This window comes from Veillonella criceti, from assembly GCF_900460315.1.
GTDB classification, from domain to species: Bacteria; Bacillota; Negativicutes; order Veillonellales; family Veillonellaceae; genus Veillonella_A; species Veillonella_A criceti.
In genome coordinates, this window is sequence record NZ_UHIO01000001.1 from 729,042 (window position 1) to 786,712 (window position 57,671).

Below are 57,671 nucleotides of genomic sequence, written 5' to 3' on the forward strand. Positions count from 1 at the left end.
TTTTTGTGAATAACACCCATACCACCTTCACGGGCCATAGCAATCGCCATACGTGACTCGGTAACCGTATCCATACCGGAACTAATCATTGGAATATTGAGCTTAATATCACGAGTTAGGTTCGTAGTCAACTCTACTTGATTAGGCAACACATCTGATGCCGCTGGCACTAACAATACATCATCAAATGTTAACCCACGTAACCCAAACTTATCTTCTCTCATGGTAACTTCCTTTCTCCTTAATTTGCTTAATTGGTTCAGTCTACTTAGCAATCTGAAAACAAATTGACGTCTTAATCGTCACTACGCCAAAACTAGTAATGGGCTTATTTCTCAGAGCGCATTACGCCGGCTTCCATAAAATTATCTTTTTTCATATCTGTAAAAATAACTTTTACCGCTTCTTTAGGTACTTTAATAATGTCTACTGTTGCTTTAGTGATTACTTCGCCTAATTCTTTTTTCTGTTCAAAGGTACGACCTTCAACTAGCTCCACATGAATAATTGGCATTCTCTTCAACCTCCATCATCGAAATACGTGTATGTCTATAATAGATATAATACTTTATCTATTTAGACTTCTCTATCATATTATTTTACTACATAAGGCCTATTCTGTATATGCTAAAATAGAGTATTTTCTCAAATTATAAAAACTAAATGGTAATCATTTTTTACGCCCAAACTAGGCAGTTTCTTTAACTATAAATAATGCGTTGAAAACTCTCACCAAAACGACGCTTCAACTCTGGTTTCATTTGAGAAATCCCCTTATCAAAACCAACTTGGCCCAACCAACGCTTAGCGTCTTGGCGAGCAGCTACTAATAAGTCTATATCTTTTAAAATATTAGCAAGCCGTAAATCTGGTAAGCCGGATTGCGCTAAACCAAACAATTGCCCTGACCCACGGAGTAATAAATCTTGTTCTGCCACTATAAATCCATCCTGCGTTTCTGTCATAACCTGCAATCGTTGCCGGCTATCCTCACTGCGACTATCACTCACTAAAATACAATAAGACTGTGTATTGCCACGACCGACTCGACCACGCAACTGATGCAGTTGAGATAATCCAAACCGTTCCGCCCCTTCCACGCACATAATAGTCGCATTAGGCACATTGACACCAACTTCAATAACGGTTGTTGAAACCAATAACTTAGTTCGTCCTTTATAAAAATCTTCCATAACCGCTTCTTTATCGCTAGCACTCATACGTCCATGCACAAGCCCTACACCAAATTTGCGATTATATTTCTCAGCTAACTCTTCATATAATTGTTCCGCTGCTACTAAATCCAATTTTTCTGATTCTTCAACTAATGGACACACCACATACACCTGATGTCCAGCGGCCATTTCTTTTTCAAAAAATACATACAACCGTTCTTTATAGGTAGAATTTACAGCATACGTCAATACCGGTTTACGTCCTGGTGGCATTTCTTTAATTAAACTCACTTCCAAATCACCATAAATAGATAAAGTCATGGTTCGCGGAATCGGTGTTGCTGTCATAACTAACATATGCGAATTTGTGCCTTTACGCTGTAGTGTAGCACGCTGTTCAACACCAAAACGATGCTGTTCATCAACGATAACCAATGCTAACTTTTTAAATTGTACCGCTTCTTGTATAAGCGCATGCGTACCAATCACAATATCAATCGCGCCAGTGGCTAAGCCTTCATAAATTGCTTGCCGTTCAGCGGTCTTCGTAGAGCCCGTTAATAAAGCCATCTTCAAAGCCGGTATGGTACTAGTTTCTTCTTTTCCTATTGCCTCTGCAGCTACAGCTTGTAACCAGGGCTTCATAAGTTCCTGTAAGCTTTCATAATGCTGTTGCGCCAAAATTTCAGTAGGCGCCATAAGAGCCCCTTGGTAGCCATTTTCCACAACTTTAATTAACGCTAACGCTCCTACCACTGTTTTCCCTGACCCTACGTCCCCTTGCAAAAGCCGTCGCATCGGTCGCTCCGACTCCATATCAGTGGCAATTTCTTGAAAAGCTTTACTTTGATCACCAGTCAACTGAAAGGGTAACTGCTCTAAAAAATCGTGAACTAAATTACCAGAAGGCTGCATTTTAACACCTTCTTCGTCTTGCTCACGCGCTCTTAATAATAATAACCCCGCTTGCATAATAAATAATTCTTCATAAGCTAACTGTTTTCGCGCCATTTCATAACGCTCTACCGTCAAAGGACTATGCATTTCTTTAAACGCTTCATACCGTGACATAAAATTCTGTTCTTGACTCACGTGAGCCGGTAATAATTCTGGTAATGAATCATGCGACGCAAACCAATTAGTAATCGCCTGTCGGACCACAAATTGACTGACGCCTTCCACTAAAGGGTATACAGGCACAATGCCAGCTTCTGCCATCTGACCTTCACGAAGCATTTCTATATGAGGTGAATTCATCTGTAAGGAACCATAAGCAAATTCCACTTTTCCATATACATGAAGGCGTTGCCCTACTTTATAAAAATTCTTCTTATACCCTTGATTAAATAAAACTACCTTTAACCGTCCCGTAGTATCGCCAATGGTAATTTCTAAAATAGAAAGACCTCGCCTAGGTTTCTTCTCTTGTATATGTAAAACAGTACCTTCCGTAGCCCCAACAGCCCCTTGTTTCAAGGCCCCTATACAATAAGTGGCACTACGATCTTCATAGGTTCTTGGAAAATACGTCAACAGTGAGGATATATCGGTAATCCCTAATTTATTTAGTTGTTTAACGCGGCTAGGTCCTACACCCTTTATAGTTAATAACGATTCTTCCATGAACGTTTCAATACCTCCTAACTACAGCCTGTAAAAACACACCAATAGGTCTCAGCTAGCGCTTTGTAAAAGTGATTTCTAATCTTCAAATCTATGATATAATAATACTGTTAAGAAAGATAGTACGGCAATTTATAAGATTCGTCAACGAATTTAATTATGTACTTGCTTTATTCTGTCCCCTTGTGATAGAATACATATGTTATGTTGTAAATTATGCTTGGAGGTGGAAATTATGGCAAACCTTTGCGAAGTATGTGGCAAAACCACCGCTAGCGGTATGAACGTGAGTCACTCTCACATCCGCACGAAAAGGACCTGGAAGCCAAACATCCAGAGAGTACGAGCAATTGTAGACGGCGAAACCAAAAAGGTAAATGTATGCACTCGCTGCCTTCGTTCCGATAAAATTACACGCGCGTAAAAAATAAGAAGGTACATGTACTCTAAAGAAACTGCTATGACAAATGTCATGGCAGTTTTTTTATTACCCTATTTTAATTGGCTGGGTCCCAAATTCTCGGAATATATATTTCTTTAAATAGTTTTATAGCATACTGATCCGTTAAACCAGCTACATAATCTACAATATCTGTAAGTGAAATAATTCTATCCTCACCTCCCTGACGAACCACTTCATGGCGTAACAATTCAGGGTTTTCTAAATAATGTAAAAATAAATATTTCACTACATGGGCTGCCCGATTACGGTCAGGAATCAAAGTCGGTGCTTTATACACTTCCGTAAACATAAAGCGTCTAAACTCGTTCATTACATCGGTCACTTCAGCCGACATAAAAATCTCCGTTTTATCCATAGACTCACGCACCATATCCATGACCATAGTAGTTATCATCTGTGATGGCGTAGTCCCCAATACTTCGCGCACAGAACGGGGCAAATCCCCAATAGATAACATGCCCGCTCGTTGTGCATCATCAAAATCATGGCACAAATACGCAATACGATCCGCTAATCGAATAATCTGACCTTCCATAGTGACCGGTTTATGAGCCCCTGTATGCCCAAGAATGCCATCCCGCACTTCTTTCGTTAAATTAAGTCCTTGTCCATCCTTTTCAAGTACTTCCAACGTACGCAAACTTTGCTCATTGTGGTTAAAATGCCCCACCAAATCACGCAAGGCATATTCTCCTACATGACCAAAAGGGGTATGCCCCACATCATGGCCCATAGCAATCGCTTCTACTAAATCTTCATTAAGTCGTAATGCACGCGCCACCGTACGACCAATTTGACCTACTTCTAGCGTATGAGTCATGCGTGTTCGATAGTGATCTCCTGGCGCAATATATACCTGTGTTTTATGCTTTAAACGACGAAAACATTTGCTGTGTATAATGCGATCTCGATCGCGTTGAAACGCTGTCCGTAAAGGATCAGGTGCTTCCTCACGATCTCGTCGAGCCGTACGACTCTTAGTCGCCTGTGGCGATAATATCAAATCTTCTCTAGCTTCAATTTCTTCTCGTATCGTCATATAAGCCTCCTAGCGGCCTTGTTCTTGTTGTTTATTCCGTTCAATAATCTGCATTACAAAAGAAGCCGTTTCTTCAATTGACTTATTGGATACATCAAGTACTGGGCAATGAACGCGACGCATAACCGCTTTTGCATACGCCAATTCTTCTTCAATACGTGCCACCGTTGCATAATTAGCTTCGCCATCTAGCCCCATTGTACGTAAACGTTCGCTACGAATATTATTTAATTTATAAGGATCAATAATAAGACCTACGACCTTTTTAGGCGGAATCTTAAATAACTCTTCTGGTAATGGCACTTCAGGAACTAAAGGCAAATTAGCCGCCTTTATTTTTTTATAGGCTAAAAACATAGATAATGGCGTTTTACTCGTTCGTGAAACACCAATAATAACAATATCTGCTTTTTCAAAGCCTGACGGATTTTTACCATCATCATATTTAACAGCAAATTCAATGGCTTCTACTTTTTTAAAGTACTCCTGGTCTAACTTGTGAATCATACCTGCCGTTAAACGAGGCCGTGTATCGGCTACGCTCCCTACCGCATCTAGTACAGGTCCCATAATATCTACAGCCTTAACATTTTGTTTTTGTGCTTCATTATGTAAATAACGTCGTAAGGTAGGCGATACAATGGTATGACAAATAATATGCTTCCCACGAGCCGCTTCCTTCACGACATCATCAATCTGTGTTTCTTGACTAATATAGGGAATGCGAATAATATCTATATTCTCTTTATCAAACTGACTCGCTGTTGCCCTTGCTACCGATTCTGCTGTTTCACCTAACGAATCTGAAATTGCAAAAATAATTTTATTTTCTTCCATGCCACACCTCAATTATGACAATTTACCCAATATACATTTATTATACAATGCTTGCTCACTACTATGCACGTAAAAATTAAGTAATCTATTTCACACCACAATCTAAAAATAATTTAGTCACTGTAGTTTTGGATATACGACCTAATACTTTATAGCGACGACGAGTCCCCTCTGTCTGTAACTCTACTACAGGCAGACAATCCACCTCATAATCAATCATCCGCTGTGCCGCTTCGACTACACTATCTTCTACATGACACGAAATCATTTTACTCACTGGTGTCATAATCATAGAAATAGGCATTGTTTTCGGATCATTCTGGCCAATAGCCGCCCGCAATAAATCTTTTCGTGAAACCAGCCCTAATAAAAAACCATCATCACAAACTAACACAGTCCCTACGTCTTCAGTAAACATAGTAACAATAGTATCGTATAAATTAGTGTCTGCCGTTACTGCCACAGCCTGCGCCATCACTTGGCCAACTGTAAATTGGCGAATTTCATTCGCTACAGGGCTGACACCTTGTTGGCCAATATAATAATATCCTACTTTAGGACGTGCATCCAAAAGTCCCATCATAGTAAGCACCGTTAAATCAGAGCGCAAAGCCGACCGCGTTAACGATAATTTAGCAGCAATCGCTTTACCTGTAATAGGGCCTTCATCCTTTACAATATTAACAATTGTATCTTGCCGTTCTGTTAATTGCAAAGTGTACCCTCCTTTCCAAATTGATGTTGAATGCAATGATAGGTCAAATTATGTTCTCTATAAAAAACAGGAGGCTAAGTAGCCTCCTGTTTCTTTAACATAGTATTACCACTCTAATTCATTGCCAAGAGTGCGACCGCGACCAGTCACAGCGTCAAGCATAATACGTTGTTCTAACTGAGCCACCATTTTCTTCGTAGCTTTTACAGCATCTGGATTAACAGAGATAGAATCAATACCACTGCGTACTAAGAATTCACAGAAATCTGGATATACGCTCGGTGCTTGACCACAAATGGATACCGTTTTACCATCGCGATGTGCTACTTCAATTAAATGATGAATAGCACGACGAATAGCTAAATTACGTTCATCATAAATATGTTGTACCGTTTCATTATCACGGTCACAACCAAGAATTAACATCGTCAAGTCATTGGATCCGATGGAATAACCATCAACATATTGATTAAATTGATCTGCCAAAATAATATTAGCAGGAATTTCAGCCATAAGCCAAATCTTGAAGTCAGCACTACGAGCCAAGCCATTTTCAGCCATAATGCGCGTCACTTCTGCCGCTTCTTTTACTGTACGACAGAACGGAATCATAACTTGTAAATTTTTGAAACCATATTCTTCACGCACTTTACGAATAGCTGCTAATTCTAATTGGAAAGCCGGTGCGTATTTAGGGTCATAGTAACGAGATGCCCCACGCCAGCCAAGTAACGCACTAGATTCATGTGGTTCGTGTTTGTCACCACCATTTAAATCACGATATTCGCTAGATTTAAAATCACTTAAACGAAGTACAACTTGACGAGGTGCCAACGCCTGACATACTTTACGCATGCCTTCTGCTAATGTATCAATAGCAAATTGGCTACGACCCGTTTCAATTAAATGCAATGGATGTTCATGAATGAACGTGGTCCAAATAAATTCTTCACGCATTAAGCCAATACCATCACATGGTAATACACCATATTTTTCAGCCAAATCAGGATCGCCAAGGTTCATATACACTTTAGTGCCGGTAACTGGAATATATTCACTGACTACTTGACTAGTTGCTTCTTCTTTAGGTTTTACTGCATCTTCTAAAATGCCGTCATATACAATACCATTAGTCGCATCAACTGTAATCATCTGCCCATCAGCAATACGGTTTGTAGCTTCTTCACTACGACTCTTAGTCCCTACAATACAAGGAATCCCTAATTCACGACTAACGATAGAAGCATGGCAAGTCATACCACCTGCATCAGTAACGATAGCTTTTGCTTTTTTCATAGCTGGCACCCAGTCTGGTGCAGTCATTGTCGTAACAAGAATTTCCCCTTCTTTGAAACTATCAATATCAGCTGGATCTAAAATGACATGTGCTTTGCCAGCTGCTTTACCAGGACTCGCTGGTAACCCTTTGACTACAATATCACGAGATGTAGTTGTCTGTACCGCTTCAGTAGCCGGTTTTTCTTCTTTATTTTTACGAGACCAAACCGTTTCAGGGCGTGCTTGAAGAATCCAAATCTTATTATCTCGTTCGTCAACGCCCCATTCCATATCCATATAGCAACCATAATGCTTTTCAATGGCTTTAGCATAAGTGGCTAATTCAAGGACTTGTTCATCCGTAATAACTTGTGTTTTGGCTTTTTCTTCTGGAATTACAATTTCTGCACAATCGCCATCAGGATTACGAACAAGGGCAATATTTTTATCGTTAATCATACGATTTTCGATTTTCATCTCTTTTTTATTAACGGTGAAGTTATCTGGTGTAACCGTCCCTTGTACTACATATTCACCAAGACCCCAAGAGCCTTCAATTAAAATGCTTTCATCATTACCAGTCACAAGGTCAACCGTAAACATAACGCCAGCTGCTTTAGAGAATACCATCATCTGAATAGCCGCACTCAAAGCTACAGTCATGTGATCAAAGCCTTGTTTTACACGATAATATGTGGCACGATCTGTAAAAGTAGAGGCATAACATTCTTTAACTTTTTGGATGATGACATCGGCTCCACGAACATTTAAATATGTATCTTGCTGACCGGCAAAACTTGCATCAGGTAAATCTTCAGCAGTAGCACTAGAACGAACAGCTACAAATGGATTTTCTTCTTTAACTTTTTCACCTAATTCAGCATACGCTTTTTCAATGGCTTCTGCTAATTCCTGTGGCATTTCTGCATCGCAAATCAATTTACGAATATTAGCACAGATTTCACGAAGTAAGGCTGAATTTTCTACATCGTCCAATTTATCAAGTTCTGCTTTAATTTTGTCTTCTAACCCAGTGCGTTCCATAAAGAACCGATAACCATGAGCAGTTGTAGCAAAACCGTATGGTACAGGTACATTTGTGGAGGAAGTCATTTCCCCTAACGAAGAAGATTTACCGCCTACTAAGGCTACATCTTCACGCTTTAATTCATCAAACCAAAGTACATATGCATTTTCACGATTCATTATATGAAACCTCCTGAAGAAAAGAAATACATCAATATAGGTAAATAGTACAACACATTTAATAGAATGTCAATCAATTTTTGCATCTCATAGACGATTAATACTCTAATTATATGAAAAAGAAGAGTTGATAGCTATCAACTCTTCTTTTGTTTTCTATATAGTGCAGCATATTTAAACTATTAAATAGTGCAACACATTTAATTACAATAAAACTACAATATAATTATAATTCTATCCTACTTGTTAGTTAAACTTAATTTTAATAAATTTACGTTTACCAACTTGAAGTACCATATCTTCAGCGAGTTCAATATTTTCATCACTACATTTTTCGCCATTAATCTTAAAGGCACCCGCTTTAATCGAACGGCGAGCTTCACTATTACTAGCTGTTAACCCTGCATCCGTTAATAATTGTGGTACATATACCGATTCTGCTGGCTTAGCAATAGCATATTCAGGAATATCAGAAGGCAAATCATGTTTCTGGAACACACGAATGAACTGTTCTTGTGCTTCATCAGCTGCCGCTTCCCCATGGTACAAACGAACAATAGTATGAGCCAACTTCATCTTTGTATCTCGTGGATGAGCTGTGCCAGCTTCTAAGGCTTTCCCTAATTCTTCTTGTTCTTCAATAGACATATCCGTAACAAGCATGAAATAACGCATCATAAGCTCATCAGGAATTGACATAGCCTTGCCATACATTTCAGTAGGGGCTTCACTAATCCCAATATAGTTCCCCAAAGATTTACTCATCTTCTGAACACCATCAAGACCTTCCAAAATTGGCATTGTAATAATCGTCTGTGGCGCTTGGCCATATTCTTCTTGCAAATGACGTCCCATTAATAAGTTAAAGGTCTGATCAGTACCACCAAATTCAATATCCGCTTCTAACGCTACAGAATCATAACCTTGCATCAAAGGATACATAAATTCATGAACCCCAATCGGGCGCCCTTCTGTATAACGTTTCTGAAAATCATCACGTTCTAGCATACGAGCCACTGTATATTTAGCCGATAGTTTCAACACATCTTCAAACGATAATTTACTAAGCCATTCGCTGTTATATACAACTTTTGTTTTTGACTCATCAAGCACTTTAAAAATCTGTTCTTTATACGTTTTAGCATTATGAGCTACTGCTGCTTCATCAAGAGGAGGACGCGTTACACTTTTACCAGTAGGATCGCCAATACGAGCTGTGAAATCGCCAATCAAGATAATAATCTGATGTCCTAAATCCTGAAACGTTTTTAATTTACGCAACACCACCGTATGTCCTAAATGAATATCTGGTGCCGTTGGATCAAGGCCCAATTTAATCTTTAGCGGTTTATTTTCAGCAATTGATTTTGCCAACTTTTTCTTAAAATCTTCTTCTGGAAGTAAATTCTCCACGCCATGTTTAATAAGACGTAATTGTTCTTCCAATGTTTTCATCAATCTTCCTCCTCTATAACTGCCAGGTTTAATTATAGCCAAAGTAGCTACTCGCCCTTACTTTCTTTTGATGATTTTTTAGCAGGCGATTTAGCCGGTTCTTCTTTAGCCTCATCATCTCCTGAACTATCCTCACTGATAGCCTCATCCTTACCATCTTTATCGTCTTTTTTAACTTTGTCTTTATCTTTGTCTTTTGGTTCTTCCTTCTTAGGTGGTGGCGCATAGCCTTGATTAGCTATAGCAGCTGCTCCCGGCGGCACATTAAAGTCACTAGCCGGAATATCCATAGCCGTTAATGCTTCAGACATAAAATCACGCCAAATAACAGCCGGTACAGTACCACCTGTAATTTCATTCAACGTTTCCACGCCATAATCATCGCCCATCCAAACTGCGGCCACTAAATCAGGTGTGTAGCCAACAAACCAAGCATCTTTAGATTCATCTGTTGTCCCTGTCTTACCTGCTGCTGGTCGTCCAATAGAGGCACCGCCACCAGTACCACCCGACATTACAGACTCTAGCATATTAGTAATAACATATGCATCTTTAGCATCAACGACACGTTTTTCTTCCGTGCTATTTTCTTCCACTACCTGCCCATTGCGATCAACAATCTTAGTAATAGCCACTGGTTTTACTTTTATACCACCATTAGCCAAAGTGCCATAGGCAACAGCCATATCAATTGGTTTAACCCCTTGTGTTAAACCACCTAACGCAACGGCTAAGTTGTAGTCATTATTGTCACCATCTTTAACTAAGGTAGAAATACCCAATTCTGATGCCAAATTGATAACCTTATTCATCCCTACTTTATCAGCTAATTGTACTGCAATTGTATTAACAGAATGTTGTAATGCATACCGCAATGTCATAGTGCCAGAATAAGTGCCTTCATAGTTTTTAGGACTCCAACCATTAAAATCAATCTTTTTATCTTCCATGGTAGATCCTGGTGTCATACCATCTTGAATCGCCGCTAAATAAACAAACGGTTTAAAGGCTGACCCTGGCTGACGCTCTGCTAATACGGCACGATTAAAGGAATCATCACCTCGACCACCTACCATAGCCACAATGTAACCATTATGAGGGTTAATAGCCACTAACGCACCCTGAGGTTGTTGTAAACCATTAGAATCCGTATAGAAGTCAGGTAAATTATGCATTGCTTTAATAGCAGCTTCCTGTGCCTTCATATCAATAGTAGTATAAACTTTCAACCCATCTTTATAAATAGCATCATCACCATATTTTTCAGCAATTTCTGAAATAACATAATCAATGAAATAAGATGCACTATTATCACTATGAGCCACATCAGCTTTTTCTCTAAGACCTAAGTCTGCTTCCTTAGACTGATCAGCTGTTGCTTGATCTATATACTCATATTTTGCCATCTGATTCAAAACCGTAGCCTGTCGTGCTTTACCCGCTTTTAAATTCGTCAATGGCGAATAGTAGTTAGGACTTTGTGGCAAACCTGCCAACATAGCACATTGTGCTAAATCTAAATCTTGAACATTTTTACCAAAATATACATGGGCCGCTGCTTGTACACCATACGCACCTTGACCAAAGTAAATTTGATTTAAATACATTTCTAAAATTTCTTGTTTAGTATAGTACTGTTCTATGCGCAAAGCTAACATAGCTTCCATAATTTTACGTTTAAGGGTACGATCTTGTGTTAAAAAGGCATTACGCGCTAACTGTTGCGTAATCGTACTGCCCCCTTCAGCCACACCATCATGTGCAATATTTACCCAAATAGCCCGCAAAATACCAATAGGGTCAATCCCATGGTGGCTATAGAACCGCACATCTTCGGTTGCAATAAATGCGTTTTGTAAGTTCTTTGGTACCTGCGACAACTTAACTGGCAATCGATTTTCCGTAGCATGTACAGTTGTAATCAAATTACCATGTACGTCATAAATCTGTGAAGACGCCGCTGGCTTTACATTAGAAACTTCTGGTAAATCTGACATAGTGGCCCCAATAAAGCCACAACCAGCTCCTGCAATAATTAAAAACAATAAAATGCCCACAATCCATAGGAAGCGACGGATTGGTGACTTCTTCTTCGGTGTTTTAACCGAGGTTGTTCTACTTTTAACTTGTCGCCCTCTTTGGGACGAGCGTTGTAAACTCATACGACACCTCTCATTACGAATAATAAGTCATATAGCTTATTATATCATACCTATGCCACATATGGTATCATCTTACGACATAGAAATAAACCGCCTAAAGTTCATCTCTTTCCTTTGATTATCTTTATTTTAAATATACCAAAGTAGCGCCCGCACCGCCTTCATCATAACCAGCAATTTCATAGCGACTAATATGCGGTAATGTCTTTAAATACTGATGAATCCCTGCTCGTAAAGCACCGGTTCCTTTACCATGAACAATACGAACTGGCGAAATACCAGCCATCAAGGCCTGATCTATAAAATGACCTACATTTTGATTGGCTTCATCTACAGTTTGACCGATAACATTAAGTTCAGTAGTAGCATGCTTTTGTCGCTCTACGGCCGATCCACCCGCCCGTTTCCGTGACTTAGGTTGTACTGCTTCTTGTTTACGTCGTAAATTATTCATTTCTTCGCGGCTAGCTAACGCTAAATCAGCCACTTTTACATTAGCAGAGAGCCCATTTACAGAGACTTGAATTCGCTTTCCTTGAATAGCTTCAACAGTGCCTACTGCATTTAGGGAGGTCACAAACACTGTTTGTCCTGTCCGTAATTCGTTCACATTCACTGGTGTTCGTGTTTCTTGCTCTAATTCAGGCACCTGTACGCCTGAAATATTTTTACGCGCTTGTGTAATCGCCTCTTGTCGCTTTGTTTTATTCGTTTCAGAGAACTGTGATTTTAATTCTTTAATAATCTGCTCCCCTTCTACACGAATAGCCTGCTTTAACTGCTGCGCTTCAGCTTGCGCTTTACTTAGAATCTGCTTACGCCGCTCGTTAAGTTGTTTCTTTTCACGGTCTGCTTGCGTACGCATACGCCGAGCTTCATCTAATTCTTTCTTAAGGGCGCGCTCCTTCGCTTGATTCTTTCGAAGTTGTTCATTAAGATCACTCAATACTTCTTCCATATCACGATGATCAGAGCCTTCTCGGTGTTGTTTTGCATAGTCAATAACCTCACGTGGTACCCCTAATCGAGCGGCAATGCTTAGGGCATGACTACTACCAGCCACACCAATATGAAGACGATAGGTTGGTCGTAAAGTCCGTTCATCAAATTCTACATGACCATTTTCAATGCCTTCGGTATTATAGGCATATCGTTTCAATTCATTATAATGGGTGCTCACCATCATAAGAGGACCCCGTTTGCGGAAATATTCGAGTAGAGCAACTGCTAAGGCACTCCCTTCTTCTGGATCCGTGCCTGACCCTAATTCATCAAGAAGCACTAAATCTTTAGCACCTGCTACTTTTAAAATCCGCACTACTTGTGTCATGTGCGCAGAAAAAGTACTAAGACTCGCCTCAATACTCTGTTCATCACCAATATCTGCGTAAATATTATTGAAAATCGGTAATACCGAACCTGTATCAGCTGGGATATGAAGACCTGCTTGATGCATCAAACTTAACAAACCTAATGTCTTCATAGCCACTGTTTTACCACCAGTATTAGAACCTGTAATGAGTAAAATACGATAGGTAGTACCTAATGTAATCGTTGTTGGCACCACTACATTAGCAGGAATTAAAGGATGGCGTGCATTCATGAGTTTCACTTCACGAGCACCACTAATAATAGCAGGTGTTGCTTTCATTGCAATCGCAAGAGCTGCTTTACCATACACAAATTCCACATGAGATACTCGCTCGCACGCATCCATTAAGGTATTGCTATCCTTGCGTACAGCTAACGATAAATCCTTATAAATACGGCGCACTTCTTCTTCTTCCGCTAGCATAGCTTCTTGTAGATCATTATTTAAGTTAACTAGACGCATTGGTTCAATGTAAAGCGTAGCGCCCGTTGCCGATCTATCATGAATTAAGCCTTCAAAGGCATACCGATATTCTTGTTTTACAGGGATTACATATCGATTATTACGTTGCGTAACCAAGGCTTCCTGAAAATATTTCTGATTATCCGGATCATGAATAATCGCCTGAATATCAGATTTAATCCGGTCTTTAGTCCGTACAATTGTAGAACGCAAATGCTGTAACTTAGGGGATGCTGAATCCATAAGATTCCCCTTTTTATCAAATACACGCTCAAATTTACGTTCCAACCCGTCATGCCGAGGCATATCTTGAATCCACAAAGAAAGCAATGGATACGATGTGTATTTACTGTGAAAGAAACTATACATCCGTTTATACGCACTTAAGGTCGTATAAATATCCCACAACTCATCATGCGTTAAAATAATTTCTTTACGACTCTTAGAACAAGCCTCACGAATATCTCGCGTGCCGCCAATAGGTTGTTCAATTTCCATCTGCATAGAATTAACAGCCTCTACCGTTTCATCTAATGCCGTTTTTATAGCAATCGGGTCAGTTAGGGGGGTAAGCTCACTGGCTAATTCTTTAGCAATGCGTGATGAACACACCTCGGCTAACCGTTCCCGAATTACATCAAAATCTAACAGTTTTTCACTGTTCATAAATATATCTATCCCTCCTATATTGGATATCACTTAATACAATCTCTAAGCCATACTAAAAAATTCCTTTAAAGTAATGACCTCGTGTCACTGGTATATCTTCATTTTTTGGTGGAACTGGTGATGTCCCTTGTAAAATACCTACATAAGCCTGTATAGTTTCTTGTAGCCAAGTTTTTGACTGTTGACGACCATCAATACGCAATATAGCAATATTTCGTTTTACTAAATCAGGTATATAGGCACGCATATCAAGCATGCGACTATTCATAATGTGCATGCGACAATACGGATCTGTCCGCAATGGAAATTGTTCGCCTAAACGATCTTTTAACGCATATGAATCCTTTAAACAAGGTGCTGGACAGCCTTCTTTTTTACCAATTCCAGCAAAACTACTGATTACACAATATTCTGAAATCATTAATTCTGTCAAGCCATGGACTACACATTCAACAGGAACTGTTGTCTGTTTTATAATACGGCTAATCTGTTTCAGCGTCGCCTCTTGTGAAAGCACTACACTTCGCAAACCAAGCTGAGCCATTTGCTGGACTGCTTCTGTATTAAAAAGTTGTAAACTGCTATCCCCTTCAATAGGCCCCGTATAGCCCAACTCTTGTAACCATTCTAAAACGCCTAAGAAATGAATGCTAATCGCATCTGGCTTAGCCTCTATCATGGCCTGTAAAGTTGGCATATAACTAGCTACTTCACTATCACGCACAACACGTGGCGTTACTAATACACACGGTACCTGATGTGCCTTACAAAGAGCCACCACCCGTGCATATACGCCTAAATCATACGGAGTCCGTTGTAATCGATCACCACCAAACACAATCTTCTGTGCGCCAGCCTGTAAGGCGGTTTCAATTTGCCATTCTTCATCAAGTTGCACTGCTACTAGCGGCTTCACACTCTTAGTGCTCGGTAAATTAGTAGCTACCTCTGCTTGTGTCATAACAGTGTAACTTGGTCGATTGTGAAACTCTTGCTGAATAGCCGATTCTACACGCTGTAAAGTGGTAGTCATTTCTGTTTCATGCTGTGCTAACAACAATTCTTCTAATTGAGCAATCCCATCACGGCGCATCTGATTTAACACACTACTCGGCCACATAAAAGGTTCCTCTGGTATATACACAGAGGCCAAACTAAATACAGTTGTACCTAAACGCCCCAATTGTTCTGTTACTTTTTCACGACTCGTTGGCACTTTTTTTGCTCGTTGCACTACATAATCAGCACTAACTGTTACTGTTTTACCATCCTCTAAGAGAAGTGTCAACTGTGGTGCCTCGCCTTCCACACCATCTAAGTAAGCATGAACTTCATATTTCCGTCCAAAATCTTGTAAATTTTGCCACACCGTCTTTTTAGGCCCTTCACCACTTGGACCAATGCGTTTACCACGATTACCTGGCGCTACAGCCGTAATCATCTCACGACTCGATCGATTTTCCAAATACGCTGTTGAAAAACCGCGATTAAAGCCTTCTTTTAAACGAGCTTGCTCTTTCTTCGTTGATTGCCCCGCTCGATCAATAATCGTTCGATAAGAGCCAATGACTTCTCGCACATAAGACGCCTTTTTCATACGCCCTTCTACTTTAAAAGAAGCCACACCTGCGGCCATGAGCTCACTCATGTGTTCACTATAATTCAAATCCTTAGGACTCATAATATACGCTTCATCAGCGCCATTAACAGCTTGTCCCTTACCATCCAATAACTCGTAAGGCAAACGACATGGTTGAGCGCAAGCGCCCCGATTGCCACTACGCCCACCAATGAAACTACTCATCAAACATTGACCAGAATAACACACACACAGCGCGCCATGAACAAAAACTTCTATTTCAGCCTTTGCTTCCTTACAAATATGCTCAATCTCCGCCAAACTCATTTCACGAGCCAATACAACACGAGTAAAACCCATGCGCTCTAAGAAACGGACTGTTCCCAAATTAGTAGCCGTCAATTGCGTACTAGCATGTAAATGAAGCTTAGGTGCTACTTTTTTAGCTAATTCAGCTACGGCTAAATCTTGCACAATAATCGCATCCACATGAATCCGTTCTAATTCTTGTAAATAGGTTTTTAAATCAGATAACTCTGTATCTCCAACTAAAATATTAACGGTTACAAATACAGACACATTTAACAAATGAGCTAATCGTACCGCCTCTTCTAATTCTTCTATATCAAAATTAGCTGCATTAGCTCTAGCATTAAATACTTTGCCACCTAAATAAATAGCATCCGCGCCAGCTTCTAAAGCAGCTAAAAAATTTTCCGACGTACCTGCCGGTGCTAATAATTCCATAAACCCTCCTTAAGGGTAATTACACTATATATACAATAGAATTATATCACATCCAATACTTTCAACAAAAAATAAACCTAACGCTAAAGTATTCACATACTTCCTACGTTAGGTTTATCATTTTACTATCCCTAGCTACATTTTAATATAACTTGTTATAGCTTATCGTAATTTACAACCAATTTCATCCAATGCTGCAATAATTTCGTCAATATTTGGTTGAATGTCTTCATCCGTCAAGGTTCCTTCATTACTGCGGAAGGATAAATTGTACGCTAAGCTACGATGTCCCGCTTCAATATGTTCCCCTTCATACACGTCAAAAATGAACGCCCGTTCCAAATGTTCACCACCGTGTTGATAAATAAGGCGAATAATGTCTTGAGAGGTAATTTCTTTTGGTGCCACAATAGCAAGGTCACGACTGGTACCAGGGAATTTACTAATTTCTTTATACTGTAACTGCCCCTGTGGTAGGTTAAGAACAGCGCTTACATCAATATCAAAAATATACGCCTTACCAGGTAAATCATAAGCTTTCATAACTTGTGGATGCAACTCCCCAAAGGTAGCAATCACTGTACCACCCACAACATATTGCGCACTTACACCAGGGTGTAAATAAGGTTCTGTAGAACGTTCAATAGTTGCTTCAAAACGGCTATCCGCCAACATCCGTTCAAGCACCCCTTTTACATCATAGAAATCAGTATCACGTTGTGCCTCTTCCCATTGCACTTCATTAGTTTTACCCATCATGAGGCCCGTTACCCGATAATTTTCAGTTGGTAATTCTGTAATTGGCAAGCTCTTAGGTTGATATACAGCGCCACTTTCAAAAATCCAAAGATCATGATTTTTCTGAGCAATATTACGAGCCGCTACATCCAAAATGCTTGGAATTAATGTGGTACGCATAACAGGAAAATCCTCGGTAATTGGATTCATAATTGGCACAGCTTGATAGCGACTATCCGTTTCAGGAAGCATTAATTTTTTCAAACTATCAGGATGCATGAAACTAAACGTGATGACTTCACTAAGACCACGATCAACTAGACTATTACGAATGGCTTTAAATAACAATTTCTTTTCACTCATAGTGCCACTGTTAAGGTTGGCCCAAGGTGTACGATTAGGAATGTTATCATAGCCATAAATACGAGCTACTTCTTCAGCAATATCAGGCATAACCGTTACATCACCGCGCCAAGATGGCACGCCTGCGGTTACTACACCATTAGCTTCTTCCCAAGTAAAAGACAATGTGGTTAAAATTTCTTTCATACGGCTAGCTTCAATGTGAGTACCAAGATATGCATTAATTGCATCAACCGTAAAAGAAACTGTACCTGTAGTTGCCGGTACAGGGTAGACATCCACTACGCCTTTAGCAAGTACTACTTCACTATCTAATTCTTGCAATAATTGAGCTGCACGATCTAATGCAACTGGTGTATATTCTGCATTAATCCCACGTTCAAAGCGACCAGACGCTTCGCTACGCATACCAAGAGCACGAGCCGTACGACGAATGGATGCCCCTTTAAATACAGCGGCCTCTAAAATGATAGATGTGGTTTGATCTGTAACTTCACTATCTAAACCACCCATCACACCAGCTACTCCCACAGGGCCATTAACATCTGCAATCACAAGCATGCCTTCTGTTAATTCTCTATCAGTGCCATCAAGGGTCGTAATCGTTTCACCAGCCTTAGCAGGTCGAGCTGTCAACTGATGACCTACCACCTTATCATAGTCATACGCATGCATTGGTTGGCCCAATTCCAACATAACATAATTAGTCACGTCCACCACATTGTTAATTGGTCGAATACCACCATTGCGTAAACGATTCTGTAGCCACAAAGGTGATGGGCCCACTTTTACATTAGTCACTAGACGAGCCATGAAACGCTGACAAAGTTCGCTGTCCTCAATTTGAATATCTACACAGCCTTCAATCGTATTGCCCTTTTCCTCAACGGTTACAGTAGGTTCTGTATTTTGTTGATTAGTGAGTACTGCAAATTCACGGCTAAGCCCTACCATAGAGAAACAATCGGCTCGATTTGGGGTCAACTCAAACTCATATACCGTATCATTAAGCATTAAAGCATCGCGAATATCCATACCAATAGGCGTGCCTTCCGGTAAAATATAAATACCTTCTGCTTCACCAGGAATTACCATGTCTTTTGGCACCCCTAATTCAGCTACAGAGCAAAACATCCCTTCCGAAGCTTCCCCACGAAGTTTGCCTTTTTTAATCTCTGTCCCATCAGCTAAACGGGATTTATGATACGCTACAGGTACGATTTGACCCACAGCTACATTCGTAGCGGCCGTAACGATTTGCTTAGTAATTTCTTCGCCTGTTTTATCGTCAATACAAGCCACTTGGCACACTTGCAATTTATCAGCATCAGGATGTTTTGTAATTTCTACAATTTTACCTGTATAAATCTTTTTCAACCCAGGATCCATATTGATAACATCTTCTACAGGAATCCCTGCTTGCGTTAATACATCGGCTAGTTCCTGAGCCGGTTTCGTTGTGTCTACAGGAACATAGTCCTTCATCCATGTTAAACTAGCTTTCATTGTCTTACCTCCTAGAACTGCTTCAAGAAACGCATATCATTTTCATAGAATAAACGTAAATCACCAATGCCGTATAGTAGCATAGCAATACGTTCCACACCCATACCGAAGGCAAAACCTTGCACTTCATTAGGGTCATAGCCATTCATCTCTAATACGCGTGGATGTACCATACCACAGCCTAAGATTTCAAGCCAGCCAGTATGCGAGCATACACGGCACCCTTCGCCACCGCACATGCAACAAGAAATATCGACTTCTGCACTTGGTTCTGTAAATGGGAAGAAGCTTGTGCGGAAACGCACTTTAGTCTCTTCGCCAAACATGTGACGCAAGAAAATTTCTAAAGTACCTTTTAAATCAGCAAACGTAATCCCCTTATCAACTACAAGCCCTTCTACTTGATGGAACACAGGAGAATGTGTCGCATCATAATCCCAACGATATACTTTACCTGGTGCAATCATACGCACAGGACTGTTTGGTTCTTGACTTTGTAGCGTACGTGCCTGCACTGGCGATGTGTGCGTACGCAATAATACGGAATTCGTAATATAGAATGAATCTTGCATATCACGAGCTGGATGATCAGCTGGTAAATTTAAGCATTCAAAATTAAAGTGATCACTTTCAATTTCAGGTCCTTCAGCTACCGTATACCCCATCTTCATAAAGAATTGTTCAATTTGATCATTTACAGCAGTTAATGGATGCACGTGACCTTTACGCGTCACACGACCAGGCAAAGTAATGTCAACTTTTTCAGCTTTTAATTTAGCGTCCATAACTTTAGCTTCTAAGCTAGCTTGCACATCACTAATCAAGCCTTCTAATTCTCCACGCACTGTATTTACAAGTGCCCCCATACGTGGGCGTTCTTCTGGAGATAATTTACCGAGCCCTTTTAATAATGCCGTTACTTCCCCTTTTTTACCTAAATACTTAACGCGCGCCTCTTGTAAAGCGTTTAACGCATCAGCACTTTTAATACGCGCTTCTGCTTCCGCTTTTAAGGCTTTTAACAATTCTTCCATTTGTTACGACCTCCTACACAATAAAAAAACCTTCACCCCCAGCAAGGGGCGAAGGTATATATTCGCGGTACCACCCTAATTAGTACTCTAAAACCTTAACGCGGTCACACGATGAATCTACTGTTAGTTCAATCCATGGCTCCAAAAGGAAATGCTCTCCACAAGCTATTTATGAAACTCCCACCAATGCTTCACTCTCTGAAAAATACTCATGTGGCGCCAATTTTGTCATTGCCATATTGTCTTAATTAATCTAAGCCTAAGTATACCAAGTCTTACGGCTTCTGTCAAAGGCAATTCTGATACCTGGTACAACCTTTTAACGTTTCTACCTGCTTCAAATAAAATAGCAAACACCTTATAAACGCCAAGGTAAATCAGGTAATTCAAAGCCATCAATCACATAAAATGTACCTGTACTCATATAGACCAACTCACCCATATCATTATAAATTCGGCCTGTAGTTACCATCGTATGGTTCCCATTGTGTTCTACATTCGCCACAGCCCGCAAACGTTGACCAGCTTTTACGCCTTTAACAAAATTGCCCTTCATTTCCAAAGTTACGACACGTTTACCTAAGGTAAAACAAGCTACACCCATAACCGTATCAGCAAAACTCATATACACGCCACCATGAATATTACCAATAAAGTTGCCGTGCTTGACAGCATCACTAAAAAAAGTCATTTCTAAATGCCCTGGATCACCACCAGTAACGCGCACATATTGTGACCAGTCAAAAGTATGGTCATGACACATATGATCAAAAAAATCAACTAATGTGCGCATTTCCTGTTTCTTACTCATAGAAATATCCTTTCCTCTATTATGTATTAGCCAACTAATCTTCAAAAAATAAGCGTAGCCACAAATTGCAACTACGCTTATGCGATTACCTAGTATTAACCAAAACTAAAATTATAAACAATCACGTTAGTTAAACTATATAATCATTATACCTATTCATAGTGTAACGCGTCAATTGGATTCAACTTAGCTGCTTTACGTGCTGGATATAACCCAAAGACAAGACCAATGGCCATGGAGAAACCAAAGGATAATAAAATAGGCCCCATAGATACAACCGTTTGCATACCAGTTAAGGCACTAATTAACTGCGAGGAACCAATGCCCACTACAATCCCAATAGCACCACCAACTAAACTAATGACAACGGCTTCAATAAGGAACTGCATAACAATAACGCGGTATGTAGCGCCTAAGGCCTTACGAACCCCAATTTCACGAGTACGTTCAGTAACAGACACGAGCATGATATTCATAATCCCAATACCACCGACTAATAAAGAAATAGCCGCCACAGAACCTAAGAATAGAGTCATCGTTGCTGTAGTCTGTTCCACTGTTTCCATAACAGTCGCCATATTCCGTACATTAAAATCATCTAACTCTGGATTTTTAACATTATGGCGAACTCGTAAAATATTTTCCACATCCGATTGTAATCGATCAAGGTCAGCCCCATCTTTTGCTTTAATATAAATCATCCGCAAATAGTCAACCCCTTGTAAACGTTCCATGCCGGTAGTATACGGAATATATATAACATCATCTTGGTCATTACCAAAACTGCCTGAGCCTTTAGAGTCTAAGACACCGATAACTTTATAGGGGTTATTTTTAATACGAATATCTTTACCAACAGGATCTTCGCTCCCAAATAGATTAGTCGCTACGGTATTACCAATAACTGCCACTCTTTCGCGACGATCAACTTGAGATGCGGTAATGAAACGACCCGATTTAACAGTCCAGTTATTAATATACTGAAAATCAGAATTAACACCAGTTACCGAAGTTGTCCAGTTCTTATTCGTATAAATCACAATATAAGAAGAACCTGATGATACAGGCGACGCCATATCAATATCACTTAAATGTGAAATGGTAGTAAAATCTTCCATCTTAATTGTTTTCTGCGAATCTGCTGTAGGTCGCACACCTGGTGTTCGAGGTGCACCGGGATATACCATAAGTAAATTACTACCTAAACTAGAAATAGAATCTTGAATTTGGCTGCGCACCCCGTACCCAATTGAAACGAGCGCAATAACTGCCGCTACCCCAATAATAATCCCTAACATCGTTAATAAAGAACGCATCTTATTGGCGACTAAGGAGGCCCAGGCCATGAGAAACCCTTCTTTATACATGGGCAGCACCTCCTTTACGCGTTAAGCCTGCCATATTAGGATTGACTGTATCTTCCACAATATTACCATCGCGAAGTACAATATTACGGCTAGCATACGTTGCTATATCAGGTTCATGGGTAACGAGAATAATCGTACGCCCCTCTTTATATAGATTCGTAAAAATATCCATAACATCTACACTAGACTTAGAATCTAAATTTCCTGTCGGTTCATCCGCCATAATAATTGATGGATCATTAGCTAACGCACGTGCAATCGCAACACGCTGTCGTTGCCCCCCAGATAATTCAGCGGGCAAATGATCAAGCCGTTCACCCAAACCAAGCGCTGATAAAAGTTCAGCCGCCCTTGCATTTCGCTCTTTCTTGGCTACACCAGCATATACCATAGGCAATGCTACATTATCTTGTGCTGTTAATTTGGGTAATAAGTTAAAACTTTGAAATACAAAACCAATCCGCTTATTGCGAACAAATGCCAATTCGTCATCGCTCAAAGTAGCAACTTCTTCACCATCGAGTCTATAAGAACCAGACGTCGGTCTATCTAAACAACCTAAAATATTCATAAAAGTGGATTTACCAGACCCAGAAGGCCCCATAATCGACGTAAATTCGCCCTCATAAATATTAAGATCGATGCCATGTAATACGGGAACAACTAGCTTACCATTAACATATGTTTTTGTAATGCCTTCTAATGAAATGACTGCTTCTTTCATCTATATCCCTCCTAGAACATATGGCCGCCAGTGCTTGCCTTTTTAGTTGAAGAGGAACCTACATCACCACTAACTACAATTTCATCACCTTCGTCAAGGCCTTTAGTAATTTCAATCGTCGTTTCACCCGTAATGCCCGTTGTCACACTCGTACGCTCTGGTTTACCATTACGAATTACATATACATATTCGCCTACTTTATCTGTACGAACAGCTGCCAATGGTACAACTAATACATTGCTTCTTTCATCCCCATAAATCGTAGCACGTGCCGTCATTGTAGGAAAGAAGTTACTAGCATCTGTTTCAGAAATGGCCACTTTAACAGTGTAATACACAACACTACTAGAAGTAGTCCCCATGTTACCTTTAGTCCCTAGTGCTATATCACTCACATACCCTGTAAAGGTTTTACCCGGATGAGCATCCACAGTAAAGTCTACACGAGCCCCTCTTTTCACACTACCAATATCCGTTTCATCTACTGTCAAATAAATCTCAAGATCACTTAAATCTGCTACTGTAGCAATAATCATCTGCGTTGAAATACCAGTGCTGATAGTCTGACCAGCTTTTAACGGTGTACCAATAACTGTACCATCCATAGGAGATGTAATCGTAGTATCTGATAAATTAGCGATGGCACGATCATACGCAGCTTGTGCTTTCTGATAATTCATCAACGCCGTATCATACGATTGTTGTGCAATTGCACCTTGATTTACAAGTGTACGATATCGTTCTAAATCTGCAGAAGTATTCTCTAAAGTAGCTCTTGCATCATCGGCAGTCGCTTGTAATTGACGAGCATCAATAGTGGCAATCACTTGACCTTGTGTTACATGGTCATTCTCTTTAACTGAAACACTTTCCAACGTACCAGCAACGTTAGTCGAAATGTCTACATAATTCTTAGGATTGATTGTACCAGTAGAGGTAATCACTGAAGAAATATTACCTCGCTCTACTTTGCCTGTAGTATAAGAGGTTACTTCACTACTATCTTTTGACTTAAACCAATAAAAACCGCCTAGAACTATTACAATGACTGCAATAAGTATCCCCCAAAACTTTCGTGTCCGCCACATCTCATAAACTCCTTCACTTCTAAAAATAAAATTAATTCTCAATATCTAGCTTAATATATATCACTTAATGCACAATTTTTCGTGTACACAATAAAACCTAGAATAATAAATATATATTAACGGATAATCCTATAAGCTAAGTAAAGCCCTCCTCAAGCTAAAATGAAGAAGGCTATACCTCTATGTAGTCCTACAGCAATTATAGGTTTTATCTATGAGGTCTTCATGAATCAATATTGATTATATTTTCAAATTAGACAAATAAGTTATGTCTAAAACTAACAAGTTATATCATCTTACTTATCGAGCTAATACAGCAATAAGTTCATATTCTTCATCACTAATTGGATATCGGCGTTGCAATGCGTCTTCATAAGGAATTGCTTCTATACAAGCACCAGTAAGACCAATTAAACAATTATACGTCCCCGCTTTTAACGCATCAATCGCTCGTTCACTCATCAAAGCAGCCATACTCGCATCACGCGCCGTTGGTGAACCCCCTCGCTGCAAATACCCCAACACAGTTACACTTGGTGAAATTTGTAAGGTTTTATTGATATACGCATACACTTCAAAACTATGATAAGCCCCTTCTGCGACCATAATAATACTATTTGTTTTACCAGCTGCATGAGAATCTCGCAAATGTTGGCATACTGTATCTAAATCCATCGGCTTTTCAGGAATCAATACCAATTCAGCACCACAAGCAAGCCCCGCACGCACCGCCAAATGGCCTGCATGACGCCCCATAACTTCAACAATCGCCACTCGATCATGAGCCGTTGTTGTATCACGAATCTTACTAACCGCATCAACAACCGTATTAAGTGCCGTATCAAAACCAATCGTATATTCTGTACCGCACATATCATTATCAATTGTTCCAGGAATGGTAATCGTAGGAATCCCTTGCTTAGACAAGGCCATCGCCCCTGCCATAGAGCCATCACCACCAATAACCACTAGCGCATCAATTTCATGTGTCCGCAATATTTGGGCCGCTTTTTCTTGTTCTGATACTTCAGCAAATTCTACACATCGGGCTGTTTTTAACATCGTGCCCCCTTTATTGACGATCCCCCCTACATCACGTCGGTCAAGGCGCTGAAAATCCCCCTTTAACAGACCTTCATACCCACGACTAATACCATATACTTCATAGCCTTCATAAATACCTTTACGCACTAACGCACGAACCGCAGCATTCATGCCTGGCGCATCACCGCCGCTCGTCAGTATTGCTATTTTTTTCATGTTGCTTTACCCCCGTATAAGGGCGCCGTTTCTTAAACATTACACCCTCCCGTGTCAATATGTCATGAATAATTTCAATTAAATTTTCTGTACGTCCATACGTTGTATCAATGACACAATCGCACTTCTTATATACAGGCTTCCAACGCTGCATCATAGTCTCCACAAAACCAGCTACATCCGAATAATCCATAGTCGGCCGTTTACCAATCCGTCGGTTTACTCGTTTAACAATACGATATTCTGCAGCTCGAATGCCAATAATATACGCATATCGTTGTAAATAACGCACCGTACGCACATCTAAAGGGAAATTACCACCTACCGAAATAACTGATTCATGATACATGCACACTTTTTTTAATATTTCTCGCTCCGCATGGCGGAACATTTTTTCGCCTAATTTCTCATAAATATCAGCAATAGGTAAATTATAACGACGTTCTAATAACCGATCAGTATCCACAAATTGCCAACCCTTCGCTTCTGCTAGATTGCGTCCTAAGTGACTTTTGCCGCTCCCCATAGTGCCAATTAATATTATATTTCGCTTCATCACGTAATCCCGCCTAATTTTTATTCTCATAGTCCCCTATGATATTACTTTGACTCTATTCTACTACATTATTTTTTAAAATACAAAATAAAGTCACTTTGTATCAAGTACAACGAAGTCTTATTTCGGAGATTTTGGTTACTGAAATTATCAATAGTATTCGATAACTATAAAAAAACCGCCTACATACGTAAGCGGTCATTTTTATTATCAACCCTTAATAGAGAATAAAATATGTAATTGACCATTGTCTTTTTTCAGCTGCTGTGGCTCAATCACAAACTTTGGATAGGCTTCAGATAATTCTTCTGTAAAAGTAAAATAATCTTGTAACGTTCCACTTACTTCTACATTCAACTGTGAACCCTGTTTTGTCTCTTCCTCTTCCATAGCTACAATTGTTAACGCTTTGCCACTAATCATTTGCATAAGCCGATCTTTTAAATGACTTTCTTTTAAAGTGTTGCTATCCATTGACATAATTAATTCATATGAAGGACTTGCAACTACAACAGACTCTCCTTCATTTTGCAACTGTTGCTGCGCTTGTTTGGCTAATAATCCATCCTTCTCAGTATGTAACCACAAAGCTACACCAGCACCTAATACAGTAATAATACAATAGCTACTTATTAATCTTATTATCAGTTTTCTTGGAAGCGTCACTCTTGCCATAGCGTCCCGAAAGCTGAAATGTATGTACTTTACGAGTTGCATCAATTCCCTGCTTTTCATTAATTGTAACTCCCTTTAACACACTCTTTAACTTTTGACTATACGCCAATGCAACTTCTGGTGTTGTACTCATCCCAGTAATTGTAAATCCTGTTTCAGTAAAGATAATCGTATCTAACACCAAATGCGAATTAGCGCAATCTACCATATGTACTAACATACTATTGACCACGGTATGACTTGTATCCTTAGTCATTAAAATTTTAAGCTGGTCTGTATAACGTGCTACTGCTTCATGATTAGACTGTCCAACTTCAACTAATTCTTGGATAGTTCGTTCCATTTCATAATTATCTACATACCAATACGCTGCTAACCCCCAACAAGTAATTGGCACTAATAGTAATACCAACATCCCACTGATTACCCAACATGTATGTAATTTACATACATATTCTAAGCGCATGGACCAAGTCATAAAATTCATTATAATTGTTAACACCTTTCCTATTACATCAAGATTTCCATACAATTCTCGCACTCCACCATAATCAGAATAATGTATTATTACTTATTTCTCATAACACCACGATAAGCAAGACCTAAAGCCATATCCCAAAGCAAAGAATTTGAAGTATCTTTAATCTGTTCTTTACCACAAGTATTATGATCCGTGTTTTCCTCAAAAGGAATCGGTGTTAATCGACCATATCGGCCATATATACTCTCCCACTGTAAATTGTTAGCTATACATGAAACATCGTCATATATATAAACTCCTGCAATACCTAATAGACCATAACTAAATAATTCAGTTTCTATGTCTTCTAAAGTAGCCATAATAACTGATAAATCGTTAGGTACTTTATGATTAGTCAAGCAAAGTCCATTATACCAACCAGTAAATTCAACGCTTTCTTGATAGACAATACCAATAACAGCGCCATTTTTTTCCACAAAACGGTATGTTAATGGAGCTGGTGCACAGTCTATAATCTTTAAATTACCGCCACCTTTTAAAACCCCCGTTGCTAACTCAGTGATATGCTCTTTTTTAAGAGCCACCACATATAATAATTCTTGATTTTCTGTATCTATCGCGTCTGACGGCATATCAGCCAATACAAAATCATAATAATACGAATCTTCAGGCCAAGTAACAAATTCTGGCACGGTCCAACGCAACATTTCAGCCACTTCAATACGCGATAAGCGCGGCAAAATCATTATTTTATCCTGTTTCTCCCCCAATGCTGTAATCCCCATAGTTTTTCCTTCTAACGAATACGTTTGAATTAAATGTTTGCAATCTTCAAACAAAGAATTTTGTCGCTCAACTATAATACTATCAGTAACGCTAACGCCTGCTTTCGTTTTTTCCATTTGTATAGCTACTATTTGTGTCGGTCCTATAGCAATACCCATAAATTCTGATTTCATAACTCTATATATACCCCTTCTATATCTACTGAATCCGAGAAACTCGTTCTACAGTTATCTTTTTTCTACCTACGCTCGACTTACTTCCATTCGTATCTTGCCAAAAGTCACTTAACCTTGCCTCATCTGACTCTTTGAATACCACATAATAACGCACTTGTTGCCCGGTGATCCTATTACGATATGTCACCCTAAAATCCCCTTTTTCATTAAATGCAGTCGGTCGTGTCAAAATATATGTCACTATTCCCTGCTCTGTCTGTTCATAAGTGACTTCACGTCCTGTCGGCATAAAATCCCCTTTTTCACTATACGTTCGCAATAAACAACCAATAATGCCTTCTGCATAATAGTTCATAGTCGTTAAGGCCACTTCATCATGCGTCATCCCTACTATCGTATGCATCGTTTCACCAATAGCACTCCAAAATAACAATAAAATAGTTCCTAAAATTAACGCTATATATGTAAAAAAACCTCGTTCATACATATGTAAATCATTGCGTAGCCATTTCATACCGTTAACCCTTTTCACTTGTATTCATTTTTATATATTCTTTCCATCCTTTGAATACCCAAAGTATAAAGTATTTGGATAAATTGTCACATCAGTCAATTGCTCATAAGTGCTACCATTAATTGTATTAGCTCGTCCATCTACATAAGTGCGCCACTGCATATGAATCGGCCCTGTTGCCCCCAACTGTGAAAACGGTGTTGTGCCTCGAATAGGAGCTACAATAAGATCACCCCATCGTGGACTCAATGAAGTAGCTGAAATTGCTTGCGCCTGACCATCACTTAAAATTCGACTAGCTTCACCACCGGTAATACCATATTGCCGAAACCCATCTTGTAAAAGATAGGTCCCTGTTTGCCCTACAGTCATTTTCTTGGGGCTTTGTTTTGTATAATTAGCAATTGTTAAACGAGTCGTCGTAGCCTCTAAATACACTTCATTACTAATTTGCCATTGTTGCCACCACTTTACTGACGTCCCTATAAGACTCAATAACGCAAGCAACACAATACAAATAATGGTAGAACTTATGAGTAACTCAGCTAACAAAAACCCATTGGCCTGCTTATTATTTAGAAATATCGACCTGATTCGGTATTCCTTCCCACACATACGTCTTGAAGCGAAGTATTTCTTGTTGTTCATAATAACCAATGACCTCTAATTCCTTTACTGCCATATCATGAGCTATTGTAGCATGGATTGTTTGTACCAACTTATAAGGTTCTTTTACCATGGGCACTTCACCTAACTGTCCTGTATGTTGATATTTATATTTGCCTTCCTCCATAGCTGTAATCGCAACTTGAATCAATTCTTGCTGTATTCTAGCTTTACGCCATTGCAACACCAATGAACCGATTAAAGCAGTAATAGTCAAGATGAATAAAACTGTAATTAACGTCCCGCCCAAAGCTTCTACATACAGATATCCTTGGCTATGATAACATTTACCTTTACCTAAGATATACTGTTTTATTACCATCGGCTAAAAACTCCCTTCTACCCAGCGAATCCGTGGTGTTTGTTGTGAAAAAATAAATTTGCGATATATGCGTAATGGATAATCATAAATTTCATAACTAAATACACCATTTTGTCCATCATAACTACCTAAATACACCTCTTGCTGTGCTCTAGAATTATTAACAAGCTTCATAGTACTGGGTAATCGTATATATTGCGTCCCCCATAATTCACCATATAAATTATTACTATACCCGTCGGGCGTAACATACATTGTGTTAATAGGACTTACAATAGGGCCTGTACTACCATTAAAAGAAATAAACTGAGTCCGCTTCAGCGTATAGTAAAATTGTCGACTCACTTCATCAAATCGTCTAGTTTCACTCAAATTTGCTGATATAGCCATATGAGCCATACTAACTAACAATCCAAATAATGTTATATAAATTAAAGCCTCAGCTAATAAAAAACCTTTTTGATTTATTTGTACCTCATGCAATTCTTTTAGCCACCATCTATCCCTTTTATTCAAATTGATATTAAGCCACCTCCTTGTTCCCACAAATACATAATCCAAGCAGCGATGCATAAGAAAGGACCAAAGGGTAGTATATGTAAAGTTCGTTTAGTCACCAGCCAATATAGAAGAAGCCAGCAGGTACCACCAACAAAAGCTAGCACAATAGTATACCAAAGTGCTTCTAGCGATAACCAACAGGCAAAAACACTACACCATTTTATATCACCAAGACCCAGTCCACCATTTGTCACTTTCTGTAGAAAAGAACCTCCCAACCAGACCAAGCTGACACCCATCAGTACAAATTGCCATGAAATATTTAATAACCATATTCGACTTAACCCACTTATAAGCAATAAAATAGCACCCTCATCAGGAAGAATCAGATACTGCTTATCGATGGTAGCGCCTATAAAAAGAGTACTCCCGAAGATAATGGTTAAAAATAACATACTTAGCGATTTCATAAGATAAGCACCACTTAATCCCACTAATAAGCCCATACCTACACAAAGCATATAAAACTTATCAAAACGCCGTTCTCGTTCTATAACAAGTTCATCTAAGAGATAAAAGCTACCAAGACCTGCTAACAAACCACCGATACTACCAAGACTATACTGTAACCACATATACTAACCACAACGTTCCTTCTAGCCAATTAATTACATAACAAACTTACATCAACTTCACACTTCACTTACGAAACAGCTTAATTAGTTTCACTAGGACTATCTGAAGCGGTTACTACAATATGACTGCCTGCACCGCCCCCATTACTTTCAGAGGTTACTGTGTATTCACCACCTTTAGGTGTTTTTACAGATTCAGATAAATAGCCTGCTTTATATAAATCATCTACTGATGGAACTTGATCGGTTGCTTTATCCACCATATAAAGCTGCGCTGCATTGGCAATCGTTTGCGTATCTGCCTTGATTTTAGCATCTCGCGCTTTATCACCAGCGGATAAAAATTGTGGCATTGCAACGGCTGCTAAAATAGCAATAATGGCTACCACAACCATTAATTCCACCAATGTAAAACCGCCTTGCTTTTTATGCTTTGCCTGCATGGCTTTACGATATGTCATCAACCATTGTTTCACACGTTCTGTAATAGAATTCATAGATATCATTCCCATAACTAACAATCCTTTCTTAACTCAATATTTATTTACACATTCTGAATCGCCGTTACTGCATTAAACATTGGTAACATAACAGCGATTACTAAAACAGCTACCCCTATCCCCATAAGAGATACCATAATAGGCTCTAACAATTGTTGTAGCTTACGCATATAACGATTCGTCAATTGTTCATAATATACAGCTCCATGATTTAACATAGCTACCATATCCCCAGTTTCTTCACCAATCGTGACTAATTCCCATAAAAACTCGCTTCCTAACTTTACTTCTTGTAAAGCCTCACCAAAGGTACGACCACGTGCCAATTCTTCACTCACTTTACTTTGCAACTGTTCCGCATACGGGTTACTCCAAAGAGACCCTGTTAAAGCCAACATGTCTGTAATTGTTAAACCACTATCGAGTAAAATAGCCCACACTTTAGTAATTCGTGCTAAGTAAAAACAATCAAACCATTCATGACCACGTCCCACTTGCCAAAGCTTTCGCAACATAGTAAAACGAAAATTAGGTTGGTGCCATAGCCACCAGAAACCGCCCCCCACACTGACTAGTAAACCAACACAAAGACCTATATGAAGTGTGATAAAATCGCCAAAACGAAATAACAGTTTAGTTAACCAAGGTAATGGTACTTGCATAGATATAAAGACTTTTTTAAAAGCTGGTAAAATAAAGCCTACCGCTACGGCCATAAATAAAAGCATCAAAATGAGCAAAAACAAAGGATAGGCCGCTGCTCCACTAAGTTGTCGTTGCCAAGCCATTTGTTTCTCGTAATAACCTTTAATTTGTATAAAACTATTGCCTAAAGTACCTGCTGCCTCACCAGCTTGTAATAAAGCACAACCAATAGCAGGAAACCCCAATTGTTCTAATACGGTTGACAATACATGCCCACGTTGCACCGCTTCATTAATTGCTATATATGGAATTCGTTTTGTTGGTTTATTGCTTAGAAATTGCATTACTCGGCGTATTGAAATACCAGCTTCTAGCAATAATGCCATACGATAAGAAAATTCTACAATATCCTTATAAGCCCATTTTTTTCCACCTTGTTTTACCGCTTTAGCAATACGCAATGACAATACTTGAAGTCCTTTATGCTGTAATTTTTGAACCACTTCTTCACTAGCTTCTGCCCACATGGTATCTTCTTGTATCACCCCCTTTGCATCGAAGGCGCGATAACTATAACATTTCATAACTTTGCTCTAATACCTCCTTCAATTCCGCCCGTGGCCCCCATTCTTTTTCAAGCATTGCCACAGCCATCTCCATTGTCTGCATAGGTGGCTGTGTTTCCTGTATAGAAACAATTTGAGGTTCTTTCCGTTGCCTAATTAAATTGGCTACGGCAGGCGTATTTAATAAAATATCTCGTACTACAATAAATTTCGTCTCTATACGAACTAATCGCTGACATAAAACAGCTCTCAAAACCTGAGATAATTGGGCCCTCACTTCTTCTTGTTGTTCGGCTGGAAACACAGATATCATACGATTAATCGCCATAACAGCACGTTGTGTATGAAGCGTAGCAAACACCAAATGACCCGTTTCAGCCGCATGTAAGGCGGCTTCTAACGTTTCACGATCACGCAATTCCCCAATCATAATCACATCTGGATCTTCGCGAAGTGCATCACGCACCCCCGCTGCCATGGAATCCATATCTTGACCTAACTGCCGTTGATGAATTAAACTCCCCTTATTTTGAAACGTAAATTCAATGGGATCCTCAAGTGTAATAATATGCTTATGCGCTTCTTTATTAATACATTCTAAACAAGAGGCGAGTGTAAAACTTTTTCCAGAGCCTGTAGGCCCACTAACTAATACCAATCCTTCTTGTAATTTCACAATATGATGTAATAATTTACCAGCTTCACCCGTTGGCATTGCCAATGATTGATTATATAAAATGCGCAATGTACCACACATACTCTGTTGCGCTTTATACAAATGCACCCGAACACGTACATTTTGAAACGTAAAAGCACTATCTTTAGATTTTGGTTGATATACTCCTCTTGTATCCGCCACTTTATTTAAAGTCAATCCATTTCTATGTAAGCTATGCGTTTGCTCTATCATTTGCTCTATTGTTAGCTGTTTATCTGATATATCGTTGTCTGTTAACTGGATGATCTTGTTATCACTGCGACTTGAAATTTCCTCAGCCTTTAACTCTCCCCACTCACAAGCTAACTGAATTTCATCAAATACATTCTCTGTCATAGTCATATCAGAACCTATTTGCAAATCATGACCTAGTCTAAAATAAGGTTGTTTGCCTGCTTCTAAATGAACATCCGTTGCCCCTTGCACTATAGCCTGTTGTAACAATTCACTTAACTTCATTAACTTGTCCCTTCATTCAAAATAATATTTAATAACTATCTAGGTAGTGTCTAGACAAATACCACTTTGAAGAATCGCCTGCTTAGTCGTTAAACCTTGTTGTACGGCCATAGCAGCCGATGTTTGTAAAGTAGGATTTACATAACTTGCTAACTCTACACTATCCCAATGACTCACCTTAGCCGGTATAGCCCATAATTCATATAAAGCCAATCGACCATGAGCCCCTGTCGAGGTTACTCGTCTAACCAAACGTTGCGCTAGGGCACCAAGTAACGTCGCTTTTAGTAAATAGTCTTCAATCCCCATATCTAACAAGCGTTCCCGCACCCCAAGGGCTGTATTCGTATGAATAGTAGCCAATACGCGATGCCCCGTTAAGGCTGCCTGTACCGCTAATTCTGCTGTTTCCCTATCTCGAATCTCTCCAACCATGATAGTATCTGGATCTTGTCTTAACACAGCCCGCAAAGCACGCGGAAAAGTCAAGCCAGCCTTTGGATTAATTTGCACTTGAATGGCCCCAGGAATATCTGCTTCCACTGGGTTTTCTAGAGAAATAACATTTTCAGCCTTTGTATTCAATAATCTAAGTAACGCATATAAAGTGCTTGTTTTGCCCGAACCTGTTGGACCAGAGATCAAAAACAGACCATAAGGCCGTCGTAAAATCGCTTCAACCGATTGACGTACCTCTTCCGTCATACCTAATTCAGTTAAACTTTTGTAGCAATTCTCATTTCCTACAATACGACATACAATAGTTTCCCCATAAATGGCAGGTAATGAAGACACCCTAAGCAGCACTTCCTTAACTTTTGATGACTCAGAATGAGTAATCATATCTCCAAAATTTTCCAAAGTCTCATTCAACTGTTTACTAAAGTGATTATCAGAAGGCGCGTTTTCTGATACATCTTGCCAACACCAGCGGCCATCTTGAGGTAATCGTTTTTCACTAATATCAAGGCCACTTAAAATTTTAATACGATTCATAATCTGCTCGGCTTCACGACCAACCATAGTCCGATAAAGTTCCAATACCCCATCAATACGAAAACGAATTAAAATACCGCCTTTCACCGCATCAAAATGAATATCACTAGCTTTAGATTCCATAGCCTCACGAATGATCTCATCCAATTCAAACTCTACCTGAAACATTAAAAACAATCCCCTCTCCCTACTATCTTTTAAAGTAATTCACACTCTCATTTGATTGTCTAACTCTTATAAAATTACAAATTGGTCTACTAAAACCACTGCTAACGAAGATTTCTCGAAAAAAATAGTAACTCCTGCTAAATAACACCAATGATGTAAACTCACACCGTCAGTATGAGTAAAGCCCATCATTTAAATTTAAAATCAAATTAATTTTAAGAAAATAAATAGTGCCAAAAGCAAATCGCCTTTGGCACTATAACAATATCTATTCAGTTTTTACATCAGCCCTACGCTTGATGCACTACTTTCCCTTTTTTAATTACCGTTTCCACAATATTTACGCCCGTATGGTACGGTAAGAATTTATACGATGGATATTGAAGAATCACAATATCCGCTTGTTTACCTTCTTCAATAGAACCAATTTGATCAGCTCGACCTACAGCGGCAGCGCCATTGAGAGTCAATGCTGTAATCGCTTCTTCGGCCGTCATGCCCATATAAATAACCCCAAGGGCAATCATAAGTGGTACAGAATTAGTAAAACCACTACCTGGATTAAAGTCAGTGGCTAATGCTACAGCACAACCAGCATCAATCATCTTACGAGCTGGTGCAAATGGCTCTTTCAAGCAAAAAGCTGTTGTTGGCAACAAGGTGGCTACTGTATTGCTATTGGCTAACGCCTTAATCCCCTCATCAGAAGCATGTAACAAATGGTCGGCCGAATGACAACCAAGTTCAGCACCTAATTCAGCACCACCTAAGGTTACAATTTCATCAGCATGAATTTTTAAATCAAAGCCCATATCTTTAGCTTGTTGCAAGAATTTACGGCTTTCTTCAATAGAGAATACACCTTTTTCACAGAAAATATCACAGAATTGTGCTAACTCTTGCTGTTTTACTTCTGGCATAACTTCATCAACCAAAAATTGTAAAAACTCTTGATTCCGACCTTTATATTCTGGCGGAATGGAATGGGCCCCTAAGAAAGTGCGTACAATTTCCACAGGCTGACGTTTTTCTAGTTCTTTCATCACTTCTAACTGGCGAATTTCTGTATCATGGTCCATACCATAACCGCTTTTACCTTCTACGGTTGTAATCCCGAAAGCCAGCATCTTATGTAAAATATCTAGGCTATGATCTATTAACTCCTCAGCTGAAGCATTACGCGTAGCTTTCATCGTATTATTAATGCCACCACCACGCTCCATGATTTCCATGTACGTCATACCTTCCATACGCCATAAAAATTCATCAGCTCGATAGCCACCAAATACAAAATGAGTATGAGAATCTACAAAACCTGGTAACACCGTTTTACCTGTAGCATCTATTTGTTGCTCTACTGGCACCTCAGTTTCCCAGCTCGAATCATTACCAATGGCTTTAATTCGTCCATCTTCAATCAATATCGATGTATTTTCATAAATCCGAACCTCTTTCATAGCCGCGCCTTTAAGAGCTGTCTGCCCGAGTGGCGTTACTACTTGTGCTGCATTTTTTATTAATAATTGTTCTGCCATATATGTCTCCTATTATTTTCTACAAAGGGAACAGTAACCACTGCTAGGTTAATCAGACCCAACAGTGGTTGCCATTATGTGAAACTACTTAGTATATAATTTTGCTACCGCGTCTAAATCCTACCGAGCTGTATTTATATATGACTAACGGTATCTACCGAGTATTAATGACTAAGTAGAACGTTAGCTTTATAGAGCTAACATTTTTAGTGTATCACTTAATTGTTACTTTTGCGAGTTGTTATGACAGTTGCGAGCCAATCATAACAAATTAATCAGTAAACAATGTAAGCTTAGTCTTTAATCACTTTAGCGGTAGGATATACTTTAGCTACTGCTGCTTTTACTTTAGCATCATCAGCTACATATGGGATTGTAATATGCCCTACGCCAGCACGTGTTTTATTAAATTCTACTGCCGTTTCCATAGCATGTTCATTGCGTGCCCAAGAACGACGAGCTACACCACCAATTACGTCCCAAGACATGGCGGAGCGAATAATTTCATCTACACGATAACTCCCATCAAGTACAAGACCAAAACCGCCATTGATGGCTTTACCAATACCAGTACCACCACCATTATGAAGCGCGATTAAACTCATACCACGAGCGGCATTACCAGCATAGGTTTGAATAGCCATATCAGCCATTACATTCGATCCATCTTTAATATTCGATGTTTCACGGAATGGGGAATCTGTGCCTGACACATCATGATGGTCACGGCCAAGCATAACAGGACCAATTTCACCTAACCGAACTAATTCGTTGAAACGAAGGGCAATCCGCACACGACCCACTTCATCTTGGTATAAAATACGAGCCTGTGTACCAACAACCATTTTATTTTCTTCTGCATCACGAATCCAATTATAATTGTCCCGATCTTGGTAGCGACGATCTACTTCAATACACTCCATAGCTGCTTGGTCTGTTTTATGTAAATCCTCTGGTTTACCACTCAAGCATACCCAACGGAATGGGCCATAACCATAGTCAAAAAGATGTGGCCCCATAATATCTTCTACATAGCTTGGCCAAATAAAGCCATCTTTATCATCAATACCATTTTTAGAAATTTCTTTAACACCAGCATCATAAACAGCTTTCATAAAGGAGTTACCATAATCAAAGAAATAAATGCCTTTACCCGTTAATCGTTTTAATGCTGCAAAATGCGCTTTTAAGGTATCATTTACTAAGCTACGGAATTTAGCTGGATCTTCAGCCAACAAACGAGTCCGTTCTTCAAAGGAAATCCCTTGTGGACAATAACCACCATCATATACGTTATGACACGATGTCTGATCAGAAATTAAATCAACATGTACATCATTATTGGCAATATATTCTAACAAATCAACAATATTGCCATGGTACGCATAAGCTTTACCTTCTTTAGCGACCATAGACTCTTGTGCCATTTTTATAATTTCAGGTAAGGAATCAGATACACCTGAAATCCAACCCTGATCTAACCGAGTTTTAATACGTGAGTAATCAACTTCTGCAATAATCGCTACACAGTTCGCAATTTCAGCCGCTTTACCTTGAGCCCCACTCATGCCACCAAGACCAGAGGTTACAAATAATTTACCACTTAGATCACCATCAACGGGAATGCCAAGTTTCATGCGCCCTGCATTTAAAATTGTATTGAAGGTACCATGCACAATCCCTTGTGGACCAATATACATCCAACCACCGGCTGTCATTTGACCATAGTTAGCAACGCCCATTTCTTCGGCGATTTCCCAATCTTTAAGATTATCAAATAAGCCAACCATCATGCCATTGGTAATAATTACACGAGGTGCTTCTGGTTTAGAACGGAATAAACCTACAGGATGACCAGATGCTACAACTAAAGTCTGATCTTGTGTAACTTCTTCTAAATAGCGTTTAATCAATAAATACTGCATCCAGTCATGGCAAACACTACCCGTTTCACCGTAAGTAACTAGTTCATAAGGATATAAAGCAACTTCAAAATCTAAGTTATTATCAATCATAACTTGAAATGCTTTACCTTCTACACAATTACCTTTATATTCATCAATTGGTTTGCCATATAAACGACCTTCTGGACGGAAACGGTAGCCGTAAATACGCCCACGTGTAGTCAATTCTTCTAAGAACTCAGGAATTAATTCATCATGATATTCTTCAGGAATATAACGAAGCGCATTCTTTAATGCCACTTCCGTCTGTTCTGGGGTCAAGCGGAAACCACGATCAGGTGCTCGTCTGATTCCTTCTTGGAAGGTTTTCTTTGGCGGTAAGCCTTTGGAAAAATCTAATTTAATGGTCATAGCGTCTTGTACAATTTTGTTATTCATAGGTCCACCCCTTTTTGAAATGACTACAATATGCACGCATACATTGTATCGACTATACTGATTAAGCTTATTGTATACATAACTCATCTGAAAAACGTCTAACACTATTCGATTTATCTTGAATTTTAACATCACTAATTTATAAGAAATATCGTTACCGATCATACTCTTAGACACAATGAATAAACTATTTACGACAAACTCACTAAATTAACAAAAAGAGTTATCAATTCTGAAACCAACATTGAACTGAATGTTAGTTTTCAAATCGATAACTCTCTTTGCTATCATTTTATTAAGCTTTGTACCCCACTTCCAGATACTTACATATAGCTAATGAAAATCTATTTACTTAAATACTCATCAATTGCCGTAGCCGCCTGCTTACCTGCACCCATAGCTAAAATTACAGTAGCCGCACCTGTTACGGCATCACCACCAGCAAATACGCCAGGACGGGACGTAGCCCCCGTATGTTCTTCGGCAATAATACCGCCCCAAGATTGTGTTTCAAGACCTTTTGTAGTGGACCGAATCAATGGATTTGGATTTGTCCCTAAGGACATAATAACCGTATCACAAGGGATAACAAATTCGGAGCCTGCAATCTCTTGTGGACGACGGCGACCAGAAGCATCTGGTTCCCCCAATTCCATCTTAATGCATTTCACACCAGTAACCCAACCTTTATCATCATGTAAAATTTCAATTGGATTGGTTAAAAGATTAAACTCAACCCCTTCTTCTTTAGCATGATGTACTTCCTCTGCTCGAGCTGGAATTTCTTCTTCACTACGACGATATACAATCTTCGATTCAGAACCTAAACGTAACGCTGTACGAGCAGCATCCATCGCCACGTTACCAGCCCCAACGGTTACACACACTTTGCCAATTGCAATTGGTGTATCGTAACTATCATCATAGGACTTCATAAGATTAGCACGAGTCAAAAATTCATTGGCCGATAATACACCATTCGAAGATTCACCTGGAATATGCATAAATTTAGGCAAGCCTGCACCAGAACCAATAAATACAGCTTTAAAGTTTTCTTTGTCCATCAATTCATCGATCGTCACAGTACGACCAATAATAACATCAGTTTCAAACTTAACACCTAAATTTTTAATATTTTCTACTTCTTTATTTACAATACGATCTTTTGGTAAACGGAACTCAGGAATACCATAGGCTAATACGCCACCTAATTTATGAAGGGATTCAAAAACAGTAACGTCATACCCTTTCTTTGCTAAATCACCAGCACAGCTAAGGCCAGCAGGACCTGAACCAATTACAGCCACTTTAATGCCCTTAGCTGGTTCTTTTTCACCAAATACAACCCCATTTTGAAGATTCGTGTCAGCCACAAAACGTTCTAGTTTACCAATGGCTACCGCTTCATTGCGGATTCCCATTACACAAGCTCCTTCACATTGTTCTTCTTGCGGACATACACGTCCACAAATAGCAGGCAAGGCACTTTGCTGAGCAATAATACGGCCAGCTTCTTCGATATTGCCATGTTTTAAAGCCTGTATAAACCCAGGAATGTTAATATGTACTGGACAAGCCTGTACGCATCGAGGTACTTTACAATCTAAACAACGCTGTGCTTCTAACATAGCTTCTGTTTTGCTATACCCATAACACACTTCTTCAAAATTGGTCGCCCGTATAGCTGGATCTTGTTCCCGTACAGGGATTCGTTTCGTTTTATCTGTTAATTCTGTAGTTTCAACACTCTCTTCCGCTTTGCAGGTACAATCTGGATTAGGATGAGCTTTATCCATTTCGCGAATTAACTTACGCCCTTCTTCTGTTTTATACATAGTTTGACGTTGCATTGCATTGTCAAAATCGACTAAGTAGCCATCAAATTCTGGACCATCAACACAAGTAAATTTCACTTCATCGCCAATCGTCACACGACAAGCGCCACACATCCCTGTACCATCAACCATAATGGAATTCAAAGAAACAACAATAGGAATCCCTAATTCTTTAGCTGCCAAGGTAGCAAATTTCATCATAATCATCGGCCCAATGGCTACAATATGATTATATTCTTTACCTTGAGCAATTAAATCTTTCATGCAGGCGACTACATTGCCATGAAAACCGGTAGAACCATCATCCGTTGCTAAATATAAATTACCTGCTACAGAACGCATATGATCTTCATAGATAATTAAGTCTTTATTACGTGCACCAATAATAACATCAGCTTCACAACCACGAGATTTTAAATATTTTACTTGTGGATATACAGGTGCCGTCCCTACGCCACCACAAAGAAATAAAATCTTTTTTTCTTTCAATTCTTCATCAGAAAGTTCAGCCAAGTCAGTAGGATTCCCTAAAGGCCCTACAAAATCAGACAGCAAATCACCTTCTTCTAATTTAGCCAATTTTTGTGTTGAATCACCTAAGGTCTGAAATACGATACTTACAGTACCTGCTTCACGATCATAGTCAGTAATCGTTAATGGCACCCGTTCACCATATTCACCATGTTTAACAATAACAAATTGGCCTGGTAAGGCAGACTCTGCCAATCGTGGAGCTAAAATGTCATACTGATACATATTGGCATGTAAAATTTCTTTGCGTACAATCTTATACAAGAGAACTCACTCCTTTAAAAAACTAAATACCTACTTGATTTCAATATATCCCTATCAAAATCAATGCCTATTAGTTACTCCCTCTCGTTACATCGATATGTAAAATACGACCTTCCCATGTCATTACTATCATTGTACACCTAATATAGTAATAATAAAAATTACATTTACGCATAATAAGTGTATTATATTTATCAAGCAGTGTCCAATTCCTATTAAATTATAAATCACTAGATTTTAATGCTTACGACACACTTTATTCTAAAAAAACAGAGCAGTCTGTATTCTACTGCTCTGTTTTTAATATCCTACATATCGAACTATTATAAATTTACTTTATTCAATAAAGCTTGTTCTTTTTCGTCAACGCTATTTTCAATGGCTTCCATTTTAGCATTCAAATCAGCTACAAAAGCTTCATCTTTAATGCTACCTAAATTGATTTTTACATTTAGAAACGCACCATGTACAGATGTACGAGCATTCATAGTTGCAACAGCGCCATCAGTAATCGCATTTTGGTTACCTTTTTCAATAACGGTCGCTGCTAATGGTAGTAAAGCATTAGCCAATTCCCCAATTTTAAAGGGAACTAAGGCTGCACCTTTAGTTGCTTCTTGAATAGCTGCCGAACGAGCTTTTTTATCTTCCTCTGTATCTTTTGGCAATTTAAACGCCGCCATAATTTTATTAAATGCAGCACTATCTTCATCTATATAAGCTAAGAATTGAGCTTTCATTTCATGAGCTTTTGACTGAATTTCTTTCATTTCTGCTTCAACAGCTGCATATTTTTCTTTCCCAATTGTCAGCGATGCTACCATTTCAATTAAAGCAGCACCAGCAGCCCCATTGAGAGCCGCAATACTACCACCACCAGGTGCTGGTGAACTAGAACCAGTTTCATTAATAAAGCCTTCTACGGATAATGCTTTTAATTCCATTGTGCCTCCTATATAAGTATTATATCCACTTATTATTCATATATGGCCTTCATAGGCCGTTACCTATTATCAAATCATTATCTATGACTTAGACCTATTAGAATAAACCAGAGATTTTACCATCCGCATCAATATCCATATTTAAAGCAGCTGGCTTCTTAGGAAGACCCGGCATTACCATGATATTGCTAGTTTGACAAACGATAAAACCCGCACCATTAGCTACACGTACGTCTTGCACATTAATAGTAAAATCTTTTGGTGCCCCTAATAAAGCAGGATCATCACTCAAAGAATACTGTGTTTTCGCAATACATACTGGCAATTTATCAAGGCCCCAGTCTTCTAATTGCTTAATCTGTTTCTTAGCATTGGCTGTAAATTCTACACCTGTGCCACCATAGATTTTTTGTACAATCTTGGTTAATTTTTCAGGAATAGAGTCTTCTTTATCATACATAGTAACCGGTTTAATGTTGGTACCTTCCACCATAGCCGCTACTTGTTTAGCCATGTCAATACCACCATCGCCACCTTTTTCCCAACATTCATTGAGTGTTACATCCACACCATAACTATCACATTTCTGTAATAATTTTTCAATTTCAGCTGGCGTATCTGAGGAGAATTTATTAATAGCTACCAATACTGGTAAACCGTAAGCACGCATGTTTTCAACTTGTTTAGCCAAATTTACAAAACCAGCATTAACAGCTTCTACATTTTCTTCGCCTAAGTCGGTTTTCTTAACGCCACCGTGCATTTTTAATGCACGAATTGTGGCAACAATAATAACAGCCTGTGGGAAAATATCCCCGTATGGACATTTGATATCGAGGAATTTTTCAGCACCTAAATCAGCACCGAAACCAGCTTCCGTAATAACAATATCGCCTAATTTAAGTGCCATTTTGGTAGCTAAAATAGAGTTACAACCATGGGCTATATTGGCAAATGGGCCACCATGCACTAAAGCTGGCGTATGTTCTAAGGTCTGTACAATATTAGGCTTAATGGCATCTTTCATAAGCATAGCCATAGCCCCTTCACAGCCTAACTGGTGAACATACACAGGTTCGCCTGCATAATTACAACCAATTACAATACGGCCAAAGCGTTCTTTTAAATCTTCAATGCTCGTTGCTAAACAAAGAGCAGCCATGATTTCAGAAGCTACTGTAATCATAAAATGATCTTCACGCGGGAAGCCACATACTTTACCGCCCATCCCCACAACTACATTACGCAACGCACGATCATTCATATCGAGCACACGTTTCCATGTAATCTGACGCACATCAATATTAAGGTCATTTCCTTGATGGACATGATTATCAATCATAGCTGATAATAGATTATTAGCAGCTGTAATAGCATGCATATCCCCTGTGAAATGTAAATTAATATCGTCCATTGGCACAACTTGCGCATAGCCACCACCAGCGGCGCCACCTTTAATTCCAAACACGGGCCCTAACGATGGTTCACGTAAGGCAACAATCGCTTTTTTACCAATTTTATTTAACGCTTGCGTCAAACCAATGCTCGTTGTCGATTTACCTTCCCCTGCTGGCGTTGGGGTAATCGCTGTTACTAATACTAATTTGCCATCTGGTTTATCTTTTAAACGTTTTAAAACGTCTAGCGATACTTTTGCTTTATAATGGCCATATTGTTCTAATTCTTCTGGTAAAATACCACATTTTTCAGCAATGGCCGTAATTGGTTCCATCTGATTGGCTTGGGCAATCTCAATATCACTGAACATGAATGCACCTCCTGTAGGGCTGATATACGTTTGAAAAATAACTTTATACTTTTTAATTTACACTAAATATGTACTTTTTTCAACTCCTATTGTACATAATAATTATGCAACTAAGCGCTGTATTCGGCCCTAAGCTGGCGCTCACGCATTAAATCAGTCCCCTAATTATGCTACTATAATCAAATTGCTTTCTAATTAGTCTAGTAATTGTTTTTCTAAAATTTGGTTAATATCAAAGTTTTCTACTTGTAAATAATATTCAGCAGCCATCATCAAGGCAGCCATTGGTACAGTACCTATAATTTCACTGCCTACAATGGATACACCATACCGCTTAGCTTCCATCTTAATCATTTCAAAAGCTTGATATACAGACGATTTTTGATAATTTACCAAGTTCATTGATACTTGTACTTGGTTACGTTCTTCTAACATAACGCCCATAGCTTTTACATAGCGCAAACCACCACCAATATGACGAATTTTCTTAGCAATCGCATCGGCTACAGCAAGATCGCTAGTATTTAAATTAACATTAAAGGCTACCAAGGACACGCGAGCCCCTACTGCGGAACAACCAGACTTTTCATTCATTTCACTTGGACCATAATCAGGTTTCCAGTTTTCATCTTTAATTTTTTCAAAGAATCCTTCATACTGGCCTTTACGAACGGAGGCTAAATTGCGACGATCTTCTTTAGTGCACGCATCTTCATAAAGATATACAGGAATCCCCATTTCACCATAAGCTTTCCCAACTTTATTAGCAATCTCTACACATTCTTCCATAGTCACTTCAGAAATTGGCGTAAATGGCACAACATCAACCGCTCCAAACCGAGGGTGAGCCCCTTCATGTGTACGCATATCAATCAACTCAATGGCGACTTTGGCCATATTAATAGCCGCTTCAGTAACAGCTTCAGGTGAACCAATCAAGGTTACTACAGAGCGATTATGATCTGCATCACTTGAATAGTCAAGAATCTTTAAATCTTTAATTTTACGTGCTTCATCAACGATTTTCTCAACCTTTGCCTTATCGCGACCTTCACTAAAATTTGGAACAAATTCAACTAACTTAGCCATACGATTGCCTCCATTCTAAAATGAATACGTTTATATCATGATTTTTAAAACAAAACATGAAATTCTATACGTCCAATATACATCAACTATAACCAAAAAAACATCAAATTTTCAACTTTTTAAAAAATTTTTGATTTTTGACACTTTTTAGACGTAGCTGACTTATAGTGTATGTAGCGAATAGATGAAGTACCTAAAACGGAGGTTTTATGGAAATTACAGCGATTGCTCGTCACCAAGCGACTACTTCTACCTGGTCTGGTGGCTCCACAACAGAGTTTTTTATTTATCCACCACAAAGCTCTTATAAAAAAAGAGATTTTACTATTCGGATAAGCTCAGCTACGGTGGATGTAGAATCATCTGAATTCACCTTACTTCCAGGGTACACCCGTCTAATTACTCCGCTAACGAATCAATTATACCTATCTTTTAAAGAAACAGCAGACACATATCATTTAAAACCGTACGAAGTAGCCTACTTCGATGGTGCTTATCACACCTTTTCAAAGGGGAAAGCAACTGACTTTAATGTTATGGTCCAACAAGGAATGAAGGTTAACTATTCTGTGTTAACTTCTTCTTCTCAACTTAATCCTCATGAACATAGATTTATCTATGTTCCCAATTTACCTTTTGTACCCTCTGCCAAGGCTCGAATAGGTAACCTCCAAATACAACCGGATACATTATATTATCTGTCCGATTGCACGGAAACGGTTCCTTTATTCCTTGAGGATGCTGCTGTTACAGTTCTCTATGTTGAAATATCCTTTTAGGATACTCTATACAAACTTCATCTTCTTTACAAAATGGCAAAACCCCTAAGTCTCCACACTTAGGGGTTTTGTTATGCTATACATATGCTATAAATTTTCTTCACTCAATATAGAGCGTTCATAATTATGTTCTAATTCGTCAGCAGATACTTCTTTTTCCCACCGTGAAACAACAGCGGCCGCAATGCAATTCCCTGTTACATTACAAAATGTACGTGCCATATCAAGCACACGATCTATGCCTAATAAAATAGCAATGCCTTCTACGGGTAAACCAAAAGCAGCCGCCGTCCCAGCAATTACTATCAAGGAAGCCCCTGGCACACCAGCAATCCCTTTAGTCGATAACATTAACGTTAATAACATAAGTAACTGCATTTCAATTGGAAAATTAATATCATAAACTTGCGCTAAAAATACAACAGCCACACAACTATATAACGTTGAACCATCTAAATTAAATGTATAACCTAAAGGTAATACAAAACTGACAATTCGTTTTGGTAGCCCCAGTTTTTCAAGCTTTTCCATTGCAATTGGCAAGGCCGCTTCACTAGCTGCCGTCGAAAAAGCTAGTACCAATGGCTCTTTCAATACTTTAATTAAAGGAAATAAATTAGTTTTTATTAACAGGGAACCCACTGACAAAACAAGTAATAGAAAAACGACAATAGCTACATATAGGCAAAGAATTAATTTTACTAGCGGTAAAAGCATAGTAATGCCAAAGGTTCCTACTGTATAAGCAATAGCACCAAATATACCGATTGGCGAAATATACATCACATAATGAGTAACTTTAAACATAACATGGGCCAAATCGCGGGCTAAATCAATAATCTGTTTCCCTTCATGGCCAACACTCGCGCAGGCAATAGCAAATAGACAACTAAAAAATATAATTTGTAACATATCACCGCGCCCCATGGCATCAATAATATTTGTTGGCACGATGTTGACTAACATAGCCACATGATCCAACCCTTTACTACTAGCCGCCTTTGTAACGGCTTCATTATTGCCACCGGACGATAAATCAACGCCCGCCCTTGGTTGTAATACATTAACTGCTACTAATCCTACTATCAAAGCTAAGGTAGTGGCAAATTCAAACCAGATAATCGATTTACCACCTAATTTTCCTAATTTCTTAAAATCACCAGTACCAGCGATTCCCATGACTAAACAACTGAAAATCAAAGGCACTACAATCATTTTAATCATACGGATGAAAATATCACCTAAAGGTTTTAAGGCTTTACCTATATCAGGTGCTATAGCTCCTACAGCAATCCCAGCCAGTAAACCAATCATAATCCATGTTGCTAAACTCATCTTTCTCAAACTGTTCATACATGCCCTCTTCTTTCCTCAACAGTTAATCACAGATAAAAACACTCTATATTAAACGTCTCCCGTAGACGTATTGAATATACATATACATATACATACATATATATATATATATATACCAAATATATTACATATATATAAATCCATACCAGTCTTTTCTCTAATATATTAAATTGAATTCTATTATAAATAATTTAAATAAAAAGGTCTTACTTTATAAGGAAAACATGCTATTTCACCCTATAAAATAAGACATTATCGCCTTCTATTTAATTATGAAACACAATCTTTAACAACCAAAAACTGTAAACATATATACAAATAGTAGAGTATTCCCTCAGTTAATAAAAATTCAATTTTTTATTCCTGCACTATTATACATCTGTAGATTTGTATAAGTCAATAAAAAACGCTCCTAACATGCATAAGTAACATGTTAGAAACGTCCTTTAAATGTATCAATTATTTAGCTTCAAATTCTAAAGCTTCAATCTCTTCTTCGGTAAAGGGTTCTTTCATCCTTCTTGTTAATTCTTCTGGTGAAATTTCATTTTCCCAGCGTGCTACAACAGCAGCCGCTACACAGTTCCCAGTCACATTACAGAAGGTACGAGCCATATCTAAGATTCGGTCAACGCCTAAAATAATCGCAATCCCTTCTACAGGTAAACCAAAGGCAGCGGCTGTACCAGCAATCACTATTAAAGATGCTCCTGGTACGGCTGCAATCCCCTTAGTGGATAACATTAATGTAATTAACATTAATAATTGCAATTCTAAAGGAAATGGAATGCCATATACTTGTGAAATAAATACCACTGCTAAGGCACTATATAAAGTAGAACCATCTAAATTAAACGTATAACCTAAAGGCAATACAAAACTTACAATATGTTTTGGCAAACCAGCCCGTTCTAGCTTTTCCATAGCAATCGGCAAGGCCGCTTCACTAGCTGCAGTAGAGAACGCTAATACCAATGGCTCTTTTAGCACTTTTAAAAGAGGGAATAAGTTCGTTTTTGTCAAGAATGAAGCAATAGAAATAGCAATAACTAAGAATAATATCAACGCTACATAGAGACACAAAACAAGTTTCAAAAGTGGTAACAACATGCCTAGACCAAATTCACCTACCGTATATGCAATAGCACCAAAAATACCTACTGGCGACACATACATAATATAATGTGTTACTTTAAACATAATATGGGCTAAATCTTTAGACAAATCAATGATTTGACGACCATCTTTTCCTGTACTCGCCGCTGCAATAGCAAACAAGCAACTAAAGAAAATGATTTGCAACATATCGCCGCGCCCCATCGCATCCACAATATTAGTTGGCACAATATTAACCAGCATTTCAACATGATCAACACCATGAGCCGACGCTACTTTAGTGACTACTTCAGAAGCACCATTTTGAGTAAGTGCAACCCCTACACCAGGCTCCATAACGTTAACGGCAAATAGACCTACGATCAACGCTAAAGTTGTGGCAAATTCAAACCAAAGAATCGCCTTACCGCCTAAACGACCTAATTTTTTAAAGTCACCTGTACCGGCAATCCCCATAACTAAGGAGCTAAAAATAAGTGGCACTACAATCATTTTAATCATTCGAATAAATACATCACCTAATGGTTTCATAGCTTTCCCCACTTCAGGTGCTACACCACCAACGATAACCCCAGCCACTAAGCCAATGATAATCCATGATGCGAGACTTAATTTTTTTAGAATTTGCATATTTCACTTCCTTTTTCTAACGTTAGGTCGATGCCTAGCAACACATAATCACGTATATATACGTACTAAAATTCCAAGCTATAAAAATAGCGTTACTGAATTATTATATATCTATAAATTTAGATTAGTCAACCTAAAGGCCATATCAATTTTTCAAGTATGCCTAATTAACAATTGTCTACACTGACTTCACATGGTACTATTAGATTAATCGTATTAACCTATATTTTTAGTAGACAATAGTATTTATATACATTTTTATGATAAATAAATACGTTTTACCTAAGGAGGTTTTCTATGTATTCACTATCTGCTACCAATCACTACGAATGTTTAGCCTATCACAAAGACAAAGGTTCTACTAAAGAGCAGCTCCATATTTCTCAAGAAGTCGCCTATAAGCTATATATAGAAAACCGTCTAATTTCTACATTAATAGCCTCCCCCCATGATTTTCGCGATTTAATTATCGGTTATTGTCTTATGGAAGGTCATATAGAACAAGCAACCGATATTGCGACTATTTTTATGAATAGTGAAACGCACCGCATTGATGTTACTTTAACTCACGATATTCAATACTTTCATGATGCCCTACCAACCTCACGACCTGCAAAAAACAATACATTTACAGTAACTGCTGATGAAATTTGTAGCTATGGGGGTTTGTTGGATTCCATTACTAAAGCACATCACACCTCTCACGGAGTTCACGAAGGCGCCTTAGTACAAGATGGTAAAGTCATCGCTTATGCAGAAGACGTAGGCCGCCATAATGTGCTCGATCGATTATTAGGCATCATTGTTACTCAAAATATAGATACTTCTGACAAAATCCTAATTTTTAGTGGGCGTGTACCACAATCAGTCATAAAAAAAGTCCATCGTATTGGGGTTCCTGTCATGTGTTCGCGTGCTATGCCAACCGCCTTGGGTATTGTTCTAGCTGAAAAATACAACATTACGTTATGTAATGTATTGCGCCCTGATTCCTTTAAATGCCTAACACACAGCGAACGTATCCTTGATTTATAGGCAAAAGCCCTATTACAGGCCTTCCACCCATCATGGAAGGTCTCTGTAATAGGGCTTTTTATAATTATCAATAAATTCAACCTTTAATTAGATTGACTCTTAATCATGATTTTTAAGTAACAACTAATTATGATTTTTAAGTAGCAATACAGGTATTCTATCGCCAATTTCATAGCTATGTTTTCCCTGTTCTAATTTGGCTAATCCATTGGCCTGAGCTAACCCCAGTAAAGCACTGGAAGTAAACACTCGATTTGGTATAAATACAGCACCTTGTGCCGTATAGGTAATAACACCTTGTACATAACGATCAAACGGATTTTTTTTATGAATAGCCGCTCCTAATGGCAATGTTACGCTCATTAATTCGGTATTAGCATAACCTTGACAAAAACGTAATATGGGCAATACTAACAAATGAAAACCGTTATAGGCCGCCGTCGGATTCCCTGATAAACCAAAACAAAGTGTATACTCACCAGACTTGCGCGTGATAAGCCCACCATATGAAGCGGCACCAGGACGCATTAATACGCGGTTATACAGGGTATGTGCCCCGATTGCTTTATAAATGGCCGGCATAGAATCAAATAAGCCTACGGAAACACCACCAGTACTAATAATAATATCAGCCTGCTGACTTAACTCTTGAACTTTAGCAATTTCACGGTCTAATAACTCTGGTGCATCACTTACATGATAAGTCATTATATCCTGAAATCCATGCTCTGCTAATAGATTCGTTAACATAAACAAATTAGAATTATAAATTTTACCCGCCGTTAATGGTTCACCTACCGGTATAATCTCACGGCCTGAGGTCAGTACAAGAATTTTTAACGTCGTATATACAGGTACCGTAGCATACCCTAAACCAACAGCGACTGCAATTACACCTGAATCCAACACAGTACCTGCTTTTATAACTACTTCACCGGTACTGCACTCTTCCCCTTGTGGCACAATATTATCACCTTGCTTAATTTCACCACGAACCGTAATATATTCGCCATCAAAATCACAGCGTTCCTGCATAATCATGGTATCACAATCATCAGGAATCGGAGCCCCCGTCATAATCCGAACGGCTTCCCCCTGAGCTACTGGCCCGTCAAAAACTTCGCCAGCCCCAATCAAACCAATCACTTTAAACCGATTTACTTGTGATTGATACGGAATGACAAAACCATCATAAGGTGATTTTCTAAATGGTGGCATATCACTTTGAGCGGTTAAGTCCTCGGCTAATACACGACCTAACGCTTGAGACAGTGGTATAGCTTCAACGGACTGCTTTGCTCGCTTTACTAGTTCCGTATGCCATTGTTGTTGACTTGCTTCTACTGTAATTGCATCCATAATATATTTCTGCTCCATTGTCTCAAACTACTATACTCTCATTTATTCTTAGCTTAAAAATAACTATTCATTAGTATTTACGCAAATGTTTCCCGCTTATGCGTTAACAGATCTTTCATCGTCTCATCAGTCACCAAAGTCAGTGCTTTTTTAGGGCACCCTGTAATACAGGCTGGGGTCCCCTTTTCTGTATCAATGCATAGGTCACATTTTGTTGCTACTGTCCGTCCATCCTCCAAAGGAGCCATACGAACAGCACCAAAAGGACACGCCAATACACATTCACGACAACCAATACACATATCTTCGTCTACAAAAATCATATTGTCATTGCGTTTAGAAATGGCCTTTACTGGACAAGCCGCCATACAAGGTGCATTTTCGCAATGTCGGCAATGAACGGCTACTTTAAGTTCTGGTTGACGATAGGCCTTACAACGAGCTCGTTGTAAGGGATTATCTAACTTAACGTCTGTCATAGCTAATCCATGATGTGCCATAATGCACTGTCGTTCACACATACCACAACCAATACATAGACTTACATCGCAAAATACAAATTGATTCATACTTGTCCCTCCTTTGCAGCCCATGCTTTTCTCGCAGTTTGGAGGTTTTTCTGATTAGCAATATCAGTAATACTATCTTCCACATAATAAGTTAACGCTTCTGTTGGGCAATGTGAAACACAGGCAGGGGCCCCTTCCTCAGTATGGACACAAAGATCACATTTATTAGCAACAACCCTTGCTCCTTGTGATTCTGACACTCGTTTCATTTGAATCGCCCCAAATGGACAAGCCATTGTACATTGTTGACAACCAATACAACGTTCTTCGTGAAGTACAATGCTATTGCTTCCTTTTTCAAGAGCACCTACTGGACAAACAGTAACACAGGGCGCATTTTCACAATGATGACATTGTACCGTCATAGTTTTAGTCTTAGTTTTTACCACATGAATGCGTGGAAAAAAATCTTCACTATCTGGATCGGTAGTAAAAATACCATTACCACGATGTGCTACTACACAAGCCACCATACACGTACGACAACCAATACAAAGTAAAGGATTTCCTTTTACAAAACGATTCATGCGCCGGCACCTGCCTTTTCTATACCCATTTTTGCTCGAATGAGAGCATATTGTGACTTCACATATTCTTCTGCTTCCGCTTGATTATCTAACTTTTCTACACGACAAGCGCAATATTTATATTCTGGCGTTTTACTCTTCGGATCAAGGACTCCATTAGTCAATTCATTACAAGCACCAATCCACCATTGATAGGTCATATAAGTAGCGCCTTCTTTAGCCCGTTCTGTTGGTAAACAACGAGTTATTAAACTGCCACGACGAGAACGTACACGAACTAAATCCCCCTGTTCAATACCTAAGGATTCACAATCCTTAGGATTCATAGCAATCCAACCAGGTTCATCTTCTAATTGACGAAGCATTCGACAATTCCCCGTCATCGTACGAGCAGAATAATGGCCAACTTCACGAACGGTGCAGAAGGATAGCGGATATTCATCATCTACTTCTTCTTTTACCGGCTGATATTCATTGAATACCAAATTACCACGTCCATCGGCCGTAGCAAATTGCCCATCTTTATGCAAATACATAGTCCCTTTGTCATCCATGCTTTCCTCATAGCAAGGCCATTGTACACTACCAAGAGCTTCAATTTTTTCATAAGTAGCACCAGCAAATTTAGGTGCTAACGAACGCATTTCATCCCAAATTTCCTGTGTATTATTATAATGCATTGGATATCCCATGGCCGTTGCCAAAAGGCAGAGAATTTCCCAGTCAGTTTTAACGCCGGCCGGTGGCTCAATCACTTTACGAACACGCTGGAACCCTCTATCACAGCAAGTATAAATTGCATCATGTTCGCCCCAAGCAGTCGCAGGCAATATTACATCAGCATATTCAGATGTGCGATTCATAAAAATATCTTGCACAATAATAAAGTCTATTTTTTGTAACGCTTCACGAAGTTCCTCTAAATGTGGATCTGATTGCGCTGGATCCTCACCAATAATATAGTATGCATGAATTTGTTTCTTAGGATCTGCTTCTTCCAGTACCTTTTCAGGAACTTGAGTTAATTTTAAACCTACTGTCGGCGATAATTCTACACCCCAGGCAGTCTCAAATTTTTTACGAATATCTGCCTGCGTCACATCTTGATAACCTGGATATTCATTAGGTAAAAGGCCCATATCACAAGTCCCTTGTACATTATTTTGACCACGTACAGGGCCTACACCAGTCGCATAATGACCATAGTTACCAGTTAACATTGCTAAGTTGGAACAAGCTGCTACGCAATCAACCCCTTGTGAAAACTGAGTAATGCCCATGCCCCATAGAATAACAGAATGCTTGGAAGAAGCATATAAACGAGCCGCTTCCCGAATTTGTTGGGCTGAAACGCCCACTTTAGACGCTACCGCTTCTGGTGCGTACTTAGCAAGCTTTGGAGCAAACTCTTCATAGCCATTTACATGATTCTTAATGAAGTCTTCGTCCACCAAACCTTCGTCTACAATTGTATACGCTAATGCATTTAAGAGTAAAAGATTGGTACCACCTTTTTGTTGCAGATGAATGTCTGCAATGCGCGCCGTTTCAGAAATCTGTGGATCCGCACAAATAATCTTGGCGCCTTTCGCTTTAGCTTTAACAATGCGACGCGCCACGATAGGATGTGACGTAGCCCCATTATACCCAATATTTAAGATGACTTCTGCATCTTCAATTTCAGGCACACTTAACGACATAGCCCCTTCACCAATTGTTTGCTTCAAACCAGCTACTGAAGCGGCATGACAGATTCGAGCACAATGATCCACATTATTCGTGCCCACAACGGCTCTCATAAATTTCTGTGTCATATAGCCCGCTTCATTACCAGGCCCACGAGCTGAACCAGCTCCCATCACGGCATCAGGACCATATTCTTTGATAATAGCCTGTAATCGTTCGGCCGTATACTGAATAGCTTCTTCCCAACTAACAGGCTCTAAAGGGCTCCCTTTGCCCCCTTTACGAATCATAGGTGATGTAATACGACGTGTTAAAATCTGTGGATCATTCAAATAGTCCCAACCATAAAATCCTTTTAAACAAAGCCTACCTTCATTAGTTCGACCAGGCGCGCCTTTCGCTTCAATGATACGATTTGCTTCCTTATCAACTGTAAACTCAATTTGACATCCCGAACCACAATACGGACAAACTGTAACAATTTTCTCAAAGTTACGTTGCATAGGGTACCCTCTCATTCACTTGAATACAATAAATACCTTCTCGTATGACCCAATACCTATATTGCCTATATTACATCAGCGTTCTGGTAAAATCTGTTGCTTTAACCACCCAGCTAAGGTTTCTAGTTGATGTAACGAAAAATGCGCTCGCTCTGAATCTTCAGATTGAGTCGCGCCTTCTTTAACATCGGCTATAACCATAGCCTCATTAATCACTGATGTTTCTATTAATGCCTCTTGCCTCGAACCTGCTGTATGGCTAGGTAATACCTCAATACTAGGTAGCATACCGCGACTTCGTGTTTCAACAATGACCAAGTCTACTAATAAGTTCTCCGCTAATGATATAATATCCTTCTTTTCATTATGCGAAACTAGCATAGCATACTGAGTAGGCCCACTAATGGCAATCGCTTTAGCTCCTGCCTGTGAAGCTAACCATGTATCACTGCCTTCTCGGTCCATAGTAAACCCATGTCCATCACTTTTCGCATAGCCAACCTCATAGCCTAATGCGGTAAATAGTTGTATTAACTTTGTAGCCACTAAAGTCTTACCTGTCTTAGACTGTTCTGCCACAACAAATATCATAGGCACTTTACGCTCCTTATTCAGAGCTAACGACTTCGCTAATTTATAATCTAAGGGCGTATTTATATTTTTATAATCTAACGCATGAGTATCCACTGCTATAAATTCTGTGTTTACTCTGTCAAATAAGGCGCGTACTTGAAATATACCTTGAGCTAACAATTCTTTAATAGGTTCTACACAACGCCGACTATATAAAGCAGCCAACGGCTCTAACTGCCCTGCCATAGTGGGTACTACACAATCAGTAGGTGTCTTGCCTAGCTGCTGCAGCATATTACAAGTACTACCAAATGAAAAGTGATTAAAAAACGGCATATCAATTGAAACAGCTAAATACACTTCACTACGCCCTACAGATAAACCAGCTAGCAAGCCACTAAGTGGTCCCCGACTTTCTCCTTGATCGGGCACCACATACATAGTAAGAGTAGGCTCATTCACTATTTCCCATTGATAGCGCATAGTGCTGTCTGGTTGAATGTTGGCAACTTCTGTTTGGTTAAGTGCCACATGACCTTGTCGATCACTCAGTGGATGAGATGCATATAATTGACCTGGCAATAAACTTAAATCAATCGATTCATTGGTTGAAATAACAATATCTATAGGATCGACAGCTCTTGTTTTTTCAAGGAGCGTTGTCAAAAAAGTACCATGCCCCCAAGCTAGGTTGGCTTTATTTTGCCCCATTCGCGAACTTTTACCACCTGTTAAAATTAAAACGCCTCGCTTATACGCATGATGTCCATCCGTGCGCTCTAAAACAAGTCGTTTCATAGTATCACCTTCTTTGTAATCCCTTCGTAATGCGCGTATAAAATAAAACAATAACCATTAAGTTAATAACTAATTCTGGAATCATATAACTCGCATTATAAATCATCGAATATAGCCATGGATTTTGACCCGCTGGTGCATACGCCGCAAACACAACCGCCCCTGAAACGACAGAACAAAGCCACCGCAAGGAACATCCAGCCAATACGCCCCCAATAGCACCACTGCGACTATTACGGAAAAAGCCAGCCACACCAATAGCACCATACCCCAAAATATAGTCTAATAAAATACTTAAGAAATGAAGAGAAAATTTAAAGCCTAATAAAAACTCAATAAGTCCATAGGCCATACAAGTAATCAGCCCCCATTTACCGCCCCAACGCAATGCGAAAATAATGAGCGGTACCAAGTTAGCGGCATTCACTGATCCGCCTTGAGGCATTTGAAATAATACAACAAAATGCAGTACATATGCGATTGCAATGGAGAGTCCTGCTTCTACTAACATACGGGTCCGTTGTTTCTGTTCCATATCTTCTCCTTTGGGCTTAGCCCCTATACTCAAAAAACAACTAAATGTTAAGTATTAGCCTCTCCTTAAGCGTATGTTTACCCAATACCTGCCAATACAAATTAATTATACTTCTTTCCCTTCCCAAAAGGCAAATCAGAACGTTTTCAAAGATAGTATAAATAATGTTCGCAAAAGACTTGCCAAAGCATGACCTTTCCTTTATAATGTCTAATGGATTATTATGTTATTACAAGGAGGCCTTCCATGATTAACACAACAAACATCTTTGATTATGAAGACATTCAATTAATTCCTAATAAATGCATTGTAAATAGCCGCAGTGAATGCGATACGACTGTAAAACTTGGTAACCGTACATTCCGTTTACCAGTTGTGCCTGCTAACATGCAGACTATTATTGATGAAGAATTAGCTGAAAAATTAGCAGCCAATAATTATTTCTATATTATGCACCGTTTTGCACCACATACTCGCCTTGATTTTATCAAACGCATGAATGAAAAAGGCTTATATGCCTCCATTAGTATTGGTGTAAAAAAAGACGAATTTAAGTTCGTAGATGAAATTAAAGCGGCTGGTTTATCACCTGAATACATTACAATTGACATTGCCCACGGTCATTCTAACTCTGTCATTGAAATGATTCAACACATAAAAAAACAATTGCCAAACAGCTTTGTTATTGCTGGTAACGTAGGTACCCCAGAAGCTGTTCGTGAACTTGAAAATGCTGGTGCTGATGCTACTAAAGTGGGTATTGGACCAGGTAAAGTATGTATTACTAAATTAAAAACTGGTTTTGGTACTGGTGGTTGGCAGCTTTCCGCTGTTCGTTGGTGCTCCAAAGCCGCTACTAA

The 57,671-nt window shown here is 39.1% G+C and carries 49 protein-coding genes (2 of these 49 cut by a window edge); 4 read left to right on the forward strand and 45 right to left on the reverse strand.

Annotation, left to right across the window (positions count from 1 at the left end; translation table 11 throughout):
* The 3 genes from guaB to recG form a co-directional block, all read right to left on the reverse strand.
* Positions 1–224, reverse strand: partial view of an IMP dehydrogenase gene (gene guaB / locus DYE54_RS03315; RefSeq protein ID WP_115309903.1) — the beginning only. Its footprint begins 1,231 nt before the window's first position; the window shows 224 of its 1,455 coding nt (coding positions 1–224); it begins with the start codon at positions 222–224; its stop codon lies off the left edge, out of view.
* A 104-nt stretch (positions 225–328) separates the two neighbouring features.
* Entirely contained in the window at positions 329–514 is a 186-nt protein-coding gene (locus DYE54_RS03320) for a 4-oxalocrotonate tautomerase (RefSeq protein WP_115309904.1), read from the reverse strand.
* A 187-nt stretch (positions 515–701) separates the two neighbouring features.
* Complete coding sequence (gene recG, locus DYE54_RS03325; protein WP_115309905.1) at positions 702–2,798, reverse strand: ATP-dependent DNA helicase RecG; 2,097 nt, start codon at positions 2,796–2,798, stop codon at positions 702–704.
* 235 nt (positions 2,799–3,033) lie between these two features.
* On the opposite strand from recG, the gene rpmB reads away from it, so the two are divergent.
* Positions 3,034–3,222, forward strand: a complete 189-nt coding sequence (rpmB, locus tag DYE54_RS03330; RefSeq protein WP_006556543.1) for a 50S ribosomal protein L28 — start codon at positions 3,034–3,036, stop codon at positions 3,220–3,222.
* Positions 3,223–3,295: 73 nt separating this feature from the next.
* On the opposite strand, the gene DYE54_RS03335 is transcribed toward rpmB, so the two are convergent.
* The 34 genes from DYE54_RS03335 to ftcD form a co-directional block, all read right to left on the reverse strand.
* Complete coding sequence (locus DYE54_RS03335) at positions 3,296–4,300, reverse strand: deoxyguanosinetriphosphate triphosphohydrolase (protein WP_115309906.1); 1,005 nt, start codon at positions 4,298–4,300, stop codon at positions 3,296–3,298.
* A gap of 9 nt (positions 4,301–4,309) precedes the next feature.
* On the reverse strand, positions 4,310–5,137 hold the full coding sequence (locus DYE54_RS03340) for a pyruvate, water dikinase regulatory protein (protein WP_115309907.1): 828 nt from the start codon (positions 5,135–5,137) through the stop codon (positions 4,310–4,312).
* Between the two features lie 85 nt (positions 5,138–5,222).
* Positions 5,223–5,852 carry a CBS domain-containing protein gene (locus DYE54_RS03345; RefSeq protein ID WP_115309908.1) on the reverse strand — a complete coding sequence of 210 codons (630 nt, stop codon included), beginning with the start codon at positions 5,850–5,852 and terminating at the stop codon, positions 5,223–5,225.
* A 105-nt stretch (positions 5,853–5,957) separates the two neighbouring features.
* Positions 5,958–8,336: a phosphoenolpyruvate synthase gene (gene ppsA / locus DYE54_RS03350; protein ID WP_115309909.1), complete on the reverse strand. Its 2,379-nt coding sequence runs from the start codon at positions 8,334–8,336 to the stop codon at positions 5,958–5,960.
* Positions 8,337–8,582: 246 nt separating this feature from the next.
* Positions 8,583–9,791, reverse strand: coding sequence for a tyrosine--tRNA ligase (gene tyrS / locus DYE54_RS03355; protein ID WP_115309910.1), 1,209 nt, complete (start codon positions 9,789–9,791; stop codon positions 8,583–8,585).
* 47 nt (positions 9,792–9,838) lie between these two features.
* Positions 9,839–11,953, reverse strand: coding sequence for a transglycosylase domain-containing protein (locus tag DYE54_RS03360; RefSeq protein ID WP_115309911.1), 2,115 nt, complete (start codon positions 11,951–11,953; stop codon positions 9,839–9,841).
* Between the two features lie 124 nt (positions 11,954–12,077).
* Positions 12,078–14,453, reverse strand: a complete 2,376-nt coding sequence (locus tag DYE54_RS03365; protein WP_115309912.1) for an endonuclease MutS2 — start codon at positions 14,451–14,453, stop codon at positions 12,078–12,080.
* A 55-nt stretch (positions 14,454–14,508) separates the two neighbouring features.
* Complete coding sequence (locus tag DYE54_RS03370; protein ID WP_115309913.1) at positions 14,509–16,782, reverse strand: U32 family peptidase; 2,274 nt, start codon at positions 16,780–16,782, stop codon at positions 14,509–14,511.
* Between the two features lie 162 nt (positions 16,783–16,944).
* Positions 16,945–19,389 carry a phenylalanine--tRNA ligase subunit beta gene (gene pheT / locus DYE54_RS03375; protein WP_115309914.1) on the reverse strand — a complete coding sequence of 815 codons (2,445 nt, stop codon included), beginning with the start codon at positions 19,387–19,389 and terminating at the stop codon, positions 16,945–16,947.
* Between the two features lie 11 nt (positions 19,390–19,400).
* Positions 19,401–20,423 carry a phenylalanine--tRNA ligase subunit alpha gene (gene pheS, locus DYE54_RS03380; RefSeq protein WP_115309915.1) on the reverse strand — a complete coding sequence of 341 codons (1,023 nt, stop codon included), beginning with the start codon at positions 20,421–20,423 and terminating at the stop codon, positions 19,401–19,403.
* A 358-nt stretch (positions 20,424–20,781) separates the two neighbouring features.
* Complete coding sequence (locus DYE54_RS03385; RefSeq protein WP_115309916.1) at positions 20,782–21,234, reverse strand: PaaI family thioesterase; 453 nt, start codon at positions 21,232–21,234, stop codon at positions 20,782–20,784.
* A gap of 152 nt (positions 21,235–21,386) precedes the next feature.
* Positions 21,387–22,601: an ABC transporter permease gene (locus DYE54_RS03390; protein WP_115309917.1), complete on the reverse strand. Its 1,215-nt coding sequence runs from the start codon at positions 22,599–22,601 to the stop codon at positions 21,387–21,389.
* Entirely contained in the window at positions 22,594–23,325 is a 732-nt protein-coding gene (locus tag DYE54_RS03395; protein WP_115309918.1) for an ABC transporter ATP-binding protein, read from the reverse strand. Before DYE54_RS03395 ends, DYE54_RS03390 begins: the two co-directional genes overlap by 8 nt.
* A gap of 11 nt (positions 23,326–23,336) precedes the next feature.
* Entirely contained in the window at positions 23,337–24,413 is a 1,077-nt protein-coding gene (locus tag DYE54_RS03400; RefSeq protein ID WP_115309919.1) for an efflux RND transporter periplasmic adaptor subunit, read from the reverse strand.
* Between the two features lie 300 nt (positions 24,414–24,713).
* Positions 24,714–25,673, reverse strand: coding sequence for a 6-phosphofructokinase (gene pfkA, locus DYE54_RS03405; protein ID WP_115309920.1), 960 nt, complete (start codon positions 25,671–25,673; stop codon positions 24,714–24,716).
* Positions 25,639–26,229: a shikimate kinase gene (locus tag DYE54_RS03410; protein WP_115309921.1), complete on the reverse strand. Its 591-nt coding sequence runs from the start codon at positions 26,227–26,229 to the stop codon at positions 25,639–25,641. Before DYE54_RS03410 ends, pfkA begins: the two co-directional genes overlap by 35 nt.
* A 210-nt stretch (positions 26,230–26,439) precedes the next feature.
* Entirely contained in the window at positions 26,440–26,895 is a 456-nt protein-coding gene (locus DYE54_RS03415; RefSeq protein WP_147285257.1) for a hypothetical protein, read from the reverse strand.
* The gene (locus DYE54_RS03420; protein ID WP_115309923.1) at positions 26,855–27,391 is read right to left on the reverse strand and encodes a hypothetical protein; all 537 of its coding nucleotides are present in this window, start codon (positions 27,389–27,391) and stop codon (positions 26,855–26,857) included. The genes DYE54_RS03415 and DYE54_RS03420 overlap by 41 nt, the downstream gene beginning before the upstream one ends.
* 80 nt (positions 27,392–27,471) lie before the next feature.
* A complete protein-coding gene (locus DYE54_RS03425) occupies positions 27,472–28,344 on the reverse strand; it encodes a hypothetical protein (protein WP_115309924.1) in 873 nt (290 codons plus the stop codon).
* 25 nt (positions 28,345–28,369) lie between these two features.
* On the reverse strand, positions 28,370–28,861 hold the full coding sequence (locus DYE54_RS03430; protein WP_115309925.1) for a hypothetical protein: 492 nt from the start codon (positions 28,859–28,861) through the stop codon (positions 28,370–28,372).
* A 30-nt stretch (positions 28,862–28,891) separates the two neighbouring features.
* On the reverse strand, positions 28,892–29,413 hold the full coding sequence (locus DYE54_RS03435; protein ID WP_115309926.1) for a hypothetical protein: 522 nt from the start codon (positions 29,411–29,413) through the stop codon (positions 28,892–28,894).
* A 19-nt stretch (positions 29,414–29,432) separates the two neighbouring features.
* Positions 29,433–29,849, reverse strand: a complete 417-nt coding sequence (locus DYE54_RS03440; protein ID WP_115309927.1) for a hypothetical protein — start codon at positions 29,847–29,849, stop codon at positions 29,433–29,435.
* 3 nt (positions 29,850–29,852) lie between these two features.
* A complete protein-coding gene (locus DYE54_RS03445; protein WP_115309928.1) occupies positions 29,853–30,365 on the reverse strand; it encodes a hypothetical protein in 513 nt (170 codons plus the stop codon).
* The gene (locus tag DYE54_RS03450; protein ID WP_115309929.1) at positions 30,362–30,985 is read right to left on the reverse strand and encodes a prepilin peptidase; all 624 of its coding nucleotides are present in this window, start codon (positions 30,983–30,985) and stop codon (positions 30,362–30,364) included. The genes DYE54_RS03445 and DYE54_RS03450 overlap by 4 nt, the downstream gene beginning before the upstream one ends.
* A gap of 80 nt (positions 30,986–31,065) precedes the next feature.
* Positions 31,066–31,497: a competence type IV pilus major pilin ComGC gene (locus DYE54_RS03455; RefSeq protein WP_115309930.1), complete on the reverse strand. Its 432-nt coding sequence runs from the start codon at positions 31,495–31,497 to the stop codon at positions 31,066–31,068.
* A 32-nt stretch (positions 31,498–31,529) separates the two neighbouring features.
* A complete protein-coding gene (locus tag DYE54_RS03460; protein WP_115309931.1) occupies positions 31,530–32,714 on the reverse strand; it encodes a type II secretion system F family protein in 1,185 nt (394 codons plus the stop codon).
* Positions 32,701–33,873: a type IV pilus twitching motility protein PilT gene (locus DYE54_RS03465; protein ID WP_115309932.1), complete on the reverse strand. Its 1,173-nt coding sequence runs from the start codon at positions 33,871–33,873 to the stop codon at positions 32,701–32,703. The genes DYE54_RS03460 and DYE54_RS03465 overlap by 14 nt, the downstream gene beginning before the upstream one ends.
* Positions 33,874–33,912: 39 nt before the next feature.
* Positions 33,913–35,037 carry a GspE/PulE family protein gene (locus tag DYE54_RS03470; protein ID WP_115309933.1) on the reverse strand — a complete coding sequence of 375 codons (1,125 nt, stop codon included), beginning with the start codon at positions 35,035–35,037 and terminating at the stop codon, positions 33,913–33,915.
* Between the two features lie 290 nt (positions 35,038–35,327).
* A complete protein-coding gene (gene hutI / locus DYE54_RS03475) occupies positions 35,328–36,572 on the reverse strand; it encodes an imidazolonepropionase (protein ID WP_115309934.1) in 1,245 nt (414 codons plus the stop codon).
* Between the two features lie 293 nt (positions 36,573–36,865).
* Positions 36,866–38,914 (reverse strand): urocanate hydratase, encoded by a 2,049-nt coding sequence (locus DYE54_RS03480; protein WP_115309935.1) that lies wholly within the window; start codon positions 38,912–38,914, stop codon positions 36,866–36,868.
* Positions 38,915–39,258: 344 nt separating this feature from the next.
* Positions 39,259–41,544, reverse strand: coding sequence for a bifunctional dihydroorotate dehydrogenase B NAD binding subunit/NADPH-dependent glutamate synthase (locus tag DYE54_RS03485; protein ID WP_115309936.1), 2,286 nt, complete (start codon positions 41,542–41,544; stop codon positions 39,259–39,261).
* 323 nt (positions 41,545–41,867) lie between these two features.
* A complete protein-coding gene (locus DYE54_RS03490; RefSeq protein WP_115309937.1) occupies positions 41,868–42,488 on the reverse strand; it encodes a cyclodeaminase/cyclohydrolase family protein in 621 nt (206 codons plus the stop codon).
* A gap of 97 nt (positions 42,489–42,585) precedes the next feature.
* Positions 42,586–44,256 (reverse strand): formate--tetrahydrofolate ligase, encoded by a 1,671-nt coding sequence (locus tag DYE54_RS03495; protein WP_115309938.1) that lies wholly within the window; start codon positions 44,254–44,256, stop codon positions 42,586–42,588.
* A gap of 195 nt (positions 44,257–44,451) precedes the next feature.
* Positions 44,452–45,345, reverse strand: coding sequence for a glutamate formimidoyltransferase (gene ftcD / locus DYE54_RS03500; RefSeq protein ID WP_115309939.1), 894 nt, complete (start codon positions 45,343–45,345; stop codon positions 44,452–44,454).
* 209 nt (positions 45,346–45,554) lie between these two features.
* Here ftcD and DYE54_RS03505 point away from each other — a divergent pair, with 209 nt between their 5' ends.
* The gene (locus tag DYE54_RS03505) at positions 45,555–46,124 is read left to right on the forward strand and encodes a HutD family protein (RefSeq protein WP_115309940.1); all 570 of its coding nucleotides are present in this window, start codon (positions 45,555–45,557) and stop codon (positions 46,122–46,124) included.
* Between the two features lie 87 nt (positions 46,125–46,211).
* Here DYE54_RS03505 and DYE54_RS03510 read toward each other — a convergent pair whose 3' ends face one another.
* On the reverse strand, positions 46,212–47,477 hold the full coding sequence (locus tag DYE54_RS03510; RefSeq protein ID WP_115309941.1) for a dicarboxylate/amino acid:cation symporter: 1,266 nt from the start codon (positions 47,475–47,477) through the stop codon (positions 46,212–46,214).
* Positions 47,478–47,939: 462 nt separating this feature from the next.
* Complete coding sequence (locus DYE54_RS03515; protein ID WP_115309942.1) at positions 47,940–49,226, reverse strand: dicarboxylate/amino acid:cation symporter; 1,287 nt, start codon at positions 49,224–49,226, stop codon at positions 47,940–47,942.
* A gap of 297 nt (positions 49,227–49,523) precedes the next feature.
* Between DYE54_RS03515 and DYE54_RS03520 the strand changes: the two genes are divergently transcribed.
* A complete protein-coding gene (locus DYE54_RS03520; RefSeq protein ID WP_115309943.1) occupies positions 49,524–50,261 on the forward strand; it encodes a formate dehydrogenase accessory sulfurtransferase FdhD in 738 nt (245 codons plus the stop codon).
* 123 nt (positions 50,262–50,384) lie between these two features.
* On the opposite strand, the gene DYE54_RS03525 is transcribed toward DYE54_RS03520, so the two are convergent.
* The 6 genes from DYE54_RS03525 to thiT form a co-directional block, all read right to left on the reverse strand.
* A complete protein-coding gene (locus tag DYE54_RS03525) occupies positions 50,385–51,638 on the reverse strand; it encodes a molybdopterin molybdotransferase MoeA (RefSeq protein WP_340148296.1) in 1,254 nt (417 codons plus the stop codon).
* Positions 51,639–51,697: 59 nt separating this feature from the next.
* A complete protein-coding gene (locus DYE54_RS03530) occupies positions 51,698–52,189 on the reverse strand; it encodes a 4Fe-4S dicluster domain-containing protein (RefSeq protein ID WP_172460548.1) in 492 nt (163 codons plus the stop codon).
* On the reverse strand, positions 52,186–52,716 hold the full coding sequence (locus DYE54_RS03535) for a 4Fe-4S dicluster domain-containing protein (RefSeq protein ID WP_115309945.1): 531 nt from the start codon (positions 52,714–52,716) through the stop codon (positions 52,186–52,188). Before DYE54_RS03535 ends, DYE54_RS03530 begins: the two co-directional genes overlap by 4 nt.
* Positions 52,713–54,905 (reverse strand): formate dehydrogenase subunit alpha, encoded by a 2,193-nt coding sequence (gene fdhF / locus DYE54_RS03540; protein ID WP_115309946.1) that lies wholly within the window; start codon positions 54,903–54,905, stop codon positions 52,713–52,715. The genes DYE54_RS03535 and fdhF overlap by 4 nt, the downstream gene beginning before the upstream one ends.
* 75 nt (positions 54,906–54,980) lie before the next feature.
* Complete coding sequence (locus DYE54_RS03545) at positions 54,981–56,276, reverse strand: molybdopterin-guanine dinucleotide biosynthesis protein MobB (protein ID WP_115309947.1); 1,296 nt, start codon at positions 56,274–56,276, stop codon at positions 54,981–54,983.
* A 4-nt stretch (positions 56,277–56,280) separates the two neighbouring features.
* Positions 56,281–56,811, reverse strand: a complete 531-nt coding sequence (thiT, locus tag DYE54_RS03550; RefSeq protein WP_115309948.1) for an energy-coupled thiamine transporter ThiT — start codon at positions 56,809–56,811, stop codon at positions 56,281–56,283.
* A gap of 246 nt (positions 56,812–57,057) precedes the next feature.
* Here thiT and guaC point away from each other — a divergent pair, with 246 nt between their 5' ends.
* Positions 57,058–57,671: the 5' portion of a GMP reductase gene (gene guaC / locus DYE54_RS03555; protein ID WP_115309949.1), read on the forward strand. Its footprint extends 373 nt past the window's final position; the window shows 614 of its 987 coding nt (coding positions 1–614); the start codon lies at positions 57,058–57,060; the stop codon falls past the right edge of the window.

Coding starts and splice junctions, on each gene's coding strand:
- DYE54_RS03320 (WP_115309904.1), bottom strand. CDS start 514: ATGCCAATTATTCATGTGGAGCTAGTTGAAGGTCGTACCTTTGAACAG.
- recG (WP_115309905.1), bottom strand. CDS start 2,798: ATGGAAGAATCGTTATTAACTATAAAGGGTGTAGGACCTAGCCGCGTT.
- rpmB (WP_006556543.1), top strand. CDS start 3,034: ATGGCAAACCTTTGCGAAGTATGTGGCAAAACCACCGCTAGCGGTATG.
- DYE54_RS03335 (WP_115309906.1), bottom strand. CDS start 4,300: ATGACGATACGAGAAGAAATTGAAGCTAGAGAAGATTTGATATTATCG.
- DYE54_RS03340 (WP_115309907.1), bottom strand. CDS start 5,137: ATGGAAGAAAATAAAATTATTTTTGCAATTTCAGATTCGTTAGGTGAA.
- ppsA (WP_115309909.1), bottom strand. CDS start 8,336: ATGAATCGTGAAAATGCATATGTACTTTGGTTTGATGAATTAAAGCGT.
- tyrS (WP_115309910.1), bottom strand. CDS start 9,791: ATGAAAACATTGGAAGAACAATTACGTCTTATTAAACATGGCGTGGAG.
- DYE54_RS03360 (WP_115309911.1), bottom strand. CDS start 11,953: ATGAGTTTACAACGCTCGTCCCAAAGAGGGCGACAAGTTAAAAGTAGA.
- DYE54_RS03365 (WP_115309912.1), bottom strand. CDS start 14,453: ATGAACAGTGAAAAACTGTTAGATTTTGATGTAATTCGGGAACGGTTA.
- DYE54_RS03370 (WP_115309913.1), bottom strand. CDS start 16,782: ATGGAATTATTAGCACCGGCAGGTACGTCGGAAAATTTTTTAGCTGCT.
- pheT (WP_115309914.1), bottom strand. CDS start 19,389: ATGAAAGCTAGTTTAACATGGATGAAGGACTATGTTCCTGTAGACACA.
- pheS (WP_115309915.1), bottom strand. CDS start 20,423: ATGGAAGAATTGTTAAAAGCCTTAAAAGCGGAAGCAGAAGCGCGTATT.
- DYE54_RS03385 (WP_115309916.1), bottom strand. CDS start 21,234: ATGAGTAAGAAACAGGAAATGCGCACATTAGTTGATTTTTTTGATCAT.
- DYE54_RS03390 (WP_115309917.1), bottom strand. CDS start 22,601: ATGTATAAAGAAGGGTTTCTCATGGCCTGGGCCTCCTTAGTCGCCAAT.
- DYE54_RS03395 (WP_115309918.1), bottom strand. CDS start 23,325: ATGAAAGAAGCAGTCATTTCATTAGAAGGCATTACAAAAACATATGTT.
- DYE54_RS03400 (WP_115309919.1), bottom strand. CDS start 24,413: ATGTGGCGGACACGAAAGTTTTGGGGGATACTTATTGCAGTCATTGTA.
- pfkA (WP_115309920.1), bottom strand. CDS start 25,673: ATGAAAAAAATAGCAATACTGACGAGCGGCGGTGATGCGCCAGGCATG.
- DYE54_RS03410 (WP_115309921.1), bottom strand. CDS start 26,229: ATGAAGCGAAATATAATATTAATTGGCACTATGGGGAGCGGCAAAAGT.
- DYE54_RS03420 (WP_115309923.1), bottom strand. CDS start 27,391: ATGAATTTTATGACTTGGTCCATGCGCTTAGAATATGTATGTAAATTA.
- DYE54_RS03425 (WP_115309924.1), bottom strand. CDS start 28,344: ATGAAATCAGAATTTATGGGTATTGCTATAGGACCGACACAAATAGTA.
- DYE54_RS03430 (WP_115309925.1), bottom strand. CDS start 28,861: ATGAAATGGCTACGCAATGATTTACATATGTATGAACGAGGTTTTTTT.
- DYE54_RS03440 (WP_115309927.1), bottom strand. CDS start 29,849: ATGGTAATAAAACAGTATATCTTAGGTAAAGGTAAATGTTATCATAGC.
- DYE54_RS03450 (WP_115309929.1), bottom strand. CDS start 30,985: ATGTGGTTACAGTATAGTCTTGGTAGTATCGGTGGTTTGTTAGCAGGT.
- DYE54_RS03455 (WP_115309930.1), bottom strand. CDS start 31,497: ATGGGAATGATATCTATGAATTCTATTACAGAACGTGTGAAACAATGG.
- DYE54_RS03460 (WP_115309931.1), bottom strand. CDS start 32,714: ATGAAATGTTATAGTTATCGCGCCTTCGATGCAAAGGGGGTGATACAA.
- DYE54_RS03465 (WP_115309932.1), bottom strand. CDS start 33,873: ATGAAGTTAAGTGAATTGTTACAACAGGCTATAGTGCAAGGGGCAACG.
- DYE54_RS03470 (WP_115309933.1), bottom strand. CDS start 35,037: ATGTTTCAGGTAGAGTTTGAATTGGATGAGATCATTCGTGAGGCTATG.
- hutI (WP_115309934.1), bottom strand. CDS start 36,572: ATGGCAGAACAATTATTAATAAAAAATGCAGCACAAGTAGTAACGCCA.
- DYE54_RS03480 (WP_115309935.1), bottom strand. CDS start 38,914: ATGAATAACAAAATTGTACAAGACGCTATGACCATTAAATTAGATTTT.
- DYE54_RS03490 (WP_115309937.1), bottom strand. CDS start 42,488: ATGGAATTAAAAGCATTATCCGTAGAAGGCTTTATTAATGAAACTGGT.
- DYE54_RS03495 (WP_115309938.1), bottom strand. CDS start 44,256: ATGTTCAGTGATATTGAGATTGCCCAAGCCAATCAGATGGAACCAATT.
- ftcD (WP_115309939.1), bottom strand. CDS start 45,345: ATGGCTAAGTTAGTTGAATTTGTTCCAAATTTTAGTGAAGGTCGCGAT.
- DYE54_RS03505 (WP_115309940.1), top strand. CDS start 45,555: ATGGAAATTACAGCGATTGCTCGTCACCAAGCGACTACTTCTACCTGG.
- DYE54_RS03510 (WP_115309941.1), bottom strand. CDS start 47,477: ATGAACAGTTTGAGAAAGATGAGTTTAGCAACATGGATTATGATTGGT.
- DYE54_RS03515 (WP_115309942.1), bottom strand. CDS start 49,226: ATGCAAATTCTAAAAAAATTAAGTCTCGCATCATGGATTATCATTGGC.
- DYE54_RS03520 (WP_115309943.1), top strand. CDS start 49,524: ATGTATTCACTATCTGCTACCAATCACTACGAATGTTTAGCCTATCAC.
- DYE54_RS03525 (WP_340148296.1), bottom strand. CDS start 51,638: ATGGAGCAGAAATATATTATGGATGCAATTACAGTAGAAGCAAGTCAA.
- DYE54_RS03530 (WP_172460548.1), bottom strand. CDS start 52,189: ATGAATCAATTTGTATTTTGCGATGTAAGTCTATGTATTGGTTGTGGT.
- DYE54_RS03535 (WP_115309945.1), bottom strand. CDS start 52,716: ATGAATCGTTTTGTAAAAGGAAATCCTTTACTTTGTATTGGTTGTCGT.
- fdhF (WP_115309946.1), bottom strand. CDS start 54,905: ATGCAACGTAACTTTGAGAAAATTGTTACAGTTTGTCCGTATTGTGGT.
- DYE54_RS03545 (WP_115309947.1), bottom strand. CDS start 56,276: ATGAAACGACTTGTTTTAGAGCGCACGGATGGACATCATGCGTATAAG.
- thiT (WP_115309948.1), bottom strand. CDS start 56,811: ATGGAACAGAAACAACGGACCCGTATGTTAGTAGAAGCAGGACTCTCC.